Origin of the sequence: Kitasatospora sp. SolWspMP-SS2h, assembly GCF_003259315.1 — a bacterium.
Classification (GTDB): Bacteria; Actinomycetota; Actinomycetes; order Streptomycetales; family Streptomycetaceae; genus Kitasatospora; species Kitasatospora fiedleri.
The window spans coordinates 1-43,493 of record NZ_QLLT01000044.1 but is presented as its reverse complement, the minus strand read 5'-3'; the positions used below and the strand labels follow the sequence as shown (position 1 = coordinate 43,493).

At 73.0% G+C, this 43,493-nt stretch carries 40 protein-coding genes and 1 pseudogene; 25 read left to right on the top strand and 16 right to left on the bottom strand.

Annotated features, from left to right (window positions below):
- Positions 1 to 570 precede the first annotated feature (570 nt).
- The 4 genes from K353_RS32385 to K353_RS32370 all read left to right on the top strand — a co-directional run bounded on the left by K353_RS32385 (position 571) and on the right by K353_RS32370 (position 5,514).
- A complete protein-coding gene (locus K353_RS32385; RefSeq protein WP_100836583.1) occupies positions 571 to 897 on the top strand; it encodes a hypothetical protein in 327 nt (108 codons plus the stop codon).
- 174 nt (positions 898 to 1,071) lie between these two features.
- Positions 1,072 to 2,352 carry an Ig-like domain-containing protein gene (locus K353_RS32380; protein WP_233533974.1) on the top strand — a complete coding sequence of 427 codons (1,281 nt, stop codon included), beginning with the start codon at positions 1,072 to 1,074 and terminating at the stop codon, positions 2,350 to 2,352.
- A 275-nt stretch (positions 2,353 to 2,627) separates the two neighbouring features.
- The gene (locus tag K353_RS32375; RefSeq protein WP_111557053.1) at positions 2,628 to 3,827 is read left to right on the top strand and encodes a hypothetical protein; all 1,200 of its coding nucleotides are present in this window, start codon (positions 2,628 to 2,630) and stop codon (positions 3,825 to 3,827) included.
- A 532-nt stretch (positions 3,828 to 4,359) separates the two neighbouring features.
- On the top strand, positions 4,360 to 5,514 hold the full coding sequence (locus K353_RS32370) for a cystathionine gamma-synthase (RefSeq protein WP_111557052.1): 1,155 nt from the start codon (positions 4,360 to 4,362) through the stop codon (positions 5,512 to 5,514).
- 21 nt (positions 5,515 to 5,535) lie between these two features.
- On the opposite strand, the gene K353_RS32365 is transcribed toward K353_RS32370, so the two are convergent.
- Entirely contained in the window at positions 5,536 to 6,111 is a 576-nt protein-coding gene (locus tag K353_RS32365; protein ID WP_233533973.1) for a MarR family winged helix-turn-helix transcriptional regulator, read from the bottom strand.
- Positions 6,112 to 6,201: 90 nt separating this feature from the next.
- Here K353_RS32365 and ilvA point away from each other — a divergent pair, with 90 nt between their 5' ends.
- The 3 genes from ilvA to K353_RS32345 all read left to right on the top strand — a co-directional run bounded on the left by ilvA (position 6,202) and on the right by K353_RS32345 (position 9,545).
- The gene (gene ilvA / locus K353_RS32355) at positions 6,202 to 7,413 is read left to right on the top strand and encodes a threonine ammonia-lyase (RefSeq protein ID WP_111557051.1); all 1,212 of its coding nucleotides are present in this window, start codon (positions 6,202 to 6,204) and stop codon (positions 7,411 to 7,413) included.
- Between the two features lie 250 nt (positions 7,414 to 7,663).
- Positions 7,664 to 8,683, top strand: a complete 1,020-nt coding sequence (locus K353_RS32350) for an ATP-binding cassette domain-containing protein (protein WP_111557050.1) — start codon at positions 7,664 to 7,666, stop codon at positions 8,681 to 8,683.
- Position 8,684: 1 nt separating this feature from the next.
- Positions 8,685 to 9,545 carry an ABC transporter permease gene (locus K353_RS32345; protein WP_111557049.1) on the top strand — a complete coding sequence of 287 codons (861 nt, stop codon included), beginning with the start codon at positions 8,685 to 8,687 and terminating at the stop codon, positions 9,543 to 9,545.
- 153 nt (positions 9,546 to 9,698) lie between these two features.
- Here K353_RS32345 and greA read toward each other — a convergent pair whose 3' ends face one another.
- Positions 9,699 to 10,196, bottom strand: coding sequence for a transcription elongation factor GreA (gene greA, locus K353_RS32340; RefSeq protein ID WP_111557048.1), 498 nt, complete (start codon positions 10,194 to 10,196; stop codon positions 9,699 to 9,701).
- Between the two features lie 381 nt (positions 10,197 to 10,577).
- Positions 10,578 to 11,015, bottom strand: a complete 438-nt coding sequence (locus K353_RS32335; RefSeq protein ID WP_233533972.1) for a DUF4307 domain-containing protein — start codon at positions 11,013 to 11,015, stop codon at positions 10,578 to 10,580.
- Positions 11,016 to 11,171: 156 nt separating this feature from the next.
- Between K353_RS32335 and mca the strand changes: the two genes are divergently transcribed.
- Together mca and K353_RS32325 are read left to right on the top strand one after the other, a co-directional pair.
- On the top strand, positions 11,172 to 12,041 hold the full coding sequence (gene mca / locus K353_RS32330; RefSeq protein WP_111557046.1) for a mycothiol conjugate amidase Mca: 870 nt from the start codon (positions 11,172 to 11,174) through the stop codon (positions 12,039 to 12,041).
- Positions 12,042 to 12,110: 69 nt separating this feature from the next.
- The gene (locus K353_RS32325) at positions 12,111 to 12,302 is read left to right on the top strand and encodes a hypothetical protein (RefSeq protein ID WP_111557045.1); all 192 of its coding nucleotides are present in this window, start codon (positions 12,111 to 12,113) and stop codon (positions 12,300 to 12,302) included.
- Between the two features lie 94 nt (positions 12,303 to 12,396).
- Here the strand turns inward: K353_RS32325 and K353_RS32320 are convergent, their stop codons facing one another.
- The 5 genes and pseudogenes from K353_RS32320 to K353_RS36355 all read right to left on the bottom strand — a co-directional run.
- Positions 12,397 to 12,942, bottom strand: coding sequence for a hypothetical protein (locus K353_RS32320; protein ID WP_111557044.1), 546 nt, complete (start codon positions 12,940 to 12,942; stop codon positions 12,397 to 12,399).
- A 14-nt stretch (positions 12,943 to 12,956) separates the two neighbouring features.
- The gene (locus tag K353_RS32315) at positions 12,957 to 14,936 is read right to left on the bottom strand and encodes a hypothetical protein (RefSeq protein ID WP_199528314.1); all 1,980 of its coding nucleotides are present in this window, start codon (positions 14,934 to 14,936) and stop codon (positions 12,957 to 12,959) included.
- Positions 14,933 to 16,096 (bottom strand): 5'-methylthioadenosine/S-adenosylhomocysteine nucleosidase, encoded by a 1,164-nt coding sequence (locus K353_RS32310; RefSeq protein ID WP_111557043.1) that lies wholly within the window; start codon positions 16,094 to 16,096, stop codon positions 14,933 to 14,935. Before K353_RS32310 ends, K353_RS32315 begins: the two co-directional genes overlap by 4 nt.
- On the bottom strand, positions 16,097 to 16,840 hold the full coding sequence (locus K353_RS32305) for an NUDIX domain-containing protein (protein WP_111557058.1): 744 nt from the start codon (positions 16,838 to 16,840) through the stop codon (positions 16,097 to 16,099).
- Between the two features lie 354 nt (positions 16,841 to 17,194).
- Positions 17,195 to 17,510: pseudogene (locus tag K353_RS36355) on the bottom strand (DNA-binding protein); the annotation flags it as partial.
- A gap of 167 nt (positions 17,511 to 17,677) precedes the next feature.
- Here K353_RS36355 and K353_RS32295 point away from each other — a divergent pair.
- A complete protein-coding gene (locus K353_RS32295) occupies positions 17,678 to 19,711 on the top strand; it encodes a thioredoxin domain-containing protein (protein ID WP_111557042.1) in 2,034 nt (677 codons plus the stop codon).
- A 16-nt stretch (positions 19,712 to 19,727) separates the two neighbouring features.
- Here K353_RS32295 and K353_RS32290 read toward each other — a convergent pair whose 3' ends face one another.
- Positions 19,728 to 20,036: a putative quinol monooxygenase gene (locus K353_RS32290; RefSeq protein ID WP_111557041.1), complete on the bottom strand. Its 309-nt coding sequence runs from the start codon at positions 20,034 to 20,036 to the stop codon at positions 19,728 to 19,730.
- Between the two features lie 142 nt (positions 20,037 to 20,178).
- Between K353_RS32290 and K353_RS32285 the strand changes: the two genes are divergently transcribed.
- Both K353_RS32285 and K353_RS32280 read left to right on the top strand, forming a co-directional pair.
- Complete coding sequence (locus tag K353_RS32285) at positions 20,179 to 20,568, top strand: helix-turn-helix transcriptional regulator (RefSeq protein ID WP_233533971.1); 390 nt, start codon at positions 20,179 to 20,181, stop codon at positions 20,566 to 20,568.
- A 46-nt stretch (positions 20,569 to 20,614) separates the two neighbouring features.
- The gene (locus tag K353_RS32280) at positions 20,615 to 21,466 is read left to right on the top strand and encodes a GNAT family N-acetyltransferase (protein WP_111557039.1); all 852 of its coding nucleotides are present in this window, start codon (positions 20,615 to 20,617) and stop codon (positions 21,464 to 21,466) included.
- Between the two features lie 106 nt (positions 21,467 to 21,572).
- On the opposite strand, the gene K353_RS32275 is transcribed toward K353_RS32280, so the two are convergent.
- Positions 21,573 to 22,505 (bottom strand): hypothetical protein, encoded by a 933-nt coding sequence (locus K353_RS32275; protein ID WP_111557038.1) that lies wholly within the window; start codon positions 22,503 to 22,505, stop codon positions 21,573 to 21,575.
- 243 nt (positions 22,506 to 22,748) lie between these two features.
- Here K353_RS32275 and K353_RS32270 point away from each other — a divergent pair, with 243 nt between their 5' ends.
- Together K353_RS32270 and K353_RS32265 are read left to right on the top strand one after the other, a co-directional pair.
- Entirely contained in the window at positions 22,749 to 23,393 is a 645-nt protein-coding gene (locus K353_RS32270; protein WP_111557037.1) for a papain-like cysteine protease family protein, read from the top strand.
- Positions 23,394 to 23,404: 11 nt separating this feature from the next.
- Positions 23,405 to 24,292: a hypothetical protein gene (locus K353_RS32265; RefSeq protein WP_111557036.1), complete on the top strand. Its 888-nt coding sequence runs from the start codon at positions 23,405 to 23,407 to the stop codon at positions 24,290 to 24,292.
- A gap of 149 nt (positions 24,293 to 24,441) precedes the next feature.
- On the opposite strand, the gene K353_RS32260 is transcribed toward K353_RS32265, so the two are convergent.
- Positions 24,442 to 25,455: a GlxA family transcriptional regulator gene (locus K353_RS32260; protein ID WP_370447692.1), complete on the bottom strand. Its 1,014-nt coding sequence runs from the start codon at positions 25,453 to 25,455 to the stop codon at positions 24,442 to 24,444.
- 184 nt (positions 25,456 to 25,639) lie between these two features.
- Between K353_RS32260 and K353_RS32255 the strand changes: the two genes are divergently transcribed.
- Together K353_RS32255 and K353_RS32250 are read left to right on the top strand one after the other, a co-directional pair.
- Positions 25,640 to 26,572, top strand: coding sequence for an NADP-dependent oxidoreductase (locus K353_RS32255; protein WP_111557057.1), 933 nt, complete (start codon positions 25,640 to 25,642; stop codon positions 26,570 to 26,572).
- Positions 26,573 to 26,761: 189 nt separating this feature from the next.
- A complete protein-coding gene (locus K353_RS32250) occupies positions 26,762 to 27,031 on the top strand; it encodes a hypothetical protein (protein WP_111557034.1) in 270 nt (89 codons plus the stop codon).
- A gap of 51 nt (positions 27,032 to 27,082) precedes the next feature.
- Here the strand turns inward: K353_RS32250 and K353_RS32245 are convergent, their stop codons facing one another.
- Complete coding sequence (locus tag K353_RS32245) at positions 27,083 to 27,751, bottom strand: hemolysin III family protein (protein WP_370447691.1); 669 nt, start codon at positions 27,749 to 27,751, stop codon at positions 27,083 to 27,085.
- A gap of 264 nt (positions 27,752 to 28,015) precedes the next feature.
- On the opposite strand from K353_RS32245, the gene K353_RS32240 reads away from it, so the two are divergent.
- A complete protein-coding gene (locus K353_RS32240; protein ID WP_111557033.1) occupies positions 28,016 to 29,845 on the top strand; it encodes a phosphoenolpyruvate carboxykinase (GTP) in 1,830 nt (609 codons plus the stop codon).
- A 93-nt stretch (positions 29,846 to 29,938) separates the two neighbouring features.
- On the opposite strand, the gene K353_RS32235 is transcribed toward K353_RS32240, so the two are convergent.
- Positions 29,939 to 31,153 carry a pyridoxal phosphate-dependent aminotransferase gene (locus K353_RS32235; RefSeq protein WP_111557032.1) on the bottom strand — a complete coding sequence of 405 codons (1,215 nt, stop codon included), beginning with the start codon at positions 31,151 to 31,153 and terminating at the stop codon, positions 29,939 to 29,941.
- Positions 31,154 to 31,283: 130 nt separating this feature from the next.
- Here K353_RS32235 and K353_RS32230 point away from each other — a divergent pair, with 130 nt between their 5' ends.
- Entirely contained in the window at positions 31,284 to 31,949 is a 666-nt protein-coding gene (locus K353_RS32230; RefSeq protein WP_111557031.1) for a prepilin peptidase, read from the top strand.
- Positions 31,950 to 32,145: 196 nt separating this feature from the next.
- On the opposite strand, the gene K353_RS32225 is transcribed toward K353_RS32230, so the two are convergent.
- Entirely contained in the window at positions 32,146 to 33,732 is a 1,587-nt protein-coding gene (locus K353_RS32225) for a chitinase (protein ID WP_111557030.1), read from the bottom strand.
- A 334-nt stretch (positions 33,733 to 34,066) separates the two neighbouring features.
- On the opposite strand from K353_RS32225, the gene K353_RS32220 reads away from it, so the two are divergent.
- The 4 genes from K353_RS32220 to K353_RS32205 all read left to right on the top strand — a co-directional run bounded on the left by K353_RS32220 (position 34,067) and on the right by K353_RS32205 (position 39,325).
- A complete protein-coding gene (locus tag K353_RS32220; protein ID WP_111557029.1) occupies positions 34,067 to 34,861 on the top strand; it encodes an isoprenyl transferase in 795 nt (264 codons plus the stop codon).
- A 192-nt stretch (positions 34,862 to 35,053) separates the two neighbouring features.
- Positions 35,054 to 36,385, top strand: coding sequence for a PhoH family protein (locus tag K353_RS32215; protein ID WP_111557028.1), 1,332 nt, complete (start codon positions 35,054 to 35,056; stop codon positions 36,383 to 36,385).
- 409 nt (positions 36,386 to 36,794) lie between these two features.
- A complete protein-coding gene (locus K353_RS32210; protein WP_100836552.1) occupies positions 36,795 to 37,469 on the top strand; it encodes a transglycosylase SLT domain-containing protein in 675 nt (224 codons plus the stop codon).
- A 398-nt stretch (positions 37,470 to 37,867) separates the two neighbouring features.
- Positions 37,868 to 39,325, top strand: a complete 1,458-nt coding sequence (locus K353_RS32205) for an AI-2E family transporter (RefSeq protein WP_111557027.1) — start codon at positions 37,868 to 37,870, stop codon at positions 39,323 to 39,325.
- A gap of 85 nt (positions 39,326 to 39,410) precedes the next feature.
- On the opposite strand, the gene K353_RS32200 is transcribed toward K353_RS32205, so the two are convergent.
- On the bottom strand, positions 39,411 to 39,944 hold the full coding sequence (locus K353_RS32200; protein ID WP_111557026.1) for an alkyl hydroperoxide reductase: 534 nt from the start codon (positions 39,942 to 39,944) through the stop codon (positions 39,411 to 39,413).
- A gap of 4 nt (positions 39,945 to 39,948) precedes the next feature.
- Positions 39,949 to 40,500: a peroxiredoxin gene (locus tag K353_RS32195; protein ID WP_111557025.1), complete on the bottom strand. Its 552-nt coding sequence runs from the start codon at positions 40,498 to 40,500 to the stop codon at positions 39,949 to 39,951.
- A gap of 165 nt (positions 40,501 to 40,665) precedes the next feature.
- Between K353_RS32195 and K353_RS32190 the strand changes: the two genes are divergently transcribed.
- The 3 genes from K353_RS32190 to K353_RS32180 are packed head-to-tail and all read left to right on the top strand — an operon-like array spanning position 40,666 to position 43,402.
- Positions 40,666 to 41,667: a LysR substrate-binding domain-containing protein gene (locus K353_RS32190; RefSeq protein WP_111557024.1), complete on the top strand. Its 1,002-nt coding sequence runs from the start codon at positions 40,666 to 40,668 to the stop codon at positions 41,665 to 41,667.
- A gap of 11 nt (positions 41,668 to 41,678) precedes the next feature.
- Positions 41,679 to 42,653 carry an AAA family ATPase gene (locus K353_RS32185; RefSeq protein ID WP_370447694.1) on the top strand — a complete coding sequence of 325 codons (975 nt, stop codon included), beginning with the start codon at positions 41,679 to 41,681 and terminating at the stop codon, positions 42,651 to 42,653.
- A complete protein-coding gene (locus K353_RS32180; protein WP_233533970.1) occupies positions 42,650 to 43,402 on the top strand; it encodes an HNH endonuclease in 753 nt (250 codons plus the stop codon). Before K353_RS32185 ends, K353_RS32180 begins: the two co-directional genes overlap by 4 nt.
- Positions 43,403 to 43,493 lie beyond the last annotated feature (91 nt).

The window sequence follows — 43,493 nt, the reverse complement described above, 5'->3', positions numbered from 1 at the left end:
GCCACTGACCGCCCGGGCCGGCCACTGACCGCCCGGGCCGGCCACTGACCGCCCGGGCCGGCCACTGACCGCCCGGGCCGGCCACTGACCGCCCGCCCGGGCGGCTCCGCCCGCCGTCCGGGTGAGGAATCCGGACCCCGGAACAGTTGGTACTCGGACGTCACAGCTGCGCATCATCCGGTTAACACGGGCACGGCATCTTTGAAGCACGGCAAGAAGCCGAGAGTGGTGACAGCACAGGACGGGAGCGGCTCCCCATCCTGAGCGGTCACCCAGGACACGACCGGTCGGCCCTGACCCGGCCCACCGTGTCCGGACCGTGGGAGGCGCCGTCGTCCCGCCCCTGTCATCAGGGTGCGGCGGCTCCCACGGCCAGAGATCGCGCCGCGAGGCGCGGCTCCGCGAGCTCCCGGGTGGGGGAGTCCGAGCGGAGGAGGAAGGGCCGGTCCGGGTTCGCCCGGGCCGGCCCTTCCTCATGCCCGCCGCCGCACCCCGCTCCGCGGCATCCGGGCCCGGCTCCGGGCCCCGCCTCGTTTCCGGAAGGGTGTGCGAGGCCCTAGGCTCGCTGACATGACCAGCACCGACCTGCCCGAGCAGGACGCACCGCGCTACGTTCGCCTCACCATCGAGCTGATCGCCGAGATCACCGACGAGGGGGCCCTCAAGGCCGCCGCGCTCACCCAGGTCTCCGACGACGAGTACCTGGACGACGACGAGCGGGCCCAGGCCGTCGAGGCGATCGAGGTGGACCCGACCGGTTCCCTCGCCCACTTCGTCGACCCGGTCGCCCTGCTCGGCGACGTCCCCGGCGTGGAGCTCGCCTCCGCGACCTGGGAGTCCGCCAGCACCGACTACGACCCCGACGACGAGAGCTGGGACGAGTACGAGGTGCAGTGACACCGCGTCCCGTCCGGGGCCCGTCCCGGGTCCCGTCCGCGCGGGTCCCACCCGCGTCCCCGCCGTGCGAGAGCCCGGCCCGGTAGCCCCGGGCCGAGCTTTTGTCCTTTCTGCCCACCCCTTGGGTACCCTCGTACGATCTGCACACATATGCGTGATCTCGGGACGAGGAGAGTGGACGTGACCGCACCGGAGGAGCAGGACCGGCCGCGCGGCGGCAACTGGAGCCGGCGCGGCGTGCTCTCCGGGTTGCTGGGCGCCCCCGTGCTGCTGGTCGCGGCCTGCACGGGCGGCGGCGGGAAGTCCGGCCCCGCCGGCGCCTCCGGCTCGGCCCCCGCCGCGGGCGGGGCCTCCGCCACCCCGTCCACCAGCCCGAAGGCCTCGGTGGCGGAGATCACCATCAAGCCCGCCGACGGCGTCACCGCCGCGCCGTTCACCGAGCCGGTCACCGTCACCGTGCTGAACGGCACCCTGACCTCGGTGACCGTCACCGACCGGTCCGGGCGGCCGATAGGAGGGGCGCTCTCCGACGACGGCGCGAGCTGGACCTCCACCGACCAGCTCGCCAGCGGCACCGCGTACACCGTCGCCGCCTCCGCCGTGGACGCCGGGCAGCGCCCGGCCGACGCCAACGCCAGCTTCTCGACCGCCTCCCCGGCCGACACCTTCGTCGGCTACTTCACCCCGGAGGACGGCAGCACCGTCGGCGTCGGCATGCCGGTGTCGATCAACTTCAACAAGGCGATCACCGACCGGAAGGCCGTGCAGCGGGCGATCACCGTGGTCGCCGACCCGCCGGTGGAGATCGTCGGCCACTGGTACGACGCCACCCGGCTCGACTTCCGCCCGCGCGAGTACTGGGCGAAGGGCACCAAGGTCACCCTCAAGCTGCGGCTCAAGGACGTGGCCGGGGCCAAGGGCGTCTACGGCACGCAGTCCAAGGACGTCGGCTTCACCGTCGGCCGCAGCCAGGTCTCCACCGCCGACCTGAAGGCCGACACCCTCACCGTCCGCACCGACGGGCGGGTCACCGCGACCTACCCGGTGATCGGCGGCGCGCCCGAACACCGCACCTGGGGCGGCAAACTGGTGATCTCCGAGCGCTACCAGCAGACCCGGATGAACTCCAGCACGGTCGGCCTGGGCAGCGAGTACGACATCCCGGACGTGCCGCACGCCCAGCGGCTGACCAGCTCGGGCACCTTCATCCACGGCAACTACTGGTCGCCCGCCGGGCAGTTCGGCAACGACAACACCAGCCACGGCTGCATCGCGCTGCAGGACGTCCAGGGCGGGAACGACCCGGGCACCGACGCCGCGCAGTTCTACGCGAGTTCGATGATCGGCGACGTGGTCGAGGTGGTGAACTCCGGCGACCGCACCGTCAACCCCGGCAACGGCCTGAACGGTTGGAACATGGCCTGGTCGGACTGGGTCGCCGGGAGCGCCGTCTGACGCGGGCCCGGAGAGGGCACGGTTCGGACACGGAAGGTGGGGGGCCGGTGAGAGTGTCCTAAACGAATGGTAAAAATATTCGCGTGCGGGGGGACGCGCCACTGTGTTGAGCTTGCCTCCGCGGCAGGGCCGACCGGGCCCGAACCGTCTCCAGGCAGCAGGAGCAAGCCATCAACACCGTCATCCGCCGCCGCACCGTCCGCGCGGGCATAGCCGTCACCACCGGAGCCGTCCTCCTCGGCGGCGGCCTCGCCGCCTGTGGCACCGTCGAGCAGTTGACCGCGGGTCAGAAGCTCGACAAGGCGTTCGACAAGCTCGGCGACGCCAAGACCGTCACGGTCGACCTCTCGCTCGACGCCAGCTCCTCGCAGCTGGTCGCGTTCGGCGAGGCGATCGACGAACCGATCGAGAAGCAGGCCGCCGACCTGCTCTCCGACCTCAAGCTGTCCGTGTCGGTCGGCTACGACAAGCCGCTCAAGGACGTCGGAGGCTTCAAGTCCGGCTGCGCCGCCGGCGGAAGCGGTGGGAGCGCCCAGAACCAGGGCGTCACGCTCGGCTACGCGCTGAACAGCAAGAAGGACGGCAAGACCTACGCCGACTTCCGGCTGGTCGGCGACAAGGCGTACCTCAAGGTCGACGTGCGCGGCATCGCCCAACTCGCGGGCGAGGACAGCGCGGAGTTCGAGTCCGGCCTCGACCAGCTGCCGCCCGGGGCCGCCCCGCTCAAGGACCTGGTCGGCGGCAAGTGGGTCTCGGTGGACGTCGCCAAGCTCCAGGAGCTGTCCCGGCAGGCGGCCGACGGCGCGGCCGGCAAGGGCACCGCCCCGAAGCCCTCGCCCAGCCTCGACCCGTCCGTGCTCAACGGCTTCTGCGACTCGCTGAGCGACGCCCTCTCCGACAACGTCACGCTGGAGGACAAGGGCAAGACCGCCGACGCCGACGACGTGATCCGGGTCTCCGCGCCCGCCCGCCCGCTGGTCGAGGCGCTGTACAAGTCGTTCGCCGGCGTCGCCAAGAACATCCCCGGCTCCCCGGGGCTCCCGACCGAGGGCGACTTCTCCGACGTCCCGGACCGCAAGCTCTCCGCCGACGTGCAGATCAAGGACGGCCGCCCGCAGGCGGTCACCTTCGACTTCGCCCAGCTCGTCGAGAAGTCCGACTGGTCGGCGCACCTGCCGCTGCGGGTCGGCATCTCCACCAACGGCACCACCCAGGGCGCCCCGACCGGCGCCACCGAGATCGACCTCGGCCAGCTCCAGGAGATGTTCGCCTCGATGGCCGACGAGGGCTTCGAGGACGGCACCGACCCCGACACCGACCTCAGCGGCATCGACCTGGGCCAGGCCGCCCCGCTCACCGACGCGCAGTACGCCGAACTGGGCAAGCTCGGCATCGACCGGAGCGTCGCCGAGTCGATGAACCACAGCGGCCTCAGCTTCGAGGAGATCAAGGAACTGGCCCCTGAGCTGACCTGATCCGCCGTCAGCGCACCGGCACGGAACGGCCCGGCCCGCCGCGGGAAGCCCCCGCGGCGGGCCGTCGCGTATTCCGGGCCCCGGCCGCAGGCTGGACGCGTGGAAGTGGAGTCGGGCCCGCGGCGTGGGGCCGGGCGGCCCGGACCGGCCGCCGGCACGGGCCGTGGGCGGCGGGTCGGGGTGCCACCCGCAGCGCCGGGGAGCCGATCGCGGTGCTCGGCAGCCACGGCTCCACCGGGCCCGGCGGGAACCGGTCCGACCCGGCGACCAGGGCCCGGCCGGAACGGCGCGAACCGGTGGACCGGGTGCGCCCGGTGGACACTCCGCGTCCCCCCTGTGTCCCCCCCGTGTCCTCCCGTGTCCCCCGGGTGTCGATCGGGCGTCGATCGGGCGTGCGGCCGGTCGATCGTGGCGGTACGACCCTTGGCACTGCGAGACTTCACCGGTCGCGGACCGCCGGTCCGGCGTCCGGGACCGGTGCCCCGTCGCGGCACGCCGCGAGGAGCCCTCCCGTCGCACTAGGCTCGGGAGCATGACCGAGCACCAGCTTTCCCACGGCTTCGAGACACTCGCCATCCACGCGGGCCAGGAAGCGGACCCCCGGACCGGGGCAGTCGTGACGCCGATCTACCAGGTGTCCACCTACAAGCAGGACGGCGTCGGCGGACTGCGCGAGGGCTACGAGTACAGCCGCTCCGCCAACCCGACCCGCACCGCGCTGGAGGAGTGCCTGGCCGCGATCGAGGGCGGCGCGCGCGGCCTCGCCTTCGCCTCCGGGCTGGCCGCCGAGGACACCCTGCTGCGCACCCTGCTCAAGCCCGGCGACCACATCGTCATCCCCAACGACGCCTACGGCGGCACCTTCCGGCTGTTCGCCAAGGTGCTGACCCGCTGGGGCGTCGAGTTCTCCGTCGCCGACACCCACCACCCCGAGAAGGTGCGCGAGGCGATCCGTCCGACCACCCGCGCGGTGTGGGTGGAGACCCCGTCCAACCCGCTGCTCGGCATCACCGACCTCGCCGCGGTCGCCGAGATCGCGCACGCCGCCGGCGCCCGGCTGGTGGTCGACAACACCTTCGCCAGCCCCTACCTCCAGCAGCCGATCTCGTTCGGCGCGGACGTCGTGGTGCACTCCACCACCAAGTACATGGGCGGGCACTCCGACGTGGTCGGCGGCGCCCTGGTGGTCGCCGACGCGGGCCTCGCCGAGGAGGTCGCCTACCACCAGAACGCGATGGGCGCGGTGGCCGGGCCGTTCGACGCCTGGCTGGTGCTGCGCGGCATCAAGACGCTCGGCGTCCGGATGGACCGGCACTCGGAGAACGCCGAGAAGGTCGCCGAACTGCTGGCCGGGCACCCGAAGGTGAGCCAGGTGCTCTACCCGGGCCTGCCCACCCACCCCGGGCACGATGTCGCCGCCAAGCAGATGAAGGCGTTCGGCGGCATGGTCTCGTTCCGCGTCGCGGGCGGCGAGCAGGCCGCCGTCGAGGTCTGCAACCGGGCCGAACTGTTCACCCTGGGCGAGTCGTTGGGCGGCGTCGAGTCGCTGATCGAGCACCCCGGCCGGATGACCCACGCCTCCGCGGCCGGCTCCCCGCTGGAGGTGCCCGCCGACCTGGTGCGCGTCTCGGTGGGCATCGAGTCCGCCGCCGACCTGCTCGCCGACCTGGAGCAGGCCCTCGGCTGACGGCCGGGCCGGCTCCCCGGTTCAACGGCGGTCCAGCAGACCGTCGTTGAACCGGGCCAGCAGCGCGCAGAACACCGCCCGCTCGCGGGTCGTCCAACCCGCCGTCAGCTCGGCGATCAACTCCCGCCGCCGCTCCCGCACCTGGGCCAGCCGACCGGCCCCCAGCGGCGTCAGCGCCAGCTGCACCGCGCGCCGGTCCGCCGGGTACGGCAGCCGCGCCACCAGACGCTCCCGCAGCAGCGGCGCGGCCTGCCGGGTCACCGTCGAGGAGTCCACCCCGAGCGCCGCCGCCAGCGTCTTCACCTTGGCCGGCCCGGTGGCGGCGAGCTGCTCCAGCAGCAGGAACGCGGCCCGGTCCAGCTCCCCGGCGGCGCAGATCCGCCGGGCGAACACCGCGACCTGGTAGGGGAGTTGACGGTCCGCATCGGGGCGGTCGGGGCGGTCCGGACGTTTGGCGCGGTCGGCGCGGTCGGCGCGGTCGGCGCGTCCGGCGCGGCCGGGGCCGTCGTCGCCTTCGGCGCGGCCGGGGCCGTCGTCGCCTTCGGCGCGGCCGGGGCCGTCGGGATCGGAGGGTCCGTCGGACGGGGGCAGGGTCATCGCGGCTCACGGGGGGTGCGGGCGACTCGTCCCAGCAGCGTACGCGCGCCGGGCGACCGGCGGAACAGCGCGCGCCCTACGCTGGCCCCCATGCACAGGTGGCCGATCACGGTGGACGACGTCCGGGGCGCGCAGAAGATGCTGGCGGGGGTGGCCCGGGTCACCCCGATGCAGACCAGCCGCCACCTCTCCGGGACGGCCGGCACCCCCGTCCACCTCAAGTGCGAGAACCTGCAGCGCACCGGCTCGTTCAAACTGCGCGGCGCGTACGTGCGGATCGCCGGGCTCTCCCCGGTCGAGCGGGCCGCCGGGGTGGTCGCGGCCAGCGCGGGCAACCACGCGCAGGGCGTCGCGTTGGCCGCCTCGCTGCTCGGGGTGCGCTCCACCGTCTTCATGCCGGTCGCCGCGCCGCTGCCGAAGGTCGCCGCCACCCGCGAGTACGGCGCCGAGGTCCGGCTGCACGGCGCCAACGTCGACCAGGCGCTGCGGGCCGCCCGGGAGTACGCCGAGGACACCGGCGCGGTCTTCATCCACCCCTTCGACCACTGGGACGTGATCACCGGCCAGGCCACCGTCGGCCTGGAGGTCCTGGAGCAGTGCCCCGAGGTGCGCACGGTGCTGGTCGGCACCGGCGGCGGCGGGCTGCTGGCGGGCGTGGCGATCGCGATCAAGGCGCTGCGCCCGGACGTCCGGGTGATCGGCGTGCAGGCCGCCGCCGCGGCGGCGTACCCGCTGTCGCTGGCGGCCGGGCGCCCGGTCGCGCTGGAACGGTTCGCCACCATGGCGGACGGCATCATGGTCGGCCGCCCCGGGGACATCCCGTTCGAGGTGGTGGAGGCCCTCGCGGACGGGGTGCTGACGGTCTCCGAGGACGCGCTCTCCCGGGCCCTGCTGGTCGGCCTGGAACGGCTCAAGCTGGTGGTCGAACCCGCCGGGGCGGCGCCGATCGCCGCGCTGATGGCCGAGCCCGGGCGGTTCGAGGGCCCGGTGGTGGCGGTGCTCTCCGGTGGCAACATCGACCCGCAGCTGATGCAGCGGGTACTCCGGCACGGCCTGGCCGCGGCGGGCCGCTACCTGTCGCTGCGGGTCCGGCTGACCGACAAGCCGGGCGCGCTGGCCGACCTGCTGGGCGTGCTGACCCGGATGGACGCCAACGTGCTGGACGTCGCGCACGTCCGGATCGACCCGCAGCTGGGCCTGACCGAGGTCGAGGTGGACCTGCACCTGGAGACCAAGGGGCCCGAGCACTGCGCGGCGGTGATCGGCGAGCTGCGGGAGGACGGGTACGTGGTCAACCGCTGAGATCCGCCCAGGCCCGCTGGGGCCCGCCCAGGTCCGCTGGGGCCCGCCGAGGTCCGGTGGCACCGGGTGTGCCCGGGTTGTCAGTGGTGGCTGGGAGGCTGTGACCCGCCTCACCTGCGGCGCTTGACGCGATATATCGCGAGTGACAGCATCTTGCGATGTATCGCGAGCTTCGCCGTCGGCGGGCCCGGGTACCGAACCGGATGATTTCCCCACAGAACCGACTCGCATCAGGAGATGAGGCAGGCCCATGGCGGCAGCCATCGAAGCCGAGAACCTGGTCAAGACCTTCGGTGACGTCCGTGCCCTGGACGGCGTGAGCCTGGACGTGCCCGAGGGCACCGTGCTCGGGCTGCTCGGACCGAACGGCGCGGGCAAGACCACCACCGTGCGCGTCCTGACCACCCTGCTCCAACCCGACTCCGGCCGGGCCACCGTCGCCGGGGTCGACGTGCTCAAGCACCCCAACAAGGTGCGCAGCCTGATCGGCCTGTCCGGCCAGTACGCCGCCGTCGACGAGTACCTCACCGGCCGGGAGAACCTCCAGATGGTCGGCGAGCTCTACCAGATGAGCGCCCGCGACGCGAAGCGGCGGGCCCTCGAACTGCTGGAGTGGTTCAACCTCTCCTCGGCCGCCGACCGCACCGCCAAGACCTACTCCGGCGGCATGCGCCGCCGCCTCGACCTGGCCGCCGCCCTGGTGGTCCGGCCCCCGGTGATGTTCCTGGACGAGCCCACCACCGGCCTCGACCCGCGCAACCGGCTCGCCCTGTGGGAGGTCATCGAGACCCTGGTCGAGCAGGGCACCACCCTGCTGCTCACCACCCAGTACCTGGAGGAGGCCGACCGCCTCGCCCACGACATCGCGGTGGTCGACCACGGCAAGGTGATCGCCCGCGGCACCGCCGACGAGCTCAAGGCCCAGATCGGCGGCGAACGCATCGAGGTGGTCGTCCGCGCCGCCGACCTCGTCCCCGAGGCGGTCGCCGCGCTCACCCCGTACGCCAAGGGCGAGCCGACGGTGGAGCGCAACACCCGCCGGATCACCGTCCCGGTCAGCGGCGGCGCCCGGGTGCTGGCCGACGCCATCCGCGAACTGGACGCCCACTCCATCGAGATCGACGACATCGGCCTGCGCCGCCCGACCCTGGACGACGTCTTCCTCTCCCTCACCGGCCACGCCACCGAGGACGGGACGGGCGAGGACGAGGGCGGCACGCCCGCCGCGTCCGCCGGGAAGGGCCGCCGCGGCCAGCGAGAGGACGCCTGAGATGACACTCGCCAGCACCGACGGCGCCATCGGCGGCGCCCCCGTCGCCCCGCGCCGCGGCGTCGCCGCCACCGCCCACGACTCCTGGGTGGTCGCCAAGCGGAACCTGCGCCGGATGACCAGGATCCCCGAGATCGTCGTCTTCGGGCTGATGCAGCCCGTCATGTTCGTGCTGCTGTTCTCGTACGTCATGGGCGGCGCGATCGCGATCCCCGGCGCCCCGCCCGGCCACGACGTGTACATCGAGTACCTGATGGCGGGCATCTTCGCCCAGACCGTCACCTTCGCGGTGGCCGGCGCCTCGGCTGGCATCGCGGAGGACATGACCAAGGGCCTGGTCGACCGCTTCCGCTCGCTGCCGATGGCCCGGGCCGCCGTGCTCACCGGCCGCACCCTGGCCGACCTGGTGCAGACCGCGTTCATCCTGGTCGTGCTGGCGCTGGTCGCGCTGCTGGTCGGCTGGCGGATCCACCACGGCGTGCCGGACATGCTCGCCGCGTTCGGCCTGCTGCTGCTGCTCGGCTACGCCTTCTCCTGGATCGGCGCGCTGATCGGCCTGTCGGTGCGCAGCCCCGAGGCGGCCACCTCGGCCGGCCTGATCTGGCTGTTCCCGCTGACCTTCGTCTCCAACGCGTTCGTGCCGGTCAGTTCGATGCCGAGCTGGCTCCAGCCGGTCGCCTACTGGAACCCGTTCTCCGCCACCGTGCAGGCCTGCCGCAGCCTGTTCGGCAACCAGCTCGGCCCGGTGCCGGACTCCTGGCCGATGCAGCACGCCGCGCTGGTCTCGGTGGTCTGGTCGCTGCTGATCACGGCGGTGTTCTCCTGGCTGGCGGTGCGCAAGTACCGTCGCGCGGCCGGCTGAGGACCGGCGCGCCGGGCGGCTGAGGACCGGCGCGCCGGACGCACCGGCCCCGGGCGCATCGACCCCGGACGCGGAACGGCCGCTCCCCCCACCCGGGGGAGCGGCCGTTGCGCGCGGGGCGTCCGGTCGGTCGGATCGGCCGGATCGGCCGGATCAGCCGGAGAAGGGCTTGGCGTCGATGATCTTCACGCTGGCCTTCTTGCCGTTCGGCAGCTCGTACTGGGCGTTCTCGCCCACCGACTTGCCGATGATGCCCCGGCCCAGCGGCGACTGGGGGGAGTAGACGTCGATGTCGCCGTCGGTGACCTCGCGGGAGGCCAGCAGGAACTCCATGGTGTCGTCGGGGTCGCCGTCGAAGGCGACCTTCACCAGCATGCCCGGGGCCACCACGCCCGAGTCGGCCGGAGCCTCGCCGACCTTGGCCCGCTCCAGCAACTGGGTCAGCTGGCGGATCCGCGCCTCGGTCTTGCCCTGCTCGTCCTTGGCCGCATGGTAGCCCGCGTTCTCCTTGAGGTCGCCCTCCTCGCGCGCGGCCTCGATCTTCTGGGCGATCTCGATGCGCCAGGGCCCGGTCAGGTGGTCAAGCTCGGCCTTGAGCTTGTTGTAGTGGTCCTGAGTGAGCCAGGTCACGTCATCGTTGGTCTGGGTCACAGGAGTGCTCCTCGTCGGTGCTGGCGCCGCCCCGGGGGTGGACCGGCGGCGGTGTGGTCGATTTTCTGGGCAGATGCAAAGCAACGCCCGCTTCCGTGCCGATCGGCGCGGAAGGGGCGAAACCACGAGCCTAACAAGTTCCCGGCCTGGACGGGAGGTCTCCGAGCGGCCCGCCCCCCGGGGCCGGTGGCCGATCGGGCGGTGGGAGGGTCCGGGCCCGGGTGTTGGGCGGGTACGAGCCCGGTACGGGCCGGGTGCTGGGCGGGTGCGGGCCCGGTAGGGGCCTGGGCGCCCCGGCGGCGGGCGGTCGGAGAACGCGGTGGCATCCGCGCGCGGCGGTGCCTCCGAAAGGGTGAGCGAGCGGGCGGGCGGGGCGGGGCGTTACTTCTTGTCGGGGGTGCAGCCGAGCAGTTCTGCGGTGGTGCCGCGGGCCGTGGTGCGCAGCGTGACCACCTCGTCGTAGTCGGTGCCCGCGGCCGGGACCGGGAAGTCCGACTGGCCGACCACCGCGCCGTCCGCGCCCTGCGAGCGGACCGTGCAGACGCCCGCGGTGCCGTCGCTCTTGCGCACCGAGAGCTGCAGCTGCAGCTCGGTGTCCGAGACCGGCTGGAAGGTGGGCACCGTACCGTTCAGCCGGGTCTCCCGCAGCAGGTACGAGCCGCCCAGCCAGGCGATCAGCCCGAGGAACAGCACCCCGCACACCACCGCGGCGATCCGCAGCCTGCGGTCGGCGGCCCGGTCGTCGGACCGGCTGTAGCGGCCGGCCGGCGGTGCGGCGGGGGACACCGCCGGCGTCGTGGGCGTAGGGCTGTGGTCCATGGCGGGGCTCGGTCCTTTCGCGGAGGCGGTTCGTCCTTCGGTGGGAATGGACGGGCCCTCCAGTCCGTCACTATAGGAGGGGCACGTCCGCGCCGGAGGCGGCGGGGGAGCCGACCCGACGAAGCGGACATACCTATACCTGAAGGGGACCAGGCGTTGAGCGAGCAGTTGCGTTTGATGGCGGTGCACGCGCACCCGGACGACGAGTCCAGCAAGGGCGCCGCCACCATGGCGATGTACGTGTCGCAGGGGGTGGAGGTCCTGGTCGCCACGTGCACCGGAGGGGAGCGGGGCTCGATCCTCAACCCCAAGCTCCAGGGCGACCCGTGGGTCGAGGAGAACATCCACGAGGTCCGCCGCAAGGAGATGGACGCCGCCCGGGAGATCCTCGGCGTCCGGCAGGCGTGGCTCGGCTACGTCGACTCCGGCCTCCCCGAGGGCGACCCGCTGCCCCCGCTGCCGGAGGGCTGCTTCGCCCTGGAGGACGTCGACGTGGCGGCCGGGGCGCTGGTCAAGCTGATCCGCGAGTTCCGCCCGCACGTGATCACCACGTACGACGAGAACGGCGGCTACCCGCACCCCGACCACATCATGACCCACAAGATCACCATGGTGGCCTTCGACGCCGCCGGCGACCCCGCGGCCTACCCCGAGGCCGGCGAGCCCTGGCAGCCGTCCAAGCTCTACTACAACCACGGCTTCCCGATGGGCCGCATCCGCGCCCTGCACGCCTACCTCAGCACCAACGGCCACGAGTCCCCCTACGGCGAGTGGATCGAGGGCTGGGAGAAGTCCGGCCGGGCCGAGCGGGAGATCACCACCCAGGTCGCGTGCGGCGACTTCTTCGAGATCCGCGACAAGGCCCTGATCGCCCACGCCACCCAGATCGACCCCGACGGTCCCTGGTTCCGCGTCCCGCTCGACATCCAGCGCGAGGTCTGGCCCACCGAGGACTACGAACTCGCCAAGTCCCTGGTCGACACCGACCTCCCCGAGACCGACCTCTTCGCGGGCCTGCGCAAGTAACCGCACCCCGCCACGCCCGTACCACCCCCCGGTGACCCGGCCGCCTTAAGGCCGGGTCACCATGGAGGAATGAGCACCCCCGTGAACCCCGTCCAGCTCGCCACCGCCCTGGCCCTCGACGAAACCAAGGTCACCCCCGGCCTCCTCGGCTTCGTCGTCTTCGCGGTCCTCGGCGTCGCCACCTGGTTCCTCCTGAAGTCGATGAACGCCCAGTTCAAGAAGATCGACTTCACCGAGCAGCCCGACCCCAAGGACGACTGACCTCCGGGGGCTCGCCCCCTGGACCGAGACCCACCCAGGGCGAACGGCGCCGCGGCCCGCTCGCTCCCGACGCCGCGGTCCGGCGGGGCCGGTGCTACCGCTCCGTACGGCGTAGGAACTGCCAGCCCAGCACGGCCAGGGCGAGCGTCTGCACGAGGGAGGCGAGGACGAGCAGGGGTTGAACGGTGCGGGAGCACCAGAACGCGGTCGTGCAGACCATGGGCAGGACCAGGTACGTGAACAGGTCCACCGCGGTCTGGAGCCGCTTGCGCGTGGTGCGGCCCGCGAGGTCGCGGTGGTAGGCCTCCCAGCCGAACACCGTTCCGTGGGCGGAGGTGAGTTCTCCGAGCTGCGGTCCCAGCCGGTCGTGGACGTAGTGGCCGATCGCGGAGATCTTCTCGTCGTTGACCAGGTAGGTCCAGCCCAGGATCAGGCAGATCGCGGGGACGGAGAGCAGCAGCGGGAACTGTCCGCTCTGGACGGTGACCGCCACGACCGCGGTGGCCGCGGCGAGGGTGAAGTAGAGCAGGTTGTCACGGAACCCTATCCGGGTCTTCTGCTCCTCCTTGAGGTGGTCGTACTCGGTCAGCAGGATCCTGCTCTCGGAGACGTCGTCCGTGGAGGTCACAGGCGCTCCCATGCTCGAGTTCGGGGTCAGCCGACGACCTGAAAGGACGTCAGGTTCTCGGAACCGTGCCGTTCGATCCAGTTCCTCCCGTCGGCCGCTATCCCCTCCAGAAGGCGGAAGGTGTGAGTGGAGCCGGTCGCGCTGAGGGTGATCTCGGAGATCTCCTGGGAGTTCTCGCCCGGTGCCAGCTGATGGGCGTCGGCGTCCTTGATGCGGATCTTCCGGGCCGGTCCGTTGGTGAGGATGAGCTCCAGGTCGTAGCCGATGTCGACGTTCTCCGTCACCTGCACGGAGGAGAGCGCGTCGAACCGGTAATTGCTCCGCTGCTCGTTCCGGCGCGTCGCGTCCGAGAAGTTGAACTCGGAGCTGACCTCGCGGATGCCGTCCCGGGTGAACAGGAACAGGCGGAAGACGTAGTGCGAGTACCGCCAGGGGCCGCCCCTGACCCGGCCGCGCTTGTAGGAGGGACCCGGGGCCACCAGGATGGTGTGGGTGATCAGGTCGCGCCAGGTGAGCCGGTGGTGCCGGAGCGCCTCGTCGACGAACGAGGTCTTGTCGCAGGTGAGCCAGGTCTCCATCTCCCGCTCGCTGGGGCGCAGATCGTCCAGGCGTGACTTCCAGCGCTGGTAGGCGGCCTGCCGTGCGGTCAGCTGCTCCTGGTACTCCAGGGTCTCCCGGGCCAGCCGGTACTCCTCGCGCCGGACCTCCAGCCACCGGGAAGCGGCTGCGTGCCCGGACCAGGCCGCACCGAGCACGGCCAGGAACGCCCACAGCGGCCGGGGTTGGACGGCGCCCGACAGCGCCGTGCCGCACGCGGCCAAGGTCGCGGCGGCGGCGGCGACGAGGGCCGCCACGGTCAGGGCCTTCGTCCGGTCCGAGGTCCGCTCCTGGTGCCGGTCGAACAGGGTGCCGTTGTTGTGGCGGTTCCGGGTGTCCTCGGCGAGGTGCCGGATCAGCCAGTTGACCCGGTCCACACCGATCCGGCTCTCCCGGTAGAGGTCCGCGATCTCGGCGGCGAGGCTGCCGCGGACCTCGGCGGTGTGGGTGAGCCAGGACTCCGAGGTGAACCCGTAGGGCGCGCGAACGCTGAAGTAGTAGTCGAACGAGTGGCGGACGCTGTCGGTGAACCCGCCCCCGCCAGGAGCCGGACCGCGCGGATGCGGGATCCCGGCCCCGGCCGGGCGGCCCGGCCGGATCTCCCGCCCCCACCACCGGACGCCGAGGCGGACCGCGGCCAAGCCTGCGGCGAGCGCCACCAGTAACTCGACGACCGCCCGGGTCGGATCCGCGACCAGTGCCAGGGCCCAGAGGAGCGCGCTGCTGACGACGAACAGGGCCGCCCGGGCCGGGAGGGCCGCCCGGGCGGCAGCGGCGTTGCTCGGACGGGGCGGGAGGGCCCGCGCCCCGACGGGGACGGGCGCGAAGTAGGCCCAGACCCGCTGGGCCCGATCGTTGCCGAAACGCTCTGCCCCGGCCCGTTCGAGGGTCTCCGCCCACAGGTCGTCCTTCAGCCCCCCGGTGAGCATGAGGTCGAGGTGGCGGAGGATCGCGTCGTGCTGGTAGGACGGCAGGTCCTGCAGTTGCTTCAGCACGGGGCCGGTCTCGCCGCCGGCCGTGCTGAGCACCGCCAACAGGTCGAAGGTGACGCGCAGGGCCTCCTTCCACCCGTTCTCGGCGTAGGTCCGCACGAGCCCGGAGGCGTAGCGCAGTGCCTGGACCTCTTCGGTGCCGAGGTCGTGGTGGGTGCGCGCGCTGAGCATGGCGAGCACCCAGTGGAAACGCACCTCCGCACCGTCGTACCCGCGGGCGATCGCATCGGTGATCATTTTGCGGGCGCGGCTGGGGACGCCGTCCTGCAGGAGTCGTACGCCCACGCGGTACTTCTCCTGCGGCGAGGCGTCGGGGTGGGTGATGTAGACGGTGGAGTCGTGCACGATCTGAGCCTGGATCCCGATGGTGGAGCCGTGGGCGGACGAGCTGTACGCGGCACCGTTGTCATTGCTCATGCCGGGCCACCGGCCGCGGTGATCAGGGGAGTCAGGGCGGTCACCAGCGCGGGGCACTCCGCGACCAGTCCGCGCAGCCTCCTGAGCGTCATGGCCGTCCGCTTCGACGTTTCGGGGGTGTTCCCCCCGGCCGACCGGAGGGCGGAGTCCAGGTCGGTCAGGGCCTCCCGGTAGGTGTCCTCGTCGAGGATGCCCTCGGCGCGGTGCCGACCCAACTGCTCGCGGAAACCGTTCAGTTCCGCGATCAGGTCGGTCGGGCCGGATGCCTGCGGGGCCGTGTTCAGGTGGACGCTGCTGCCCGTGACCGTGCCGGCCATGATGCCGATGGTGCTGTGGTGGGCGGTGTTGCTGACGTGTCGGTCGAGCCGGTCGGCCGAACGGATCCTGTCGTCCCGGGGCACGGCGGTCTCCTCCTCTTCCCTCGCCAGTTCCACCGCCAGTCGGGTGGCGAACGCCGCCGCGTTCGCCGCGGCCCGCGGCTGCCAGTTGCGGTCGTCCGCGCTGTTCTTCGTGCCGTCCGCCCGGTCGCTGATCCCTCGGATGACGGCCACCGACGCCCCGTTGAGATGGCCGGCCTGTGCCACGCCGGCCGCCTCCATCTCGATGGCGAGAGCGTCGTTGTAGTGCTGCCGGATCCACTTCGCCTCGGCCGAGATCCGCGAGTTCTGGACGACCTCGCCGGCGGCGATCGCCCCGAAACGGATCTGCGGCGCGTCCTCGTGGCCGGGCGCGGGGTCCGCCCAGTCGTTCAAGCGGGCCAGGTGCGAGGCGATCTGGCTGATGCCGTGCGGTGCTTCCCACACCCGGGGGCGGGCTTTGAGCCCGTCGTCCTCGCTGGTCCCGCCGTGGTAGGCGTACACGTGGGACGCCATCACCACGTCTCCCAGCCTGGTGGTGTCCCACAGGGCGCCGGCGACTCCGACGAACAGCACGGCCACCGGCGAGAACTCCTGGATCGCGCGTTCGGCGATCACCGCGGCGGAATGGTTCCCCTTGTTCGTCAGACCGAGCGCGACACGGCACGACGTACCCTGCACGGTTCCCACCTCGAACCGCGTCCCACGTTCGTGGCGGTGCACCTGCGGATCAGCCAGCTTCTGGCGCACGGCCTGGTACTCGAGATTGAGGGCGGTGAGAATCACCACCGGGCCTTTCGACATCTACTCCTCTTCCTCTCTCGTGTCCTCTTCCGCCGCGGACGGCGCGGGTCGGATCAGCGGCGGGAACAGCACGGTCTTCGGTCCCGCCCGGTACAGCCGTGCGGGCCGCCCGCCCGTGGTCCTGCGGTCCGTACCGACGGGGACGATGAATCCCTTCGCGGCTTGGACCTTCCGGTAGAAATTGCGGGTGTCGAGTTCGGTGCCCCAGACGGCCTCGTACACCTGCTGCAGCTCCGCGATGGTGAATTCCTCGCCGCAGAACGCCGTGGCCAGCGCCGAGAACTCGAGCTTGGTGCGTGCGTGCTCGATCCCGTCGGTAGCGATTCGGCGGTGGTCGAAGGCGAGTTCCACCGCGCCGGAGAGCACGGCTTCCGCAGGCACCCACGCGGCGTCGGTGGCATCCGTTCCCGCGACCGGATCGGGCAGGCCCGGGGCGATCGCCAGGTGGGCCACGGAGACGACCCGGCCTCGCGGATCGCGGCCCGACTCCCCGTACACGGCCAGCTGTTCAAGGTGCACCCAACCGGAGGCCAAGGCCGTTTCCTCGCTCAGTTCGCGGTGAGCGGCATCCAGGATCTCCTCGCGATCGTGGTTCAGGAATCCTCCGGGCAGGGCGGACATGCCCTGGAAGGGGTCTTCACCCCGCTCCACCAGGAGGACGTGCAGGCGGTTCTCCCGCAGCGTCAGGATCACGAGATCGACCGTCAGCAGTACGGGAGTTGGTGACCACACGTCATTTTGCATGTCCTGCAAGGTACTTCAGTTACTGTCACTTGCACAAGAAGGGAGGTGGGGGAGGCTGTGCCGTACGACTCCGCGCCCGCGACGCGCAGAAGGGCACCCGGGCCGACCGGCGGTGCAGGGGCGACAGCTTCCGAACCGGCCCCATGTCGCGAGGTGGTGGCGCAAGCGCCAAGAGCGACGACCTCGAAGCGGGGGGCGGCGCCCGGACGGAGGAGCGCCCTGCCCGCTCGCCGGCCCGGTCGTCGGATGAGGCCTGGAGTTACGCCAGGACCGACCCTAGACAGAGCCGGGCACGATCACGGACTCCACGGAACTCGGTGCAGCTCAGGTTGCTGGGCGAACGAGTCCTGTGCCGGACGGCTGAGTCGACGCGAGCGCGGCGACGAGGGCGTCGATCGCGTACTCGTGACCGGGGAGGTCGCCTGCCTCCCGCAGGAGCGAGACCGCTGTCAAAGAATCCTCCTGGCCGACCGGCTCCACCTGGAGCCGTGGGAGCGTCCACTCCGGTCTTCCCGTGTATGGCTTCGGCAACGGTCAGAGCGGCCAGGAGGACGAGGCCCCCGGCCTGCCGTGACGCCTCGATGCGTGCTGCCATCCTGCGGTTGTTCTGCAGAAGTAGTGAGAACGCCCCGGAGTCGAGCACCAGGGAGCGGGCCAGCCGCTCCTTCATGCAGCGCCCCGTTCGACGTCGCCGGCACCCTCGTCGCCGAACAGCCCGCGACGCCCGGTCCGGGACCGAAGTTCACTGACCAGGTCGGCAGGCATGGGGACTCGTTCCCTGGTCCCCTGGCTCCGTGTCGGTTGGCAGGGGTGCCCGGATGTGCGGGACCATGGGGCATGCCGAATCGCCTCGCGGACGCGACCTCCCCGTACCTGTTGCAGCACGCCGAGAACCCCGTGGACTGGTGGCCGTGGGGGCCGGAGGCGTTCGCGGAGGCGGAGCGGCGGGGGGTGCCGGTGTTGCTGAGTGTGGGGTACGCGGCGTGCCACTGGTGTCACGTGATGGCGCACGAGTCGTTCGAGGACGAGGCGACGGCGGCGTACCTGAACGAGCGGTTCGTGGCGGTGAAGGTCGACCGGGAGGAGCGGCCGGACGTCGACGCGGTGTACATGGAGGCGGTGCAGGCGGCGACGGGGCAGGGCGGGTGGCCGATGACGGTGTTCCTGACGCCGGGGAAGGAGCCGTTCTACTTCGGGACGTACTTCCCGCCGGAGCCGCGGCACGGTATGCCCTCGTTCCGGCAGGTGCTGGAGGGCGTCGACAAGGCGTGGACGGGGCGGCGGGACGAGGTCGGGGAGGTGGCCGGGCGGATCAGCCGGGACCTGGCGGAGCGGGCCTCGGTGTACGCGGTGGGCAGCGGGGTGGCGCGGGTGCCCGGGGAGGGGGAACTGCACCAGGCGGTGGTGGAGTTGGCGCGGTCGTTCGACGAGCGGCGGGGCGGGTTCGGCGGGGCGCCGAAGTTCCCGCCGTCGATGGTGCTGGAGTTCCTGCTGCGGCACCACGCGCGGACCGGGTCCGAGGCGGCGCTGCAGATGGTGGAGCGCAGCTGCGAGGCGATGGCGCGCGGCGGGATCTACGACCAGTTGGGCGGCGGGTTCGCCCGGTACGCGGTGGACGCGACCTGGACGGTGCCGCACTTCGAGAAGATGTTGTACGACAACGCGCTGCTGCTGCGGGTCTACCTGCACCTGTGGCGGACCACCGGCGACCCGAGGGCCCGCCGGGTGGTGCTGGAGACCGCCGACTTCCTGCTGCGCGAACTGCGCACCTCTGAGGGCGGTTTCGCCTCCGCGCTGGACGCCGACTCGCTGGACGCGGCGAGCGGGAGGACCGCCGAGGGCGCGTACTACGCGTGGACGCCGGAGCAGTTGGAGCAGGTGCTGGGGGAGGCGGACGCCGCCCTCGCGGTGGAGCTGTTCGACGTCACCGGGACGTTCGAGCACGGCAGTTCGGTGCTCCAGCTGCTCAGGGACCCGGAGGACGGGGAGAAGTACGGGGAGATCCGGGCGAAGCTGTTCGAGGCCCGGGCGCGGCGCCCCGCCCCCGCGCGGGACGACAAGGTGGTGGCGGCCTGGAACGGCCTGGCGATCGCCGCGCTCGCCGAGGCCGGCGCGCTGCTGGAGCGCCCGGACCTGGTCGAGGCCGCCGAGCGGGCCGCCGACCTGCTGATCGCCGTCCACCTCACGTCCGAGGGGCGGCTGCTGCGCACCTCGCGGGACGGCCGGGCCGGGGCCAACGCGGGCGTGCTGGAGGACTACGCCGACACCGCCGAGGGCTTCCTCGCGCTGTACGCGGTCACCGGCGAGGCGTCCTGGCTGCAACTCGCCGGGGAACTCCTCGACCTGGTGCTGCTGCACTTCACCGACGAGGCGTCCGGCGCGCTGTACGACACCGCCGACGACGCCGAGCGGCTGATCCGCCGCCCGCAGGACCCCACCGACAACGCCACCCCGTCCGGCTGGACCGCCGCGGCCGGCGCCCTGCTCACGTACGCCGCGTACACCGGCTCGGCTCGCCACCGCACCGCCGCCGAAAGGGCGTTGGGCATCGTCTCCACGCTCGGCACCCGTGCCCCCCGGTTCACCGGCTGGGGCCTCGCCGTCGCCGAGGCGCTGCTCGACGGTCCGCGCGAGGTCGCCGTGGTCGGCCCCGCCGGCGACTCCGGCCGGGCCGCGCTGCACCTGGCCGCGCTGCGCTCCACCGCGCCCGGCGCGGCCGTCGCGGTCGGCGAACCCGGCGACACCGAGGTGCCGCTGCTCGCCGACCGCCCGCTGCTGGACGGCCGGGCCGCCGCGTATGTGTGTCGGCACTTCGCCTGCGAACGCCCGACCGCGGAGGTCGCCGAGCTGGAGGAGCGGCTGCGCGGCTGAGGCCGGGGCGGGGGTGTCAACTCCCGTACGGGCTGTGCATGGTGAGGAAGTGGACGGTCAGGTCCTCGGCCAGGTAGTCCATCCGACGCTCCTGGAACGCGCGCAGGTGCGGGAGCGCCAGGTGGGCCGCCAGGTCGGCCTCGGTGCGCCAGGCCTCGTAGAAGACGAACACGCCGGGCTCGTCCCGCTTCTCGTGGAAGTGGTACTCCAGGCAGCCCTCCTCGGCGCGGGTCGGCTCGACGAAGGAGAGCAGCAACTCCCGCAGCTCGTCGACGCGTTCGGGCTTCGGGCGGGCGGTGCCGACCAGGGTGAAGGGCTGCGCCACGGGGCTCCTCCGAAAGGTGGAAGGGGGAAGGGGGGAGGGAGGGGGGAGGGGGAGGGTGGAAGGTAAGAGATTTTTCGTACCTTGAGGGACGCTAGCGGGCGAGAGAGGTACGATGCAAGCCTTACCTGGAAGGTGGTGGACGGTGCCCGACCGCGAAGGACACCCGGAGGCGGACGAGATCGAACTCGGCGCGGTGCTGTCCGCGCTGGCCGACCCGCTGCGGCGGCGCGTCGTCCGCGAACTCGCCCTCGCCCCCGCCGACACCGCCCGCACCTGCAGTTCCTTCGCCCTCCCGGTCAGCAAGGCCACCGTCACCCACCACTTCCGCGCCCTGCGCGAGGCCGGTCTGATCCGCCAGGTCGACCGGGGCAACAGCCGCGCCGCGACCCTGCGCCGCGCCGACCTCGAACGGCGCTTCCCCGGGCTGCTCGCGCTGCTCGCCGCGGAGGGGGAGACCGCCGGGCGGGACGGGAAGCGGGACGGGAAGGGGGATGGGGAGAGAGGCGGGAAGGGGGACGGGAACGGCGGGTAGCGGACAAGCGGTGGCCGCGGGCGGCGGTGCCGGGAGAGGATGCGGCATGGGCTGGACACTCACCACGTCACTGGACGAATTCCGCGCCGCGGCCGGGGCGTTCCTCGCGGCCGATCCCGCCGAGAACACCGTGCTGCTCACCATCCTCGACCGCGTCGCCCGGGACGGCCCGCACGTCTACGGCGAAGCCGCGCCGCGCTACGGCTGGTGGCGGGAGCCGGACGGCACCGTCACCGGCGCCACCCTGCGCACCCCGCCGTACGGGCAGCGCCTCGGACGGATGGGCACCGCCGCCGCCGAGGAACTGGCCCGGCTGCTCGCGGCCGGCGACGAGCGGCCGGACGACGCGGGCGGCGGGCGCGAGACGGTGTTCGCCTTCGCCCGCGAGCTGGAGCGGCTCACCGGCCGCGGCTGGGCCGTCGGCTCCAACGAACGGCTCTACCGGCTGGGCGAGTTGACGCCCCCGCCCGCCCCGCCGGCCGGTCGGGCCCGGCTCGCCGCCCCGGCCGAGCGGGAGCTGGTCGCCCGGTGGCTCGCCGCGTTCGCCGCCGAGGCCGGGGTGAACGTCCCCGGCGACATGCAGGCCGACGCCGACCAGCGGATCGCGGTCGGCGCCCTGCTGGTCTGGGAGGACGCCGACGCCCGCGTCACCTCCCTCGCCGGGGCCAGCCCGGCCGTCGCCGGGATGTCCCGGATCGGCCCGGTCTACACCCCGCCGGAGCGGCGCGGCCGCGGCTACGCGAGCGCCCTGACGGCGGCGGCCTCCGCCCACGCGCGGGCCGGCGGCGCCGCGGAGGTGCTGCTCTACACCGACCTCGCCAACCCCACCAGCAACGCGATCTACCGGCGCATCGGCTACGTCCCGGTCGGGGACGCGGTGCACGTCGTCTTCCGCTGAGGCCGTTTCCGGGGCCGGGGAACGGGTCGCCGCTCCCGTGCCCCGGGGCGGGCCGCCGCCGCCCGTCCCCGGGGCGGGCCGCCGCCCCCCGGCCCCGGAGCGGCCGTCACTCCCAGTCCCAGCGCAGGCCGAGCAGGCAGGGCGGCAGGTCGGCGGCCACCAGGTGCGCGCAGTGGTGGCCGTCGAGGGTCAACTCCTCGGTCTCCAGCGGGGACCGGCCGGGGGTGGGCCGGGTGAAGCGGTCGCAGCGGACGGGCAGGGCGGCCGGGTCGAAGGTGACCTGGAGGACGTACTGCCCGGCGCCCGCGTTGAAACCGCGGACGTACTCGCGGCTGGGCCCGGCGGACGGGGCCTCGTCGAAGCCGTAGCCGAGCAGGTGGGTGTCGCCGGTGCGCAGGCGGCGGTCGAGGAGGAGTTCGGCGACCAGCATGTGCGCGGCGGGGTCGCGGCGGATCCGGCCGGGGCGGCAGTTCTCCTCGGCCCGGACCCGGACGCGTTCGATGTCGCAGCCCGGGTCGCCCTGGTAGATCGCCAGGTAGCGGTCGATGCCGTCGCGGTGCGCGCGCAGCACGTGCTGGGAGTCGCGGCGCAGCAGCCGGCGGTCCGGGCCGACCCTGATCCGTTCGATGTGGGTGATGGTGTGCAGGCCGGTGTCGGGCGGCCCGGACAGCACGGCGAGCAGGCCGTCGACGGCCTCGGCGGGGCTGATCAGGTCCCGGTAGGGGCGGACCGCCGGGCCGGTCGGGTCGGGGGTGCTGCGGCGCGGGCCGAGCAGCCGGGTCAGCGAGTGCTCGGGGAGCTCCAGCACCTCCTCCAGCGCCGCGACGGCCCGCAGCGACTCGGCCCGCTCGGGACGCCGCAGCCCCTGCTGCCAGTAGCTGAGGCTGGTCACCCCGACCCGCACGCCGCGCTGCGCGAGCCGCTCGCGCAGCCGGTGCAGGGCCAGGCCGCGGGCGGCGATCGCGGCCCGCAGCGCGAGGTGGAACGGTCCGGTGCGCAGGGCGAGGGCCAGGTCGGACGGTGCGGACGGCTGCTGCATGGCCACCTCCTCGATTGACCGTGAATATTCACACCTCCGGCCCGCCTTGTCATCGGCCCGACAGATACCCGCGCTGCCCAGGGCCGCCGCGTTCACACCGCCGCCGGGCCCGTTCACACCCCGACCGCCGTACGGGAGACGGCCGTTGACCCGTGCACCGGCCCGGCCGGATGCTCGTCCAGCGCCGTCCGGACGCCGCCCCCCCACATCCACTCCTCGCCCCTGCCAGGAGGCCGAACCCCCATGCCACACCTCCCGATCCGGCTGCGCCGGACGGCCGCCGCACTCGCCCTGGGCGTCCTCGCCCCGGTGCTGGGCGCGGCCGCCACCGCCGCCCCCGCCCAGGCGGCCGCCGCCCCCACCACGGCCGCCGCCCCCGCCGCGCCCCAGGCCCCGGCCCTGGCCGGCACCTCGCGCATCCTCAACCTCACCATGCAGTCCCAGCAGCAGAGCAACTGGTGCTGGGCGGCCGGCGGCAACACCATCGCCACGTACTACGGCTACACCTACAGCCAGAACCAGTTCTGCAACCTCGCCTTCGGACGCTCCGTCAACTCCACCTGCCCCAACAACCAGGCCAGCCTGGCCGAGGTGCAGAACGCGCTGTACCGGATCGGCATCAGCACCGGCTCGTACGTCAACGGCTACCTGCGCTACGCCACCGTGCAGGGCGAGATCGACGCCGGCCGGCCCGTCGAGACCCGGATCCAGTGGAGCTCCGGCGGCGGCCACATGAACGTCCTCTACGGCTACGACCTCAGCAACAACTGGCTGTACTGGGGCGACCCCTGGCCGTCCAACTACCGCTACAACTGGGGCGACTACACCTACTACGTGAGCAACGGCTCCTTCTCCTGGACCCACTCCCTGTACCGGATCGGCGCGTGAGGAGCCCCGCCATGAACAGCCACCGCGTCCGTACCGCCCGCGCCGCCGCCGCGATCACCGCGGCCCTCGCCCTCGGCCTCGCCGCCGCCCCGGCGCACGCCGCCGACACCCCCGCCGCCCCCGCCGCGCTCGGCACCGGCGACCTCGCCGCCGCCCGCGGCGCGACCGGGGCACCGGCCGTGCTCGACCAGCTCGGGCACTTCTTCGCCCGCAAGGGCGTGCCGCCCACCCAGCGGCTCGGGATCAGCGCCGCCGACGAGGCCCGGGCCGTGACCGCCGCCGCGCCACGGCTCACCGGCGACACCGTGCCCGTCTACACCCTCTCCGCCGGATTCGTCTCCGGCCGCGCCGGGGCCCCGGTCGCCGAGGTCGAGTTCACCGCGACGACGGCCGTCGCCGCGGACGGACAGCGCGCCTCGGTCTGGGCCGCCCGGCAGGACGGCGGCTGGCGGGTCGTCAACATCGCCTCCGGCAGCGACGAGGGCGACTACGCGGCCAAGGCCGCGGCGGACGGCGGCACCGCCTTCCGCGAACCCCAGCTCGACGCCTGGTACGAGCTCAAGGACGGCCGCGTCCTGCCGCTCGACGACGAGGCGAGCCGCTCGGTCGGCGCGCACGGCAGCACCGTCGCCGCCTACCAGCGCCTCGTCCGGCAGCGCTACGGCGACAAGCTGCCCGGCTCCGGGTACGACACCGCCGGCAAGGCGGGCGGCTTCGCCACCGAGGCCACCGAGGCCACCGGGAGCGCCGGGAACGCGGGGAGCGGCACCAGTACGGCGAGCGCCGCGCCGGACCGGACGGCACCGCTGCTCACCGCGGGCGCCGCGCTCGGGCTGACCGTCCTGGTCGGCGCCGGGCTGGGCCTGCGGCGGCGCAGGACGGCCCGCATCACGTACTGAACGCCCTGAACGCTCTGAGTCCACTGAACGCACCAAGCGCACTGAGCGCACTGAACGAGCGCACCGGACGAACGCACTGACGGAGTCCGCCCGCCGTTCCCGCCGTCCCCGTACCGAGGGGGCCGGCGGGGGCGGCGGGCACCGGCTTGTCAGGGAGTGGCCCCGGCGAAGGTGCGCCGGTAGGCGAGGGGGGAGACGCCGATCGCGCTGTGCAGGTGCTGGCGCAGCGAGACGGGGTTGGCGAAGCCGACCCGGGTGGCGATCTGGTCGATGGACAGGTCGCTGGCTTCGAGGAGGTGGCGGGCCAGCGCGATGCGCTGCTGGGTGAGCCAGCGGCCGGGGCTCTGGCCGGTCTCCTCCTGGAAGCGGCGGGCGAAGGTGCGGGTGCTCATGCTGGCGTGGGCGGCGAGTTCGGCCAGGGTGAGGGGGCGGTGCAGCCGGGCGAGGGCCCACGCGCGGGTGGGGGCGGTGCCGGTGCTGCCGGCGGTGGGGACGGGGTGCTCGATGTACTGGGCCTGGCCGCCGTCGCGCCAGGGCGGGACGACGCAGATCCGGGCGGCCCGGTTGGCGGCGGCGGTGCCGTGGTCGTTGCGCAGGACGTGCAGGAAGAGGTCGACGCCGGACGCGGCGCCCGCCGAGGTGAGGACGTCGCCGTCGTCGACGAACAGCACGTCCGGATCGAGCCGCACCCGCGGGAAGAGCGCGCGGAACCGGTCGGCCAGGGCCCAGTGGGTGGTGGCGGGGCGGCCGTCGAGCAGTCCGGCGGCGGCGAGCACGAAGGCGCCGGTGCAGATGGAGATCAGCCGGGTGCCGGGCCGGACCAGGGCGAGCGCGGCGGCGGTGGCGGGGTCGAGCGCGGCGCTCTCGGGGACGGGCCCGTACGGCGGGACGACGACGGTGTCGGCGGTGGCGAGGATCTCGGGGCCGTGGTCGGGCGCGACCGCGAAGTCCGCGTTCGTGCGGACCGGCCGGCCGTCGACGGTGCAGGTGGACAGCCGGTAGAGGCCGTCGGTGCTGCCGAACACCCGCTGCGGGATGCCGAGTTCGAAGGGGTACACGCCGTCGAGGGCGAGCACGGCGACCCGGTGCGGGGCGGGCGCGGACGCGTCCGGGGCTCCGGCCGGGACTCCGGACGGGGCTCCGGACGGCGGGGCGGTGGCCAAGGTGTGCCTCCTGGCGGGCTGGCGTGATCCCATCGGACAGTGACCATCTTGCCACTCCCGGCCCGGCCGCGCGCCCGCCAGGCTGAAGGGCATGACGACGAACCAGACCCACCGGACCGACCCGACCCACCGGACCGACCCGACCCACCAGGCGCACGAAACACCGCAGGACGGCGGCGGCACGATGCGCGCGGTCAGCCAGGACGTCCTCGGCGGCCCCGAGGTGCTGCGCGTGGTGGAGCTGCCGCGCCCGCGGCCGGGGACGAGCGAGGTGCTGGTCCGGGTGCGGGCGGCGGGGCTGAACCCGACCGACTGGAAGCACCGGGCGAGCGGCCTCTTCCTCGGTGAACCGCCGTTCATCCTCGGCTGGGACGTGGCGGGCACGGTGGAGGCGGTCGGCCTCGGCGTCACGCTGTTCGCGCCGGGCGACGAGGTGTTCGGCATGCTGCCGTACCCGCACGGCGCCGGCTCGCACGCCGAGTACGTGACCGGCCCGGCCCGGGCGTTCGTCCGCCGGCCCGCCTCGGTGGACGCGGTGCAGGCGGGGGCGCTGCCGCTGGCCGCGCTGACGGCCTGGCAGGCGCTGGTCGACACCGCGCAGGTCCGGGCCGGGGACCGGGTACTGGTGCACGCCGCGGCCGGCGGGGTCGGGCACCTGGCGGTGCAGATCGCCAAGGCCCGCGGCGCGCACGTGATCGGGACGGCCAGCGCGGGCAAGCACGACTTCCTGCGCCGGATCGGGGTGGACGAGCCGGTCGACTACCGGGAGACCGACTTCGCCGAGGCGGTGCGCGACGTCGACGTCGTGCTGGACACCATCGGCGGCGACTACCAGCTGCGCTCGCTGCGCACGCTGCGCCGGGGCGGGCTGCTGGTGTCGATCCTGCCGTTCCCGGCCGAGGGCCTGGCCGCGGCGGCGGAGCGGCTCGGGGTGCGGACCGCGATGCTGCTGGTGGAGGCCGACCACGCGGGCATGGCGGGCGTCGCGGACCTCGCCGAGCGCGGCCTGCTGCGGGCCGAGATCGCCGGGACGTTCCCGCTGGCGGAGGCGGCGAAGGCGCACGAGGTGGGCGACGGCGGGCGGGTCACCGGGAAGCTGGTGCTGCTGGCCGACTGAGCCGCCGCCCACCGGAGCACGCCGACCGGAGCGCGCCCACCGGAACGCCTCCCTGCGCGATTCCCCCCTCTGGAATTGACGCGTTGTTGATCCCCCGTTCGCCCTCGCAGCGTGCCGAACGTGTCACTGTAGGTGGGGAGTTCTCTGACGACCTGTCAGAAGACCTGTCGGCCGGCGGGAGGTTTGCCGATGGAGTACGGTGCGGCGCGGTTCTGGAGCGGCGTGGTCGGTGTGCTGGCCGCGCTGGCCGTCATCGCCGGGTACCTGATCGGCGGGGCCCGCCTGGTCTGGGGCGTCTCCGCGATCGAGGTGCTGGCGGTGATGGCCTGGGTCGCGCACCGCTTCCGCGGCCGGGCCCACCGGCGCACGGCGGGCGAAGGGCCCGGCGCGGCGCACTGCGAGCGCTGCCGTCGGGCCCGGGAGCGGCTGGAGGAGAGGGCCCAGCCGGTGAGGTACTGAGGTATTGAGGCGCCGGAGTCTCGGACCGCCACGGGGAGCGGGGAGCGGGGGTCAGGAGGTGACGGTGTACGCCACCAGCGAGATCCCCACGTACTGCGTGATGAACGCGCCCAGGGTGAGGGCGTGGAAGACCTCGTGGAAGCCGAACCAGCGCGGTGACGGGTTCGGCCGCTTGAGGCCGTAGACCACGCCGCCGGCCGTGTAGAGCACACCGCCGACGACGATCAGGGTCAGCACGGCCGCCCCGCCCCTGTGCAGGAAGTCCGGCAGGAAGAACACCGCCGCCCAGCCGAGGGCCACGTAGCACGGGGTGTACAGCCAGCGCGGCGCGCCGACCCAGAACACCCGGAAGGCGATCCCGGCCAGCGCCCCGCCCCACACCAGCCACAGCAGCACCTGCTGTCGCGCGCCGTCCAGCAGCAGCATGGTGAACGGGGTGTACGTCCCGGCGATGATCAGGAAGATGTTGGCGTGGTCGAGCCGGCGCAGCACCGCCTCGCCGCGCGGCCCCCAGGTGAAGCGGTGGTAGAGCGCGCTCACCCCGAACAGCATCCAGGCGCTCGCCGAGTAGACGACGCAGGCGACCCGGGCCGCCGTCGAGTCGGCCAGGCAGATCAACACGATTCCGGCGGCCAGGGCGGCCGGGAACATTCCGGCGTGCAGCCAGCCACGCCACTTGGGCTTCATGAGCTCCAGCGCTTCCGCGGTCATGGGCAGCATCTTACGGAACCGTAGGTTACTGGTGCGTAGTGAAGTGGCGATCCTCACTCTTGTACGTTATGGAGCATTGGGGTCGAGTGATCAAGGTCTCTCCGGGGCATTCGAGGAGCAGTTCCGGGCCGCTGAATCGGACAGTCCGTAGTAAAAATCTCGTCAATGACGCCAATTGGACGAAGAAGAGGGCGCGGCCCGGGGCTACCGTGTAACCACCCTCAACCCCCGCGAAGCCGTCTCCTGGCCGAGATGGTGTGAAACGGAGCGATCGTGCCGCCTCAGACCTCTGCACTCGCCGAGTCCGCGCCCACCCGCCACCAGCGCCTGGTGGACTGGGTGAACGAGATTGCCGACCTCACCCAGCCGGACCGCGTCGTCTGGTGCGACGGCTCGGAGGAGGAGTACCACCGCCTCGCCGAGCAGCTCGTCGCCCAGGGCACCTTCACCAGGCTCGACCCGACCAAGCGCCCCGGCTCCTACTACGCGGCCTCCGACCCGTCCGACGTCGCCCGCGTCGAGGACCGCACCTTCATCTGCTCCGAGCGCGAGCAGGACGCCGGCCCGACCAACCACTGGAAGGCCCCCGCCGAGATGCGCGAGGTCTTCCAGGGCGAGGACGGCCTGTTCCGCGGCGCGATGCGCGGCCGCACCATGTACGTGGTGCCGTTCTCGATGGGTCCGGTCGGCTCCCCGCTGGCCGCGTACGGCGTCGAGATCACCGACTCCGCGTACGTCGCCGTCTCGATGCGCGTGATGACCCGGATGGGCCGGGCCGTGCTCGACCAGCTCGGCGAGGACGGCGAGTTCGTCAAGGCCGTGCACACCGTCGGCGCCCCGCTGGCCGAGGGCCAGGACGACGTGCCGTGGCCGTGCAACGGCACCAAGTACATCTCGCACTTCCCGGAGACCCGGGAGATCTGGTCCTACGGCTCCGGCTACGGCGGCAACGCCCTGCTCGGCAAGAAGTGCTACGCGCTGCGGATCGCCTCCACCATGGCCCGCGACGAGGGCTGGCTGGCTGAGCACATGCTGATCCTCAAGCTCACCCCGCCCTCCGGCGAGGTGAAGTACGTCGCCGCCGCGTTCCCGTCCGCCTGCGGCAAGACCAACCTCGCCATGCTCCAGCCGACCGTCCCCGGCTGGAAGGTCGAGACCATCGGCGACGACATCGCCTGGATGCGGTTCGGCGCCGACGGCCGGCTCTACGCGATCAACCCGGAGGCCGGCTTCTTCGGCGTCGCCCCCGGCACCGGCGAGGACACCAACGCCAACGCGATCAAGACCCTGTGGGGCAACACCGTCTTCACCAACGTCGCCCTCACCGACGACGGCGACGTGTGGTGGGAGGGCCTCACCGAGGAGCCGCCCGCGCACCTCACCGACTGGCGCGGCAACGACTGGACGCCCGCGTCCGGCACCCCCGCCGCCCACCCGAACGCGCGGTTCGCCGTCCCCGCCGCGCAGTGCCCGACCATCGCCCCGGAGTGGGAGGACCAGGCCGGCGTGCCGATCTCGGCGATCCTGTTCGGCGGCCGCCGGGCCACCGCCGTCCCGCTGGTCACCGAGTCCTTCGACTGGCAGCACGGCGTCTTCCTCGGCGCCAACATCGCCTCCGAGAAGACCGCCGCCGCCGAGGGCACCGTCGGCGAGCTGCGCCGCGACCCGTTCGCCATGCTGCCGTTCTGCGGCTACAACATGGGCGACTACTTCGCGCACTGGCTCAAGGTCGGCGCGGACGCCGACCCGGAGAAGCTGCCGAAGATCTACTACGTCAACTGGTTCCGGAAGAACGCCGACGGCCAGTTCGTCTGGCCCGGCTACGGCGAGAACAGCCGCGTCCTGAAGTGGATCGTCGAGCGCCTGGAGGGCACCGCGGCGGGCGTCGGGACGCCGATCGGCGTGCTGCCCGAGGTGGACGGCTTCGACCTGGACGGGCTGGAGCTCTCCGACGCCGACCGCGAGCTGCTGTTCACGGTCGACCGGGAGATCTGGAAGCAGGAGGCCGCGCTGGTCCCGGCCCACCTGGAGCTGTTCGGCGCGCACACGCCGAGCGCGCTGTGGGACGAGTACCGGGCGCTGGTCAAGCGGCTCGGCGACTGACCTCCGGCCGCGGCCCGACGCACCGCGGGGTCCGCCCGGCGAGGAGACCCTCCTCGCCGGGCGGACCCCGCCGCCGTCGGCCCCGCCCCCGCGCTACGGCTGGGCGTAGCCGGACAGGAAGTCGCCGATCCGGGTGACCGCGTCGGTGATCTCCTCCGGGCGCGGGAGGGTGACCAGCCGGAAGTGGTCGGGCTCGGGCCAGTTGAAGCCGGTGCCCTGGACGATCAGTATCCGCTGGGCGCGCAGCAGGTCGAGGACCATCTGCGCGTCGTCCTTGATCTTGTAGACCTGCGGGTCGAGCCGGGGGAAGGCGTACAGCGCGCCCTTCGGCTTGACGCAGGAGACGCCGGGGATCTCGTTCAGCAGCTTGTACGCGGCGTCCCGGGAGGCGAGCAGCCGGCCGCCGGGCAGGATCAGGTCGCGGATCGACTGCCGGCCGCCGAGCGCGGCGGCGACCGCGTGCTGGGCGGGCATGTTGGCGCACAGCCGCATCGAGGCGAGCACGTTGAGGCCCTCGATGTAGGAGCGGGCCCGGTGCCGGTCGCCGGAGAGCACCATCCAGCCGGAGCGGAACCCCGCGACCCGGTAGGACTTGGACATGCCGTTGAAGGTGACGCAGAACAGGTCGGGCGCCAGGGTGGCCAGCGGGGTGTGCTCGACGCCGTCGTAGAGGATCTTGTCGTAGATCTCGTCCGCGTAGATCACCAGCCGGTGCCGCCGGGCGAGTTCGGCGATGCCCTCCAGCAGCTCGCGCGGGTACACCGCGCCGGTGGGGTTGTTGGGGTTGATCACCACGATCGCCCGGGTGCGGTCGGTGATCTTCGCGGCGATGTCGGCCAGGTCCGGGTACCACTCGGCCTGCTCGTCGCAGCGGTAGTGCACGGCGGTGCCGCCCGCCAGCGAGACCGAGGCCGTCCACAGCGGGTAGTCGGGTGCCGGGACGAGCACCTCGTCGCCGTCGTCGAGCAGGGCGGTCATGGCGAGCTGGATCAGCTCCGAGACGCCGTTGCCCAGGTAGACGTCCTCGACGGTGAGACCGTGCAGGCCGCGCTCCTCGTAGTGCATCACCACGGCCCGCCGGGCCGACAGCAGGCCCTTCGAATCGCCGTACCCGTGGGCCGAGTTGAGGTTGCGGAGGATGTCCTGGAGGATCTCCGGCGGCGCCTCGAAACCGAACGCGGCCGGGTTGCCGGTGTTGAGCTTCAGGATGCGGTGGCCCTGCTCCTCCAGCCGCATCGCCTCGTCGAGGACCGGGCCGCGGATGTCGTAGCAGACATTGGCGAGCTTGCTGGACTGGATGACCTGCATACCCGCCTACTTTACGGGCGGCCCGCGCCGATCACCGCGTGGTGTTCGCCACCTGGACACGGACGGGCGAACGCCCTGGGCGGTAGGGTCGCGGCGGACCGTCAGGGGAGGGCCGTCAGGGGAGGGCCGGATGTTCGGGGCAGTGCTCGGGGCCGTGCTGGGACTGCTCGCGGGGCCGCCGCTGCGGGTCGCGGTGGCGCGCTACGCGGTGCCGCCCGGCGAGCCGTGGCGCGACTGCCGGCCCACCCCGCTCGGCCGCTGCGCCCGGCACGGCGAACGGGTCGGCCCGCCGCCGCTGTCCGTCGAGGCCGCCGCGGCGGCGCTCGGCGCGGCGCTGGGCGCCTGGGCGCCCGGGCGCTGGCTGCCGGTGCTGGTGTGGCTGGCCCTGTTCGGCACCGTGCTGGGCTTCGTGGACGCCGCGGTGAAGCGGCTGCCGGACGCGCTGACCCTGCCGCTGTTCCTCGGCACCGCCGCGCTCGTCCCGCTCGCCGACCACCGCCCGGCGGTGTGGCTGCGCTGCGCGCTGGCGGCGGGCGCGCTCGGGCTGCTGTTCCTGCTGCTGGCGCTGCTCGCCCCGATGGGCCTGGGCGACGCCAAGCTGGCCCCGTCGCTGGGCGCGGTCCTGGGCCTGGCCGGCTGGCGGACGGTGTACGGGGGCCTGTTCGCCATGTGGGCGGTCGCCGCGCTGTGGGCGGTGGCCCTGCTGGTGCTGCGCCGGGCGGGCCGGCGCAGCGAGCTGGCGTTCGGTCCGGCGATGCTGCTGGGCACGCTGGCGGCGGTGCTGGCGGCGCCCTGACCCGTCGGCGCACCGCGCTCGTCGGCGTACCGCGGCCCGTCGGCGCACCGGCCCGCGAGGGGCGCGGGCCATGGGCGAGGCCCGCCGTACCCCAGCGGTACGGCGGGCCCCTGTTGCGTGCGCCTACCCCACCCTCAGGGAGCGGCGCACTGGCTCTCTGTGCTGCTCACGGCGTGCCGTCCTACTGCATGCCGTCCTACTGCATGCCGTGCGCGAAGGCGCCGACGTTGGTGGAGAAGTCGTTGCCGTTGGCGGCGTCCCAGTTGGTCGACCAGGTCATCGCGCCGCGGATGGTCGGCCACTTGGCCGGCGGGACGAAGCTGCCGCAGTGGTTGCCGGTGGCCAGGCAGTCCAGCGCGTTGTTCACCACGGTGGAGTTGACGTAGCCGCCGCCGGCCGCCCTGGTGGAGGCGGGGACGCCGATGCCGACCTGGTCCGGCCGCAGGCCGCCCTGGATGTGGGTGCAGACCTGGGCGGTGATGAAGTCGATGGTGCCCTGGGTGTACACCTTGCCGTCGCAGCCGTTCATGCCGCCCGAGTTGTAGAACTGGGTGTTGACGACGGTCAGGATGTCCTTGGTGTTCAGCGCGAGCTGGAAGTACGCGCCGGCGGTGGAGTACATGCCGATGGTCTCGGGCGCCATGGTCAGGATGAAGCCGGAGCCGACCTTGGACTGCAGGGTGTGCAGCGCCTGCGCCATGTAGGTCGGGTCGACGCCGTTCTCCAGGTCGACGTCGATGCCGTCGAAGCCGTACTGCTGGATCAGGGCGTACGCCGAGTTGGCGAAGTTGGTCGCCGCGGTGGCGTTGCCCACCGAGATGGCGCCGTTCTGGCCGCCGATGGAGAGGACGACCTTCTTGCCGGCCGCGTGCTTGGCGGCGATATCGGCCTTGAAGTCGGCGTCGGAGTAGCCGCCGAGCTTGGTGGCCAGCGCCGGGTCCAGGGTGAAGGAGATCCCGCCCTGGGTGGTGGTCGCGTCGGCGAAGGAGACCGCGATGATGTCGTACGCGGACTGCACGTCGCGCAGCCGCTGCACGGTCGCGCCGTTGTCGAAGTTCTGCCAGTAGCCGGTCAGCGCGTGCTTGGGCAGGCCGGTGACCGGCGGCGGGGTGCTGGTCGAGGCCGACGGGCTGGGCGAGGAGCTCTTGGTGGGCGAGGCCGACGCGGACGGCGAGGCGCTCTTGGTCGGCGAGGCCGACGGGCTGGGCGAGGAGCTCTTGGTGGGCGAGGCCGACGGGGTCGGGGAGGCGGTGCCGCCCGGGCCGATCAGCTGGATGTCGTCCGCGTAGTACGTGGGCTGGCCGTACCAGCCGTGGACGTACAGCGTGACGCTGGTGGTGTTGGCGCCGGTGGTGAAGGTGGTGTTCAGCTGGTTCCAGGCGCTCTGCGCCGACCAGGTGGACGGGTCGGTGCCGCCGGTGCCGCGGGCGCCCAGGTAGACGTACTGGCCCTGGACCCAGCCGTTCAGCGCGTAGGCGGTGTTGGGGAGCACCGAGACGGTCTGGGTGCACTCCGCGGTGTCGCCGGCGCCGGGGGTGGCGGACAGCGCGCCGGTGCCCGAGTGCACGGGGGTGGAGACCGCGGCGGTGGTGCCGGTGCAGGACCAGCCGGCGAGGCCGGAGTCGAAGCCGCCGTTGGTGACCAGGTTGCCGACCGCGGCGCTCGCGCCGCCGGCCGACAGGGCGAGACCGGTGCCGGCCAGGGCCAGCGCGGTCGCGGTGGCGAGCACCGCCGGGATCTTGTTGCGGCGCCGGTGGGACGGCTGCTGCAGGGTACGGGCCATGACAGGCTCCAGTGCGGGGAGTGGGGGTACGGGTGTGGGGAGGCACGCCGGAATGTCGGGGAGAGCCGCCGCGGTGGGGGTCGCGGCGGCTCCGCCTGTGGGGGAGGGTCCGCTGTGGTGCTGACCACACGCTGGACTAGACCAATGGCAAGCGTCAAGACCCGGTATCCGGTTTAGGGGCCGTTTAAGGATTCGGAGACCGTTCCGTAGCCGTCCCCGTGCGCGCACCGTGACAAGACCGGTACCTGCGGTTTTGCCGCGCGCAAACCCGGGCGGAGTAGGCTGCCGCAGGGATTTCGCACCCGGAGCAATCAGCACGGAGGGGCCGTTCACGATGGGTCTGCGCGATGTGGTGGAACGCACGCCGGGGCTGCGCACCCTGCTGGACCGGGCCTACCGCCTGTACGGCCGCCGGGTCGAGGTGCACCTGGCGAACACCCCGCACCACATCGGCGTGATCCTGGACGGCAACCGGCGCTGGGCCAAGGCCACCGGCGGCAGCACCGCCTACGGGCACCGGCGCGGCGCCGACAAGATCAGCGAGTTCCTGGGCTGGTGCGCGGAGACCGACGTCCGGGTGGTCACCCTGTGGATGCTCTCCACCGACAACCTGGCCCGCCCCGCCGAGGAGCTCGTCCCGCTGCTCGGCATCATCGAGGACGCGGTGCGCGGCCTGGTCGAGGCCGGCCGCTGGAAGGTCCACCCGGTCGGCGCGCTCGACCTGCTGCCCGCGCGGACCGCCGAGGTGCTCAAGCGGGCCGCCCAGGAGACCGGGCACATCGACGGGCTGACCGTGAACGTGGCGATCGGCTACGGCGGCCGCCAGGAGATCGCCGACGCCGTCCGCTCGCTGCTCCAGGAGCACGCCGGGCGCGGCACCTCGATCGAGGAGCTGGCCGAGGTCCTGGACGTCGAGCACATCGCCGAGCACCTCTACACCAAGGGCCAGCCCGACCCGGACCTGGTGATCCGCACCTCCGGCGAGCAGCGGCTGTCCGGCTTCCTGCTCTGGCAGTCCGCGCACAGCGAGTTCTACTTCTGCGAGGCGTACTGGCCGGCCTTCCGGAAGGTCGACTTCCTCCGGGCGCTGCGCGACTACCAGCTGCGCAACCGGCGGATGGGGCGCTGACCCCGGGTCAGGCTCCACTACCCGTGGGACGGGTGGGAAAACGTTCACCCGGTGTGTTCCCGCCATTCGCGCGGGCGCGAATGCGGGGCCGCTCGCCTGGGAATACACCCTTCAGACCGTTCCCCCCGGCCAGCGGGGCCGCGGGGACCGGTGGGCCGCGGGTGACGTCGGGTCACCCGCTCTGGAGGGCTAGTGGTCAGTTCCAAGAGCCGCCGGACACCTGACCGGCGCACGTACGTCCTCGACACCAGCGTGCTCCTGGCGGACCCGATGGCGATGACGCGCTTCGAGGAGCACGAGGTGGTCCTCCCGGTCGTCGTCGTCACCGAGCTGGAGGCCAAACGGCACCACCCGGAGCTGGGCTACTTCGCCCGCCAGGCACTGCGGATGCTGGACGACTACCGGGTGCGGCACGGCCGGCTGGACGAGCCGATCCCGGTCGGCGAGCTCGGCGGCACCATCCGGGTCGAACTGAACCACTCCGACATCTCGATCCTCCCGGCCGGCTACCGGGTCGGCGGCGGCGAGGCGGACACCCGCATCCTCGCGGTCGCCCGCAACCTGCAGGCCGAGGGCTACGACGTCACCGTCGTCTCCAAGGACCTGCCGCTGCGGATCAAGGCCAGCTCGGTCGGCCTGCTGGCCGAGGAGTACCGGGCCGAGCTGGCGATCACCTCCGGCTGGACGGGCATGACCGAACTGCACGTCCCCGCCGACCAGGTGGACCGGCTGTTCGCCGGCCAGGAGCACGCCCTGGAGGTGGAGGGCGCCGAGCAGCTCCCGGTCCACACCGGCCTGGTGCTGCACTCCGAGCGCGGCCGGGCGCTGGGCCGGGTGGCCCCCGACGGCCGGGTGCGGCTGGTGCGGGGCGACCGCGAGGCGTTCGGCCTGCGCGGCCGCAGCGCCGAGCAGCGGATCGCCCTCGACCTGCTGCTCGACCCGGAGATCGGCATCATCTCGATGGGCGGCCGGGCCGGCACCGGCAAGTCCGCGCTCGCCCTGTGCGCCGGGCTCGAAGCCGTCCTGGAGCGCCGCCAGCACCGCAAGGTGATGGTCTTCCGCCCGCTGTACGCGGTCGGCGGCCAGGAGCTCGGCTACCTGCCCGGCAGCGAGGCCGAGAAGATGGGCCCCTGGGCGCAGGCGGTCTTCGACACCCTCTCCGCCGTCACCACGCCCGACGTGATCGAGGAGGTCATCTCCCGCGGCATGCTGGAGGTGCTGCCGCTCACCCACATCCGCGGGCGCTCGCTGCACGACGCCTTCGTGATCGTGGACGAGGCGCAGTCGCTGGAGCGGAACGTGCTGCTCACGGTGCTCTCCCGGATCGGCCAGAACTCCCGGGTGGTGCTCACCCACGACGTCGCCCAGCGGGACAACCTGCGGGTCGGCCGGTACGACGGGGTGGTCGCCGTGGTGGAGAAGCTGAAGGGGCACCCGCTGTTCGCCCACGTCACGCTCACCCGGTCCGAGCGCTCGCCGATCGCCGCCCTGGTGACCGAGATGCTGGAGGACATCCAGCCCTAGGACATACCGGGACACAACGGGGCGAAGGGGCCTGGCGCATAGCGTCAGGCCCCTTCGCTGCCAGTCGAACTGACGTCCCCTCGGCGGTCGTTCCGCCAAAGCCGCAGGTCGAAAAGTTTGTGAGATCCGCCACGGCCAAGGGAATTGCGTAGACACGCTCGCGTGCGGCATGGTGTGGGTTCTGTCAGGCCCCGCGTACGGCAACCGCACGCCCGGCGACCCTGGTCGGCGGGTGGACAACTGAACAACCGCAAGGCCGTACGCCGCTCGATCCAACCGCCTCTCCGGGCCCGCCCGGGGGGACGGCCGAGCCCGTGCCTCCCGTGACCAGCGTTCGACGGAGGCCAGTGCCAGGGGCGGATAACGCGCCCGTACGGTCACAGGACGGGCGACGCTGGAAGGAAACCATGTGACTCGGATCTCGGTCCGGGGAGTCGCTGTCGCCTCCGCCACCGCGGTGACCGCCGTCGGTGCCGTCGTGGGTGCGGCCTCTGGCAGCGAGGGCAAGGCCGTCCAGACGGTCGACGTCGCGAGCGCCACCCTGCTCGCCGACGCGCCCACCGGTGCGCAGGCCCAGAACGTCAGCGACGGGATCGGCCGGCAGGCCGACGCCCAGCAGGTGTCCGCCGACACCGCCGCCCGGAAGGCCGCCGCCGAGGCCGCCCGCCAGAAGGCCGCGGCCGACGCCCAGGCCAAGGCCGACGCGGACAAGGCCGCCAAGGAGGCCGAGGCCAAGCGGGCCAAGGAAGAGGCCAACCGGGCCGCCGCCCGCAGCGTGCTCGCCACCGTCAGTCCCGGCTCGGTCCAGGACATGGCGCTGCAGATCGTCGGCGACCCCACCCAGTTCCAGTGCTTCAGCCAGATCGTGAAGCGCGAGAGCGGCTGGAACTACACCGCGACCAACGCCTCCTCCGGTGCCTACGGCCTGGTCCAGGCGCTGCCGGGCTCCAAGATGGCCTCGGCTGGCGCGGACTGGCGGACCAACCCCGAGACCCAGATCAAGTGGGGCCTCAACTACATGAACAGCCGCTACGGCAGCCCCTGTGGCGCCTGGTCGTTCTGGCAGGCCCACAACTGGTACTGAGCCGCCCCCGGTTCGGACCCGCACGTGACGAAGACCAGGGCCCCGGCTCCCGCGAGGGAGCCGGGGCCCTGCGCGTGCGCCGCCGTCGGACGGCCGCCCCGCCCGGGCGGCGCTGACCAGTGCGCCGTGGGCGGCGACGGCTCGGTGCGGACGCGGGGGAGCGGAGCGGGTCCTGGTGTCCTCCGCTCCCGGCCGGTCCGCCGGCGGAAGGTCCGTCTGCTTCACCCCCTTCCCCCTCCATGGCGGATGAAACGTCCGTAAAGCCGATCATTTGCCCGTTTTTGCCGGTCGTTGACCGAGCCACCCATGAGACCCGGCCCGCCCGCGCCGGGTAGCGTTCCTCACCGACGGCCGTGCGACCCGCGGCCGGCAGGAACCGACGCGGGGGAGACCGGGCAGTGACGGAAGAAGAGCCGGGCGGCGGCCGCTGGCGCGGCATCGCCAAGATCGGAGCGGTCGCGGCCGGGCTGTTCGCCGCCGCCGAACGCCGCCGCCGCGCGGCCATCTCCGCCGAGGCGCACGTCCTCGCCACCGAACAGGCCGTCGAACTGGCCGCCGAACGCGCCGCCCTGCGCAGCGCCGAGCGGACGGCCCGTCAGCTCGCCGCGGCCCACGGCGCACCGGCCGACCCCGACGCGCCCGTCCCACCGGAAGGAGCGGCCGTGCGGACCGACGACACCGTGCCCGCCCCGCGCCCCGCGCAGCCCGTCGACCCCCCGGTCGCCGAACTCCCGGCCGGCGCCGCCCCGCTCGGCCGGCCCGCCAACCCGGTGGACGCGGTGCCCTGGTCGCTGCGGGTCGCCGCCGAGTCGACCTGGCGGCTGCTGCTGCTCGGCGTCGCCCTCTACGTGGTCCTGCGGGTCGTCGACACCCTCAAGCTGGTCGCCTTCGCCGCGGTCGCCGCCCTGCTCATCTCCGCGCTGCTCGAACCCACCGTCTCCTGGCTGCGCCGGTACGGGGTGCCCCGCTCGGTGGCCGCGGCCACCGCCTTCCTGACCGGCCTGGCCAGCATCGGCCTGGTCGGCTGGTTCGTGTTCTGGCAGGTCTCCAGCAACCTCGACCCCGTCACCGTCCAGGTCCAGAACGGCGTGCGGCAGCTGCGCGACTGGCTGCTCACCGGGCCGTTCCACCTCACCCCCGACCAGCTCAACAACGTCACCAACCAGATCACCACCGCCATCGGCAAGAACTCCGAGGAGCTCACCTCGGCCGGCTTCACCGGCGTCACCATCGCCGTCGAACTGCTCACCGGCGTGGTGCTCACCGCCTTCACCACCTTCTTCCTGCTCTACGACGGCGCCCGGATCTGGAGCTGGGTGCTGCGCGCACTGCCCCGGCACTCCCGCTACGCGATGACCGGCGCCGGGCCCAAGGCGTGGGCCACCCTGACCGCGTACGTGCGCGGCACCGTCACCGTGGCCTTCATCGACGCGCTCTGCATCGGCACCGGGCTCTTCATGCTCGGCGTGCCGATGGCCATCCCGCTCGCGGTGATCATCTTCCTGGGCGCGTTCGTGCCGCTGGTCGGCGCGCTGGTCACCGGCACCATCGCGGTGCTGATCGCGGTGGTCACGGTCGGGCCGGCCAAGGCGCTGATCGCGCTGGCCATCCTGATCGGCGTCCAGCAGCTGGAGGGCCACATCCTCCAGCCGCTCATCCTCGGCCGCGCGGTCCGGGTCCACCCGCTGGCGGTGGTGCTCGGCGTCGCCGCCGGCTCCATCCTCGGCGGCATCCCCGGCGCGATCGTCGCCGTCCCGCTGATCGCCGTGACCAACACTGTCACCGGGCACCTGCGCCAGCGCAACGCGGCCGGGCAGGAGGTCTTCCAGGCCATCGAGGCCGCCCGGAAGCAGTGAGCCCCGCCGGGACCGCCGCACGCGCAAGGGGCCGCCCCGGGAGAGAACCCTCTCCCGGGGCGGCCCCTTGCGCGCGTGGCCGGACCTACCGCGGCAGCTGCGCCTCGGCGTCCAGCACCGCGGCGACGGCCTGGACGGTGGCGGCGATCCTGACCGCGGCCTGGATCACCTCGCGGTCGACCCCGGCCTTGCGCAGCACGCCCTCGTGCGAGTCGAGGCACTGGCCGCAGCCGTTGATCGCCGAGACGGCGAAGGACCACAGCTCGAAGTCGACCTTGTCGACGCCCGGGTTGCCGATGATGTTCATCCGCAGACCGGCCCGCATCGTCCCGTACTCCTTGTCGGAGAGCAGGTGCAGCGTCCGGTAGTAGACGTTGTTCATCGCCATGATCGCGGCCGCGCCCTTGGCGGCCTCGTACGCCTCGGGCTTCAGGTTGGCCCGGGCCTCCGGCTCCAGCTCGCGCAGCACGCTCGCCGAGCGGGTGGCCATCGCGCAGGCCAGCACGGTGCCCCAGAGCTGCTGCCCGGGCAGGTCGGAGTTGCCGATCACCGAGCCGAGGTTGAGCTTGAGGTCCTTGGCGTAGTCCGGCAGGGCGGCCTTCAGTTCGTCGAGCGCCATCGGGTCAGCCGGCCAGCAGGGACTGGGCGTCGAGGGTGTCCTCGCCCTTGGTCCAGTTGCACGGGCACAGCTCGTCGGTCTGCAGGGCGTCGAGGACCCGCAGCACCTCCTTGGGGTTGCGGCCGACGGAGCCCGCGGTCACCATCACGAACTGGATCTCGTTGTTCGGGTCGACGATGAACACCGCGCGCTGGGCGGTGCCGTCCGCGCCCTCGACGCCGCAGGCGCGCATCAGGTCGTGCTTGACGTCGGCCAGCATCGGGAAGGGCAGGTCGCGCAGGTCCTTGTGGTCCTTGCGCCAGGCGTGGTGCACGTACTCGGAGTCGCCGGAGACGCCGAGGACCTGGGCGTCGCGGTCGGCGAACTCCTCGTTCAGCTTGCCGAACGCGGCGATCTCGGTCGGGCAGACGAAGGTGAAGTCCATCGGCCAGAAGAAGACGATCCGCCACTTGCCCTCGTAGGACTTGTGGTTGATCTCGGCGAAGGCGCTCGCGGCGTCGAGGTCCACGCAGGCGTTGAGTTCGTACTCGGGGAACTTGTCGCCGATCGTCAGCACGTCGCTTCTCCAAAACTTGGGACGAGGGATGTCCGGATTGCGGACGGTGCCCAGCCTCGCACAGAGAAACTGATCAGTGAAATCGGTTCTGACGTGCGCCGCGATAGGCAAGTCCGATCAGTGCGGCAGACTGGAGGGGAGCACCGGACCGGCAGGAAGCGCCCCGTGAAGCCCCACCCCCCGCACACCCCCCGCACCCCCACCGTCTCCCAGCTGCGCGCCTTCGCCGCGGTCGCCGAGCACCGGCACTTCCGGGAGGCCGCGTCCGCGATCGGCACCAGCCAGTCCGCGCTGTCCGGGGCGGTCGCCGCCCTGGAGGAGTCGCTCGGCGCGCAGCTCGTCGAACGGACCACCCGCCGGGTCGTGATCACCCCGCTCGGGGAGCGGATCGCCGAGCACTCCCGGCGGGTGCTCGGCGCGCTGCACGCGCTCACCGAGGAGGCCGAGGCCGCCCGCCGCCCGTTCACCGGGCCGCTGCACCTCGGGGTGATCCCCACCGTCGCGCCCTACCTGCTGCCCGCCGTGCTGCGCCTGGTCCGCGACGCCTACCCCGACCTCGAACTGCACGTCCACGAGGAGCGCACCCCCTCGCTGCTGGGCGGCCTGGCCGACGGGCGGCTCGACCTGCTGCTGCTCGCGCTGCCCGCCGGCGGGAGCCTGCCGGTGGCCGAGATCCCGCTGTTCGACGAGGACTTCGTACTGATCGTGCCGCCCGAGCACGGACTCGCCGGGCGGATCGACGTCCCCCGCGACGCCCTGCTCGACCTGGACGTGCTGCTGCTGGAGGAGGGGCACTGCCTGCGCGACCAGGCGCTCGACATCTGCCGCGAGGTCGGCGCCGAACCGGCCGGCGGCAGCACCCGGGCCGCCGGGCTCTCCACCCTGGTCCAACTGGTCGCCGGCGGACTCGGCGTCACCCTGCTGCCCGCCACCGCGCTCGACGTCGAGGCCGGACGCACCGACCGCCTCGCCGCCGTCCGCTTCGCCCACCCCGCACCCGGCCGCCGGATCGGCCTCGCCCACCGCCCCGGCTCCGCCCGCACCACCGAGTACGGCCGCTTCGCGGCCGCCCTGCGCGAAGCCCTCCACGGCCTCCCGCTCCGGCTGGCCGCCCCGCCCGGCAACCCCGCCCGAACGGGTGAGGGCGAGGCGCGGTACGGCGGTTGACGCCCCGGCGGGTGGGCGGGCCGGGGCGTGGGCATACATCGCCCCGAGGGGGTGGTCCGGTGTACGTGTCGCGGATCAGGGTGTCCGGGGTGAAGTGCTTCACCGGCGCGCGCGAGGTCGACCTCGCGGTCCCGCCGGAACCGGGGTGGACGGTGTTCGCCGGGCCGAACGGCAGCGGCAAGAGCACGCTGCTGCTGGTGCTCGCGATGGCGCTCGGCGCCCTGCCCCCCGGCCCCGCCGCGCGGTGGGGCGCCGGGGGCTGGGCCCAGGCGGACCCGGCCCCGCGCTGGCGGGTCGGCGATCCGCCGGGCACCCCGCGCGCCCGCTACCCGCTGCGCGCCGAAGGCCGCCGCGTCCCGCTGGACGCCGACCTGGCGGGCCGGGTGCTGCCCGACGGCTGGCGGGTCAGCGACCCGGAGCGGCAGTACGTGGCCCGCGCCGGCCTGGAGCTCCCGCTGGACGAACTCGGCAGCGGAACCGCCGAGCTGGCCCGCCTGGTCAGCCAGCTCGCGACCGCCCCCGACCGGGGCCCGGTCCTGCTGGACGACGTCGACCGGCACCTGCACCCCGCCTGGCAGCAGCGGATCGGCCCCTGGCTCACCGAGCACTTCCCGCACACCCAGTTCCTGGTCGCCACCCACAGCCCGTACGTCTGCCAGGCCGCCGACCCCGGCGCCCTGATCCGGCTGCCCGGCCCCGACGAGGACCGCGCCCCCTACCGGCTGGACGAGGAACTGCGCCAACGGGTGCTCTACGGCAGCGGCGAGGACACCGCGCTCTCCGAACTGTTCGCGCTGCCCAGCGCCTACTCGCCCGCCGCCGAGGCCGAACGCCGGCTGCTGGTCCGCCTGGAGCGCAAGATGTACGCCGGACAGGCCACCGCCGCGGAACTCGCCGAGTACCGCGAACTGGGCGCCCGGCTGAACAGCTCGCTGACCGCCCGGGTCGACGAGGTCACCGCCCGGCTGCTCGGCCGGGACGGGTGATCCCGCTCCAGCGGCCGCCGCTGCAAGCCCGGCTGGCCGCCGAACTCGAACGCGCCACCGCCCAGGTGCGGGCCGCCGGCCCCGACACCGCCTCCGGACGCGCCGCCTGGCGCCGCGCCGTCCGGCCCAAGGCCCAACTGCGGCTGCTGCTCCGGCAGATGGCCCCCGGCCTGGAACGCTGCATGTACTGCGGCGACAACCTGGGCACCGACATCGACCACTTCGAGCCGATCGCCCACGCCCCGCTGCGCACCTTCGACTGGCAGAACCACCTACTGGCCTGCGCGCACTGCAACAGCAACCGCAAGCGCGACCGCTTCCCGCGCGACCCCGCCACCGGCGACGGCCTGCTGATCGACCCCTGCCGCGAGGACCCGGCCGACCACCTGCGGCTCTACCTCGACTCCGGCGCCTACGACCCGCTGACCGCCCGCGGCGAGGCCACCATCGAGGTGTTCGGCCTCAACGAGCGGCCCGAACTCGTCCGCGGCCGGCGGATGATGTTCGCCGTGGTCAAGGCCCTGCTGCTGACCTGGCGGGCCGCCCCGCCCGCCGAAGCCGCCGAGTACGCCGCCGCCCTGCGCGAGATCCACCACGCCGACGTGCTGCGCACCGTCCTCGGCCTGCGCCGCAGCCCCCCGCTGGCCCTCGCCGTGCTCGGCCCGGACGTGCTCGACGCGCTCGAACGGCTCGTGCGGGAGGCCGGGGAGGACCGGGGGCCCGGGGAGCACCGGGAGGCCGACGCCTAGGGCCCGTCTTCAAAGTTGATCAGGGGGTGGGATCATGGCGGCGTGATACGTCGTCATGAGTTGTCGGATGCCGAGTGGGCCGCGCTCTCGC

What these genes read in the sequence shown, in the direction of transcription:
- K353_RS32385 (WP_100836583.1), top strand. Translation starts at nt 571, where the DNA reads ATGACCAGCACCGACCTGCCCGAGCAGGACGCACCGCGCTACGTTCGC.
- K353_RS32370 (WP_111557052.1), top strand. Translation starts at nt 4,360, where the DNA reads ATGACCGAGCACCAGCTTTCCCACGGCTTCGAGACACTCGCCATCCAC.
- K353_RS32365 (WP_233533973.1), bottom strand. Translation starts at nt 6,111, where the DNA reads ATGACCCTGCCCCCGTCCGACGGACCCTCCGATCCCGACGGCCCCGGC.
- ilvA (WP_111557051.1), top strand. Translation starts at nt 6,202, where the DNA reads ATGCACAGGTGGCCGATCACGGTGGACGACGTCCGGGGCGCGCAGAAG.
- K353_RS32350 (WP_111557050.1), top strand. Translation starts at nt 7,664, where the DNA reads ATGGCGGCAGCCATCGAAGCCGAGAACCTGGTCAAGACCTTCGGTGAC.
- K353_RS32345 (WP_111557049.1), top strand. Translation starts at nt 8,685, where the DNA reads ATGACACTCGCCAGCACCGACGGCGCCATCGGCGGCGCCCCCGTCGCC.
- K353_RS32335 (WP_233533972.1), bottom strand. Translation starts at nt 11,015, where the DNA reads ATGGACCACAGCCCTACGCCCACGACGCCGGCGGTGTCCCCCGCCGCA.
- K353_RS32325 (WP_111557045.1), top strand. Translation starts at nt 12,111, where the DNA reads ATGAGCACCCCCGTGAACCCCGTCCAGCTCGCCACCGCCCTGGCCCTC.
- K353_RS32320 (WP_111557044.1), bottom strand. Translation starts at nt 12,942, where the DNA reads ATGGGAGCGCCTGTGACCTCCACGGACGACGTCTCCGAGAGCAGGATC.
- K353_RS32315 (WP_199528314.1), bottom strand. Translation starts at nt 14,936, where the DNA reads ATGAGCAATGACAACGGTGCCGCGTACAGCTCGTCCGCCCACGGCTCC.
- K353_RS32310 (WP_111557043.1), bottom strand. Translation starts at nt 16,096, where the DNA reads ATGTCGAAAGGCCCGGTGGTGATTCTCACCGCCCTCAATCTCGAGTAC.
- K353_RS32305 (WP_111557058.1), bottom strand. Translation starts at nt 16,840, where the DNA reads ATGCAAAATGACGTGTGGTCACCAACTCCCGTACTGCTGACGGTCGAT.
- K353_RS32295 (WP_111557042.1), top strand. Translation starts at nt 17,678, where the DNA reads ATGCCGAATCGCCTCGCGGACGCGACCTCCCCGTACCTGTTGCAGCAC.
- K353_RS32280 (WP_111557039.1), top strand. Translation starts at nt 20,615, where the DNA reads ATGGGCTGGACACTCACCACGTCACTGGACGAATTCCGCGCCGCGGCC.
- K353_RS32275 (WP_111557038.1), bottom strand. Translation starts at nt 22,505, where the DNA reads ATGCAGCAGCCGTCCGCACCGTCCGACCTGGCCCTCGCCCTGCGCACC.
- K353_RS32270 (WP_111557037.1), top strand. Translation starts at nt 22,749, where the DNA reads ATGCCACACCTCCCGATCCGGCTGCGCCGGACGGCCGCCGCACTCGCC.
- K353_RS32265 (WP_111557036.1), top strand. Translation starts at nt 23,405, where the DNA reads ATGAACAGCCACCGCGTCCGTACCGCCCGCGCCGCCGCCGCGATCACC.
- K353_RS32255 (WP_111557057.1), top strand. Translation starts at nt 25,640, where the DNA reads ATGCGCGCGGTCAGCCAGGACGTCCTCGGCGGCCCCGAGGTGCTGCGC.
- K353_RS32250 (WP_111557034.1), top strand. Translation starts at nt 26,762, where the DNA reads ATGGAGTACGGTGCGGCGCGGTTCTGGAGCGGCGTGGTCGGTGTGCTG.
- K353_RS32245 (WP_370447691.1), bottom strand. Translation starts at nt 27,751, where the DNA reads ATGCTGCCCATGACCGCGGAAGCGCTGGAGCTCATGAAGCCCAAGTGG.
- K353_RS32235 (WP_111557032.1), bottom strand. Translation starts at nt 31,153, where the DNA reads ATGCAGGTCATCCAGTCCAGCAAGCTCGCCAATGTCTGCTACGACATC.
- K353_RS32230 (WP_111557031.1), top strand. Translation starts at nt 31,284, where the DNA reads ATGTTCGGGGCAGTGCTCGGGGCCGTGCTGGGACTGCTCGCGGGGCCG.
- K353_RS32225 (WP_111557030.1), bottom strand. Translation starts at nt 33,732, where the DNA reads ATGGCCCGTACCCTGCAGCAGCCGTCCCACCGGCGCCGCAACAAGATC.
- K353_RS32220 (WP_111557029.1), top strand. Translation starts at nt 34,067, where the DNA reads ATGGGTCTGCGCGATGTGGTGGAACGCACGCCGGGGCTGCGCACCCTG.
- K353_RS32200 (WP_111557026.1), bottom strand. Translation starts at nt 39,944, where the DNA reads ATGGCGCTCGACGAACTGAAGGCCGCCCTGCCGGACTACGCCAAGGAC.